This window comes from Rhizobium sp. BR 250 (genome assembly GCF_047445855.1).
Taxonomy (GTDB): domain Bacteria; phylum Pseudomonadota; class Alphaproteobacteria; order Rhizobiales; family Rhizobiaceae; genus Agrobacterium; species Agrobacterium tumefaciens_I.
The window spans coordinates 1-45,425 of record NZ_JARWKW010000021.1 but is presented as its reverse complement, the minus strand read 5'-3'; the positions used below and the strand labels follow the sequence as shown (position 1 = coordinate 45,425).

The 45,425-nt window shown below is 59.5% G+C and carries 45 protein-coding genes; 26 read left to right on the top strand and 19 right to left on the bottom strand.

What is annotated here, in order from left to right; translation table 11 throughout:
- Positions 1–289 (top strand): cupin domain-containing protein (locus QD336_RS23465; protein WP_499172351.1); only part of this gene is annotated, 289 nt, incomplete at its 5' end.
- A 60-nt stretch (positions 290–349) separates the two neighbouring features.
- On the opposite strand, the gene QD336_RS23460 is transcribed toward QD336_RS23465, so the two are convergent.
- Positions 350–1,072: a CPBP family intramembrane glutamic endopeptidase gene (locus QD336_RS23460; RefSeq protein WP_499172350.1), complete on the bottom strand. Its 723-nt coding sequence runs from the start codon at positions 1,070–1,072 to the stop codon at positions 350–352.
- A 221-nt stretch (positions 1,073–1,293) separates the two neighbouring features.
- Here QD336_RS23460 and QD336_RS23455 point away from each other — a divergent pair, with 221 nt between their 5' ends.
- From QD336_RS23455 to QD336_RS23430, 6 genes are all read left to right on the top strand, one after another.
- Positions 1,294–2,526 (top strand): ABC transporter substrate-binding protein, encoded by a 1,233-nt coding sequence (locus QD336_RS23455; protein WP_269342814.1) that lies wholly within the window; start codon positions 1,294–1,296, stop codon positions 2,524–2,526.
- A 142-nt stretch (positions 2,527–2,668) separates the two neighbouring features.
- The gene (locus tag QD336_RS23450) at positions 2,669–3,571 is read left to right on the top strand and encodes a carbohydrate ABC transporter permease (RefSeq protein ID WP_499172348.1); all 903 of its coding nucleotides are present in this window, start codon (positions 2,669–2,671) and stop codon (positions 3,569–3,571) included.
- The gene (locus QD336_RS23445) at positions 3,564–4,505 is read left to right on the top strand and encodes a carbohydrate ABC transporter permease (protein ID WP_499172347.1); all 942 of its coding nucleotides are present in this window, start codon (positions 3,564–3,566) and stop codon (positions 4,503–4,505) included. Before QD336_RS23450 ends, QD336_RS23445 begins: the two co-directional genes overlap by 8 nt.
- 5 nt (positions 4,506–4,510) lie before the next feature.
- Complete coding sequence (locus QD336_RS23440) at positions 4,511–5,599, top strand: ABC transporter ATP-binding protein (RefSeq protein WP_269342817.1); 1,089 nt, start codon at positions 4,511–4,513, stop codon at positions 5,597–5,599.
- 59 nt (positions 5,600–5,658) lie between these two features.
- Positions 5,659–6,423: a sugar phosphate isomerase/epimerase family protein gene (locus tag QD336_RS23435; RefSeq protein ID WP_499172346.1), complete on the top strand. Its 765-nt coding sequence runs from the start codon at positions 5,659–5,661 to the stop codon at positions 6,421–6,423.
- A 22-nt stretch (positions 6,424–6,445) separates the two neighbouring features.
- Entirely contained in the window at positions 6,446–7,579 is a 1,134-nt protein-coding gene (locus QD336_RS23430; protein ID WP_499172344.1) for a Gfo/Idh/MocA family protein, read from the top strand.
- A gap of 92 nt (positions 7,580–7,671) precedes the next feature.
- Here the strand turns inward: QD336_RS23430 and QD336_RS23425 are convergent, their stop codons facing one another.
- Together QD336_RS23425 and QD336_RS23420 are read right to left on the bottom strand one after the other, a co-directional pair.
- Positions 7,672–7,842 (bottom strand): hypothetical protein, encoded by a 171-nt coding sequence (locus tag QD336_RS23425; protein WP_499172343.1) that lies wholly within the window; start codon positions 7,840–7,842, stop codon positions 7,672–7,674.
- On the bottom strand, positions 7,835–7,972 hold the full coding sequence (locus QD336_RS23420; protein WP_269342821.1) for a hypothetical protein: 138 nt from the start codon (positions 7,970–7,972) through the stop codon (positions 7,835–7,837). Before QD336_RS23420 ends, QD336_RS23425 begins: the two co-directional genes overlap by 8 nt.
- A gap of 221 nt (positions 7,973–8,193) precedes the next feature.
- Here QD336_RS23420 and queC point away from each other — a divergent pair, with 221 nt between their 5' ends.
- The 3 genes from queC to queE are packed head-to-tail and all read left to right on the top strand — an operon-like array spanning position 8,194 to position 10,012.
- Complete coding sequence (gene queC / locus QD336_RS23415; protein ID WP_499172342.1) at positions 8,194–8,904, top strand: 7-cyano-7-deazaguanine synthase QueC; 711 nt, start codon at positions 8,194–8,196, stop codon at positions 8,902–8,904.
- Complete coding sequence (gene queD, locus QD336_RS23410) at positions 8,904–9,260, top strand: 6-carboxytetrahydropterin synthase QueD (RefSeq protein ID WP_003523781.1); 357 nt, start codon at positions 8,904–8,906, stop codon at positions 9,258–9,260. The genes queC and queD overlap by 1 nt, the downstream gene beginning before the upstream one ends.
- On the top strand, positions 9,257–10,012 hold the full coding sequence (queE, locus tag QD336_RS23405; RefSeq protein WP_499172341.1) for a 7-carboxy-7-deazaguanine synthase QueE: 756 nt from the start codon (positions 9,257–9,259) through the stop codon (positions 10,010–10,012). The genes queD and queE overlap by 4 nt, the downstream gene beginning before the upstream one ends.
- Positions 10,013–10,191: 179 nt before the next feature.
- Here queE and QD336_RS23400 read toward each other — a convergent pair whose 3' ends face one another.
- From QD336_RS23400 to QD336_RS23375, 6 genes are all read right to left on the bottom strand, one after another.
- Positions 10,192–11,241 (bottom strand): Gfo/Idh/MocA family protein, encoded by a 1,050-nt coding sequence (locus QD336_RS23400; RefSeq protein WP_499172339.1) that lies wholly within the window; start codon positions 11,239–11,241, stop codon positions 10,192–10,194.
- Positions 11,242–11,259: 18 nt separating this feature from the next.
- Positions 11,260–12,045: a ThuA domain-containing protein gene (locus tag QD336_RS23395; RefSeq protein WP_046801358.1), complete on the bottom strand. Its 786-nt coding sequence runs from the start codon at positions 12,043–12,045 to the stop codon at positions 11,260–11,262.
- Positions 12,046–12,102: 57 nt separating this feature from the next.
- Positions 12,103–13,131 (bottom strand): ABC transporter ATP-binding protein, encoded by a 1,029-nt coding sequence (locus QD336_RS23390; RefSeq protein ID WP_499172338.1) that lies wholly within the window; start codon positions 13,129–13,131, stop codon positions 12,103–12,105.
- A 10-nt stretch (positions 13,132–13,141) separates the two neighbouring features.
- Positions 13,142–13,975, bottom strand: a complete 834-nt coding sequence (locus tag QD336_RS23385) for a carbohydrate ABC transporter permease (protein ID WP_499172337.1) — start codon at positions 13,973–13,975, stop codon at positions 13,142–13,144.
- Complete coding sequence (locus QD336_RS23380; RefSeq protein ID WP_269342831.1) at positions 13,972–14,946, bottom strand: carbohydrate ABC transporter permease; 975 nt, start codon at positions 14,944–14,946, stop codon at positions 13,972–13,974. The genes QD336_RS23385 and QD336_RS23380 overlap by 4 nt, the downstream gene beginning before the upstream one ends.
- A gap of 65 nt (positions 14,947–15,011) precedes the next feature.
- Positions 15,012–16,277: an ABC transporter substrate-binding protein gene (locus QD336_RS23375; protein WP_499172336.1), complete on the bottom strand. Its 1,266-nt coding sequence runs from the start codon at positions 16,275–16,277 to the stop codon at positions 15,012–15,014.
- A 268-nt stretch (positions 16,278–16,545) separates the two neighbouring features.
- On the opposite strand from QD336_RS23375, the gene QD336_RS23370 reads away from it, so the two are divergent.
- From QD336_RS23370 to QD336_RS23360, 3 genes are all read left to right on the top strand, one after another.
- Positions 16,546–17,559 (top strand): substrate-binding domain-containing protein, encoded by a 1,014-nt coding sequence (locus QD336_RS23370; protein ID WP_269342834.1) that lies wholly within the window; start codon positions 16,546–16,548, stop codon positions 17,557–17,559.
- A gap of 173 nt (positions 17,560–17,732) precedes the next feature.
- Positions 17,733–17,930, top strand: coding sequence for a hypothetical protein (locus QD336_RS23365; RefSeq protein WP_003523793.1), 198 nt, complete (start codon positions 17,733–17,735; stop codon positions 17,928–17,930).
- Between the two features lie 230 nt (positions 17,931–18,160).
- Complete coding sequence (locus tag QD336_RS23360; protein WP_269342836.1) at positions 18,161–18,319, top strand: hypothetical protein; 159 nt, start codon at positions 18,161–18,163, stop codon at positions 18,317–18,319.
- Here the strand turns inward: QD336_RS23360 and QD336_RS23355 are convergent.
- The gene (locus QD336_RS23355) at positions 18,316–18,906 is read right to left on the bottom strand and encodes a DNA-3-methyladenine glycosylase (protein WP_499172333.1); all 591 of its coding nucleotides are present in this window, start codon (positions 18,904–18,906) and stop codon (positions 18,316–18,318) included. The genes QD336_RS23360 and QD336_RS23355 overlap by 4 nt on opposite strands.
- A gap of 98 nt (positions 18,907–19,004) precedes the next feature.
- Between QD336_RS23355 and QD336_RS23350 the strand changes: the two genes are divergently transcribed.
- From QD336_RS23350 to QD336_RS23340, 3 genes are all read left to right on the top strand, one after another.
- Positions 19,005–19,385: a hypothetical protein gene (locus QD336_RS23350; protein ID WP_499172332.1), complete on the top strand. Its 381-nt coding sequence runs from the start codon at positions 19,005–19,007 to the stop codon at positions 19,383–19,385.
- 272 nt (positions 19,386–19,657) lie between these two features.
- Complete coding sequence (locus QD336_RS23345) at positions 19,658–20,713, top strand: L,D-transpeptidase family protein (protein WP_499172331.1); 1,056 nt, start codon at positions 19,658–19,660, stop codon at positions 20,711–20,713.
- A gap of 19 nt (positions 20,714–20,732) precedes the next feature.
- Entirely contained in the window at positions 20,733–21,518 is a 786-nt protein-coding gene (locus QD336_RS23340) for a L,D-transpeptidase (RefSeq protein ID WP_269342843.1), read from the top strand.
- Between the two features lie 98 nt (positions 21,519–21,616).
- Here the strand turns inward: QD336_RS23340 and QD336_RS23335 are convergent, their stop codons facing one another.
- Positions 21,617–23,437: a methyl-accepting chemotaxis protein gene (locus QD336_RS23335; protein ID WP_499172330.1), complete on the bottom strand. Its 1,821-nt coding sequence runs from the start codon at positions 23,435–23,437 to the stop codon at positions 21,617–21,619.
- A 146-nt stretch (positions 23,438–23,583) separates the two neighbouring features.
- Positions 23,584–24,918 carry an omega-aminotransferase AptA gene (gene aptA / locus QD336_RS23330; RefSeq protein WP_499172329.1) on the bottom strand — a complete coding sequence of 445 codons (1,335 nt, stop codon included), beginning with the start codon at positions 24,916–24,918 and terminating at the stop codon, positions 23,584–23,586.
- A 146-nt stretch (positions 24,919–25,064) separates the two neighbouring features.
- Between aptA and QD336_RS23325 the strand changes: the two genes are divergently transcribed.
- From QD336_RS23325 to QD336_RS23310, 4 genes are all read left to right on the top strand, one after another.
- The gene (locus tag QD336_RS23325) at positions 25,065–25,613 is read left to right on the top strand and encodes a cupin domain-containing protein (protein WP_003523802.1); all 549 of its coding nucleotides are present in this window, start codon (positions 25,065–25,067) and stop codon (positions 25,611–25,613) included.
- 619 nt (positions 25,614–26,232) lie between these two features.
- Complete coding sequence (locus QD336_RS23320) at positions 26,233–26,913, top strand: sugar transferase (RefSeq protein ID WP_269342849.1); 681 nt, start codon at positions 26,233–26,235, stop codon at positions 26,911–26,913.
- Positions 26,914–27,107: 194 nt separating this feature from the next.
- Positions 27,108–28,364 (top strand): polysaccharide biosynthesis/export family protein, encoded by a 1,257-nt coding sequence (locus tag QD336_RS23315; protein ID WP_499172328.1) that lies wholly within the window; start codon positions 27,108–27,110, stop codon positions 28,362–28,364.
- 7 nt (positions 28,365–28,371) lie between these two features.
- On the top strand, positions 28,372–29,682 hold the full coding sequence (locus tag QD336_RS23310; protein WP_499172327.1) for an O-antigen ligase family protein: 1,311 nt from the start codon (positions 28,372–28,374) through the stop codon (positions 29,680–29,682).
- Positions 29,683–29,723: 41 nt separating this feature from the next.
- Here the strand turns inward: QD336_RS23310 and QD336_RS23305 are convergent, their stop codons facing one another.
- From QD336_RS23305 to QD336_RS23285, 5 genes are all read right to left on the bottom strand, one after another.
- Positions 29,724–30,218 carry a hypothetical protein gene (locus QD336_RS23305; RefSeq protein WP_269342856.1) on the bottom strand — a complete coding sequence of 165 codons (495 nt, stop codon included), beginning with the start codon at positions 30,216–30,218 and terminating at the stop codon, positions 29,724–29,726.
- Between the two features lie 83 nt (positions 30,219–30,301).
- Positions 30,302–31,660 carry an HlyD family type I secretion periplasmic adaptor subunit gene (locus QD336_RS23300; RefSeq protein ID WP_499172326.1) on the bottom strand — a complete coding sequence of 453 codons (1,359 nt, stop codon included), beginning with the start codon at positions 31,658–31,660 and terminating at the stop codon, positions 30,302–30,304.
- Positions 31,661–31,668: 8 nt separating this feature from the next.
- The gene (locus QD336_RS23295; protein WP_499172325.1) at positions 31,669–33,873 is read right to left on the bottom strand and encodes a type I secretion system permease/ATPase; all 2,205 of its coding nucleotides are present in this window, start codon (positions 33,871–33,873) and stop codon (positions 31,669–31,671) included.
- 89 nt (positions 33,874–33,962) lie between these two features.
- On the bottom strand, positions 33,963–35,984 hold the full coding sequence (locus QD336_RS23290; protein WP_499172324.1) for a hypothetical protein: 2,022 nt from the start codon (positions 35,982–35,984) through the stop codon (positions 33,963–33,965).
- A 153-nt stretch (positions 35,985–36,137) separates the two neighbouring features.
- The gene (locus tag QD336_RS23285) at positions 36,138–37,097 is read right to left on the bottom strand and encodes a fibrinogen-binding protein (protein WP_269342865.1); all 960 of its coding nucleotides are present in this window, start codon (positions 37,095–37,097) and stop codon (positions 36,138–36,140) included.
- Positions 37,098–38,009: 912 nt separating this feature from the next.
- Between QD336_RS23285 and QD336_RS23280 the strand changes: the two genes are divergently transcribed.
- Positions 38,010–38,783 (top strand): helix-turn-helix transcriptional regulator, encoded by a 774-nt coding sequence (locus tag QD336_RS23280; protein WP_269342867.1) that lies wholly within the window; start codon positions 38,010–38,012, stop codon positions 38,781–38,783.
- Positions 38,784–38,842: 59 nt separating this feature from the next.
- Here the strand turns inward: QD336_RS23280 and QD336_RS23275 are convergent, their stop codons facing one another.
- Positions 38,843–39,193 carry a hypothetical protein gene (locus QD336_RS23275; protein WP_269342868.1) on the bottom strand — a complete coding sequence of 117 codons (351 nt, stop codon included), beginning with the start codon at positions 39,191–39,193 and terminating at the stop codon, positions 38,843–38,845.
- A gap of 392 nt (positions 39,194–39,585) precedes the next feature.
- On the opposite strand from QD336_RS23275, the gene QD336_RS23270 reads away from it, so the two are divergent.
- The 5 genes from QD336_RS23270 to QD336_RS23250 are packed head-to-tail and all read left to right on the top strand — an operon-like array spanning position 39,586 to position 45,021.
- Positions 39,586–40,608, top strand: coding sequence for a UDP-glucuronic acid decarboxylase family protein (locus QD336_RS23270; protein WP_269342869.1), 1,023 nt, complete (start codon positions 39,586–39,588; stop codon positions 40,606–40,608).
- A 1-nt stretch (position 40,609) separates the two neighbouring features.
- Positions 40,610–41,593, top strand: coding sequence for a UDP-glucose 4-epimerase GalE (galE, locus tag QD336_RS23265; RefSeq protein WP_269342870.1), 984 nt, complete (start codon positions 40,610–40,612; stop codon positions 41,591–41,593).
- Positions 41,590–43,527: a glycosyltransferase family 2 protein gene (locus tag QD336_RS23260; protein ID WP_499172323.1), complete on the top strand. Its 1,938-nt coding sequence runs from the start codon at positions 41,590–41,592 to the stop codon at positions 43,525–43,527. Before galE ends, QD336_RS23260 begins: the two co-directional genes overlap by 4 nt.
- Positions 43,528–43,541: 14 nt before the next feature.
- Complete coding sequence (locus QD336_RS23255; RefSeq protein ID WP_269342873.1) at positions 43,542–44,045, top strand: DUF995 domain-containing protein; 504 nt, start codon at positions 43,542–43,544, stop codon at positions 44,043–44,045.
- 13 nt (positions 44,046–44,058) lie between these two features.
- Complete coding sequence (locus QD336_RS23250) at positions 44,059–45,021, top strand: glycosyl hydrolase (RefSeq protein ID WP_269342875.1); 963 nt, start codon at positions 44,059–44,061, stop codon at positions 45,019–45,021.
- A 55-nt stretch (positions 45,022–45,076) separates the two neighbouring features.
- Here the strand turns inward: QD336_RS23250 and QD336_RS23245 are convergent.
- Positions 45,077–45,425 (bottom strand): AGE family epimerase/isomerase (locus QD336_RS23245; protein WP_499172322.1); only part of this gene is annotated, 349 nt, incomplete at its 5' end.

Below are 45,425 nucleotides of genomic sequence, written 5' to 3'. Positions count from 1 at the left end.
GCGTTACCGGGTCGGCCACATCACGGTTGATCCCGGCCACCGCATCTCGTTCCAGAAACATTATCACCGCTCGGAACACTGGATCGTCGTCAAGGGAACTGCAACCGTGACGATGGGGGACGAGACCCGGCTGCTGACGGAAAACGAGTCGGTCTATATTCCGATCGGCCGGCCGCACCGGCTTGCCAATGAGGGGCAAATTCCGCTCGAACTCGTCGAAATCCAGACCGGCGCCTATATCGGCGAGGATGACGTCATCCGCATCGAGGATGATTACAGACGGCAATAATTTTGGCGAACCGACGTGATGAGGGCGAGGCGGATGATGATCCGGCTCGCCTTTTCCGTTTCAGGAGACAAGCGCGTTCACGCAATGGGCAAAGGCATGGGAGAATATCGCCGCTTCCAGGCCCCGCCGCCAGAACAGCCAGCCGAACAGCAGGCCGGGGATGAAGTTGGCGAGCAGGATCACAATGATCAGCAATGGCTGCGGCTGAGAGGTAATCGCAAACAGAAACGGCAGGTGGCCGGCGGCGAAGAGGGCAGCCGCCATGGTGATGGCGGCCCATAACAGGCTTGGCAGAAGCTTTCCCTTGCCCGCCATGCGCCAGAGTACCCATGCGAAAAGCGACATTAGGCCCCATCGGGTCAGGATCTCCTCCGTAATCCCGCCATAGAGAATCCGGGTCACCAGCGGAACGTTGAAAGCGGTCATTTTTGCCATGGTCGTCGCATCCGTCACCGACGGCAGGATCAGGGACGAATAGGCGCTCATCAGCAGACCTACGGCAAGGCCTGCCGCCAATGCGGGTGGCGCCTGCTTTCGCAATATCGGGCGCAGGTTGGCTCCCTGCAACCAGCCATCGACCAGCGGTGCAGCAAGCCCGGTTCCTGCGGCCAGAGCCTGACCGGTGGCCACCGCTGCGACAGTCAGGATCGCCGGTTGGATGAGGATCAGCAGGCGCATCGCGAATGAAAGCTGCTGCCCCGGGGCGAGCTGGTCAAATGACGCCAGCAACAGCGATGCGACACCCGCCAATCCGATGATCAAAAGAACGTGCCAACGTGCCATGGTCTCTTTCGCATGTTTTCTTCGTCGTGCGTTTCGTAAACGACTGGCATTGCAGGTGGGTTACGCGGCTCTATTCCCTGTGTCGACACCTGTTCCGCGCATCTTTCAGCCGTTTGAAAGGCCTCCCGAGAGCGGTGGTGAGATTCGTATTTTAGGCGGTTGCCTAATCAAAAATCTTCGCATAGGTTCCAACTGCAACGTTTCAGTGAGGGAGGAGACTCATGCGAATGCGTGTTATTTCTGCGGCTTTTCTGGCCAGTGTGATGATTCCGGCGGGTATTGCAGGCGCCACCGATCTTGAGGTGACCCATTGGTGGACATCGGGCGGCGAAGCCGCCGCCGTCGCCGAACTGGCCAAGGCCTTCGACGCCACCGGCAACAAATGGGTGGATGGCGCCATCGCCGGTTCCGGCGGCACGGCACGGCCGATCATGATCAGCCGCATCACCGGCGGCGACCCGATGGGCGCCACCCAGTTCAACCACGGCCGGCAGGCGGAAGAACTGGTGCAGGCGGGCCTGATGCGCGACCTGTCCGACGTTGCCGCCAAGGGCAATTGGAAAGAGGTCATCAAGCCGGCAAGCCTGCTCGACAGCTGCACCATCGACGGCAAGATTTATTGCGCGCCGGTGAATATCCATTCCTGGCAATGGCTCTGGCTTTCCAACGCCGCCTTCAAGAAGGCGGGCGTCGAGGTTCCGAAGAACTGGACGGAATTCGTCGCGGCCGCACCGGCGCTGAAAAAGGCCGGCATCCAGCCGCTTGCCCTCGGCGGTCAGGCTTGGCAGGCCAACGGCCTGTTCGACACGCTGACGCTTTCGATCGGCGGCAAGGATCTCTATCAGAAGGTTTATGGCGACAAGGATGCCGAAGCGGCGGCCGGTCCTGAGATGGCAAAGATTTTCGCTGCTGCCGTCGAAGCGCGCGACATGGCCAAGGGCACCAATGTTCAGGACTGGAACCAGGCCACCAACATGGTCATCACCGGCAAGGCCGGCGGCCAGATCATGGGTGACTGGGCGCAGGGTGAATTCCAGCTGGCCAACCAGAAGGCCGGCACGGATTATTCCTGCCTTCCCGGTCTTGGTCTCAGTGAATACCTCACCACCGGCGGCGATGCCTTCTATTTCCCGGTTCTGAAAGACGAGGCGAAAACCAAGGCGCAGGACGTGCTTGCCGCAACCATCGTTGATCCGAAAACCCAGGTGGCATTCAACCTGAAAAAGGGTTCCCTGCCGATCCGTGGCGACGTGGACCTCAATGCAGCCAATGACTGCATGAAGAAGGGTCTGGCAATTCTGGCCAAGGGCAATGCGCTGACCAGCACCGACCAGCTGATTTCCGCCGATACGCAGAAACAGAAGGAAGACCTGATGGCGGAATTCTTTGCCGGTTCCATGTCGGCGGAAGATGGGCAGAAGCGCTTCGCGGACATTATCGGTTCGGCTGACTGATTGTGATCTCCCGGGAGGGGAGCGGTTCACCGCTCCCCTCCCGAAGCGTCCGCGCCGTGTGATTATCGTCAATACGGGCAGGCGTTTCATGCGGTGAGGTTTCTACCTGACCGCTTACTGTAACGTTATAGGAGGAGGTAACATGGCAGGTCAAGCGCGCTCGGGGCGCCCCAACCAGCTCTTTCGCAATCTCAATTCCAAGATTGCCTCCATTCCAATGATTTTGACCGCCATGGTGATCTTCCTAGGCGGAACGATCTGGACGGTCGTTTATTCCTTCACCAATTCCAAGCTTCTGCCGCGGGCGAACTTTATCGGTTTCGATCAATATGAGCGGCTGTGGGCCGCGCCGCGCTGGATCGTTTCCATCCAGAATCTGGCGATTTACGGCATTCTGTCGCTGATCTTCAGCCTCGTCATCGGCTTCGTGCTGGCGGCGCTGATGGAGCAGAAGATCCGCTTCGAGAACACCTTCCGCACCATTTTTCTCTATCCTTTCGCACTGTCCTTCATCGTCACCGGCCTTGTCTGGCAATGGCTGCTGAACCCGGAATTCGGCATCCAGTCCGTGGTCCGCTCGATGGGCTGGGAAAGCTTCACCTTCGATCCGCTCTATAATTCTGAGATCGTCATCTATGGCATCCTGATTGCGGCACTCTGGCAGGGCACAGGGCTCGTCATGTGCCTGATGCTGGCGGGTCTTCGCGGCATCGATGAGGATATCTGGAAGGCGGCGCGCGTCGACGGCATTCCGATGTGGAAGACCTATATTCTCATCATCATTCCCATGATGCGACCGGTCTTCATCACCACGCTCGTCATCATCGCCAGCGGCATCGTCAAGGTTTACGATCTGGTGGTGGCGCAGACCAGCGGGGGGCCGGGTATCGCGTCTGAAGTGCCGGCGAAATATGTCTATGACTACATGTTCCAGGCACAGAATCTGGGGCAGGGCTTTGCCGCCTCGACCATGATGCTTCTCACCGTCGCGATCATCATCATTCCATGGGCCTACCTCGAATTCGGAGGCAAGAAGCGTGGCTAATATCAGCACATTGAACACGGTTGTCGCCGCCAATGATGCGGTTGCCAAGGAACTTTCCGGCCCGCGCGGCAGGAAGCCGAGGAAAACCTTTTCTCGCCGCAACATCATCCTTTACGGCACACTCTTTGTCGCCGCCGCCTATTACCTGCTGCCGCTTTACGTGATGGTCGTCACCTCGCTGAAGGGCATGCCGGAAATCCGCCTCGGCAATATCTTCGCGCCGCCTGTGGAAATCACCTTCGAACCCTGGGTGAAGGCCTGGGCCAATGCCTGCACGGGCTTGAACTGCGACGGGCTTTCGCGCGGCTTCTGGAACTCGGTGCGTATCCTCGTGCCCTCCGTCGTCATTTCCATCATCGTTGCTTCCGTCAGTGGCTACGCCATGGCCAACTGGAAGTTCAAGGGATCGGAACTGTTCTTCTCGATCCTCATCATCGGTGCCTTCATCCCCTACCAGGTGATGATCTATCCGATCGTCATCGTGCTGCGCGAACTGGGCATTTACGGCTCGCTGACCGGCCTCGTGATCGTGCACACCATCTTCGGCATGCCGATCCTGACGCTGCTGTTCCGCAACTATTTCGCCTCGCTGCCGGAGGAGTTGTTCAAGGCGGCGCGTATCGACGGCGCGAACTTCTGGCAGATCTATTTCCGCATCATGCTGCCCATGTCTTTGCCGATCTTCGTCGTGGCGATGATCTTGCAGGTCACCGGCATCTGGAACGACTTCCTGTTCGGCGTGGTGTTCACGCGGCCGGAATATTACCCGATGACGGTGCAGCTCAATAACATCGTCAACTCCGTGCAGGGCGTGAAGGAATACAACGTCAACATGGCCGCCACCCTTTTGACCGGGGCCGTGCCGCTGATCGTCTATTTCGTCTCCGGCAGGCTTTTCGTCCGCGGCATTGCTGCCGGCGCAGTAAAAGGTTGAGCTATATGAACAAAAGCGTTTCCATCCGCGATCTTTCCTTGTCCTTCGGTGCCGTCACCGTGCTGAAAGACCTCAATCTGGATATTTACGACGGCGAATTCCTCGTGTTGCTCGGCTCGTCCGGCTGCGGCAAGTCGACCCTTCTCAATTGTATCGCCGGCCTTCTGGAACCGACCGACGGACAGATATTCATCAAGGATCGCAACGTCACCTGGGAGGAGCCGAAGGATCGAGGCATCGGCATGGTGTTCCAATCCTATGCGCTTTACCCGCAGATGACGGTGGAAAAGAACCTGTCCTTCGGCCTTCAGGTTGCAAAGGTGCCGAAGGAGGAAATCGATCGGCGTGTGAAACGGGCGGCGGGCATTCTCCAGATCGAGCCGCTGCTGAAGCGCAAGCCGGCCGAGCTTTCCGGCGGTCAGCGCCAGCGCGTGGCGATCGGCCGGGCGCTGGTGCGGGATGTGGATGTGTTCCTGTTCGATGAACCGCTGTCCAACCTCGACGCCAAGCTGCGCTCGGAACTGCGTGTGGAAATCAAGCGGCTGCACCAGTCGCTGAAAAACACCATGATCTATGTGACGCATGACCAGATCGAGGCGCTGACGCTGGCCGACCGCATCGCCATCATGAAAAGCGGCGTCATCCAGCAGCTGGCCGACCCCGTCACCATCTATAACAAGCCGAGGAACCTCTTCGTTGCCGGCTTCATCGGTTCGCCATCGATGAATTTCCTGCGTGGTGAGCTGATCGAGAAGGACGGCAAAGTCGTCTTCACCACCAATGGCGTGACGTTTGCGCTCGATGGTTATCATTCGGACACGCCGCTTGCACCAGGCCGCGCTGTGGTTCTCGGCGTGCGCCCGGAACATGTGCGTGTGGACGCCGATATTGTCGGCGGCGAAGTGCATGAGGCGATTGTCGATATCGAGGAGCCGATGGGCGCCGATAATCTGATCTGGCTGAAACATGCCGGGCATACGCTCTCTGTGCGCGTTGGCGGCCACCGGCGGTTTTCGCCGGGTACCAAGGTTCGCCTCGGCCTCGACATGGCCATGGCTTCGCTGTTCGACGCGCAAAGCGAGGAACGGCTTTAGACGCACCAACTATTCCCCCACACACAATCCCAAGACCCAGCATCTCTATGGAGGAGACAATGACAGAACTCGGTTTCCAGCTTTACAGCGCCCGCAATTTCCAGCCTTTTTCCGATATTCTGAAGAAGCTTTCGACGGCTGGTTACAGGCAGGTTGAAGGTTATGGCGCCATGTACGCCTCTCTGGACGATGCCGGGCTGAAGGGCCTGCGCGCCGAACTCGACGCCAACGGCCTGACCATGCCGACCGGCCATTTCGGCCTCGACCTTCTTGAAGGTGACCCGAAAAGGGCGCTGAATATCGCAAAGGTTCTCGGCGTCGAAGCGATCTATTGCCCCTATCTGATGCCCGACCAGCGCCCGACCGACGCGGCCGGCTGGTTCGCCTTCGGCAAGCGCCTGCAGGAAGCCGGAAAACCCTTCGTGGATGCCGGGCTGACCTTCGGCTGGCACAACCACGATTTCGAATTCAAGGCGCTCGGCGACGGCTCCACCCCGCAGGAACAGATACTGGCCGGTGGGCCGGACCTGAAATGGGAAGCGGATATCGCCTGGATCATTCGCGGCAATGCCGATCCGCTTGCCTGGATCGAAAGCTACGGCAAGCGCATCACCGCCGTGCATGTGAAGGACATCGCGCCGGCCGGTGAAAATGCCGACGAAGATGGCTGGGCCGATGTCGGCCATGGTACAGTGGACTGGAAAGGCCTCGTCGCGGCGCTGAAGGCGAAATCCGCCACGAAACATTTCGTGGTCGAGCATGACAATCCGAAGGATATCGACCGGCTGATCACCCGCTCGATCGCTTCCTTCAAAACCTACTGAGTTTCAATTTCGGAGTTTCATCATGGCCAGAGATCTTGGCGTCGGCATCATCGGATGCGGCAATATCTCGTCTGCATATTTCTCGCTGGCACCGCTCTTCAAGGGCATCAAGGTGCTGGCCTGCGCCGATCTCAACCGCAACGCGGCGGAGTTGAGGGCAGAAGAATTCGGTGTTGTCGCGCAGTCCATCGACGAGCTGCTCGCCAACAAGGACATTGACGTGGTGGTGAACCTCACCATTCCCGCCGCGCATTTTCCGGTGTCGAAAGCAGCCCTTGAGGCGGGCAAGCACGTCTATTCTGAAAAGCCACTCGTGCTTTCGCTGGAAGAGGGTGAAGAACTGCGGCGTATCGCCCGGGAGAAGAACCTCTCCGTCGGCTGCGCGCCGGATACGTTCCTCGGCGGCGCGCATCAGCTTGCCCGTCAATATATCGATGACGGCAAGGTCGGGCGCATCACGTCGGGCACCTGCCATGTGATGAGCCCAGGCATGGAAATGTGGCACCCCAACCCGGGCTTCTTCTTCCTGAAGGGTGGCGGGCCGATCCTCGATCTCGGGCCCTATTACGTCGCCAACCTCATCAACCTCATCGGCCCGGTCAAACGTGTCGGGGCGCTGACCTCGATGGCGAACCCCACCCGCACGGTGACCAGCCAGCCGCTGAATGGCGAGATCATTCCCGTCGAAACACCGACCAACATCCACGCGCTGCTGGAATTCGTGAACGGCGCGACGATTACGCTTTCGGCCAGCTGGGACGTGTGGTCGCATCGCCACGCCAATATGGAGCTCTACGGTACGGAAGGCTCCATCTACGTGCCGGACCCGAATTTCTTCGGCGGTGTGGTGGAAGCGAGCGGTCGTGACAAAAATATCCAGCCGCTGGAAGACTGGGCGCATCCCTTCGGCATCGCCAATCAGGAAAGCCCGAACGGCCCGCGCGCCAACTACCGCACGGCCGGCCTTGCCGATATGGCGATTGCCATTCTGGAGGGCCGCGATGCCCGCTGCTCGCTGGACCGCTCGCTGCACGGCATCGATGTCATGACCTCGATCCTGAAGTCAGGCGAGGAAGGCCGCTTCATCGAGATGAGAACGACCTGCACCCAGCCGGCCGCACTCGGCATCGAGGAGGCGCAGGCGCTGCTGCGCTGAGCCTGTTTACAATAAAAGGCCCGACGCACTTCCAGTCCGCCGGGCCTTTCCGCTCAGCCGGCTACGGCGAGCGTCGCGGGTTCATGGAACCTTCAAATTCCAATAAAAAGGCCGAGCCAGCGCGCCACGGTTCTGATCATCCAGATCAGGAAAACGAACGGGGCTATGCCGACCGCCGCGACAAGCCCTGCCGTGGCGACGAAAAGCGCGGTGGTGAGATTGCGCCTGAACCGGTGGCGTTTTGTGTCGAGGGCCTTATCCATGGCGAAGGGCGGCAACCAGCCCGCGAATGGTGAGCGTGACGTAAAGCATGCCCGCCATCGCCATCAGCAGGCCGGCGCCAAGAGAGCTGAGGTTGCTCAGCGAAAACAGAAATGTATCAGCCGCCACCATTGGCAAGACCCTTCAAGAACAGCAAATTCGGCATTGTTCTAGATCGTGCCGGTTTCCCGCTTATGTCCCGTTTGTTTCGTCTTGTTGCTGTCGCGGGGCATTTTCGTGATGGCGCGGCTTGGCTGCATATGCGCAAGGCCCTTCACAATCCCTTCGCTTTGGTTTAAAGCCGCGCCGTATCCGGTCGCAGCCCACCCGGTCAAAACAAGGGATCCCAAATTATGAAAACCATCGTCATCTGCTCCGGCGGATTGGACTCCGTTTCGCTTGCGCATAAAATCGCGGCGGAACACGAACTTCTCGCTCTCGTCTCTTTCGATTATGGCCAGCGCCACAAGAAGGAGCTGGATTTCGCCGCCGATTGCGCCAAACGGCTCGGCGTGCCGCATCATATCATCGATATCCGCCCCATCGGCGCACATCTCACCGGCTCGGCACTGACCGACGATGTGGAGGTGCCGGACGGGCATTATGCGGAAGAGACCATGCGTTCCACCGTGGTGCCGAACCGCAACGCCATCATGCTCACCATCGCCTTTGGCCTTGCCGCAGCACAGCAGGCGGATGCGGTGGCTATTGCCGTGCATGGCGGCGACCATTTCATCTATCCGGATTGCCGGCCGGGCTTCATCGACAGCTTCAACGCCATGCAGGCGCATGCGCTGGAAGGTTATGCCAACGTCAAGCTTTTCGCGCCCTATGTGACCGTCTCCAAAGCCGCGATCGTCACTGATGGGGCAAAATATGGAACGCCGTTTGGGAAAACATGGTCCTGTTACAAGGGCGGCTTGCGCCACTGCGGCCGCTGCGGAACCTGCGTGGAACGGCGCGAGGCCTTCCATCTGGCGGGCGTTGCCGACCCAACGGACTATGAAGACCCGGATTTCTGGGTTGCCGCCACCCATGCCTATGCGGCGCAGGAGGTGCGCTGATGTTCCGCATCACCAAGGAGTTCCACTTCTCCGCCTCGCATCAGTTGAAAAGCCTGCCGTCGGATCACCAGTGCAACCGCCTGCACGGGCATAATTACATTGTCGAGATAGAGCTCGCGGGCGAAGCACTGAACGAGCACGGTTTCGTGCGCGATTATCACGAGCTTGCGCCGCTGAAGCGTTATATCGACGATCATTTCGATCATCGCCATCTGAACGATGTCCTCGGCCATGACCGGGTGACGGCAGAATATCTGGCGAAGCATTTCTATGACTGGTGCAAGGATCGCCTGCCGGAAACCAGCGCCGTGCGGGTGAGTGAAACTGCAAAGACCTGGGCGGAATACCGGCCATGACGGCGGCTGCAGGGATGATTGCAGCCAAGGAAACCACGATCCGCATCAGTGAAATCTTCGGCCCGACCATTCAGGGCGAAGGTCTGCTGATCGGTCTGCCGACTGTTTTCGTGCGAACCGGCGGCTGTGACTACCGTTGTTCCTGGTGTGATACGTTGCATGCGGTCGACAGCGATTATCGCGATACGTGGTTGCCAATGACGGTAGACGCGATCTGGCAGGAGGTGCGGCGGCTTTCCGGCGGCGTGCCGCTGACCGTCTCACTGTCAGGCGGCAATCCGGCCATCCAGCCGCTCGGGACTTTGATCGCGAAGGGGCAGGGCGAGGGGTATCGTTTCGCGCTGGAAACGCAGGGCAGTATCGCCAAAGACTGGTTTGCCGATCTTGACCATCTGGTTCTGAGCCCCAAGCCGCCATCAAGCGGCATGGAAACGGACTGGCGTGCTTTCGAGGACTGTCTTGCCGCTGCTGGTGAGGGGCCGCAGGTGGCGCTGAAGATCGTGGTGTTCGATGATGCGGATTATGCCTATGCCAAGGCGGCTTCGGCGCGTTTCCCGCATCTGCCTGTCTATCTTCAGCCCGGCAACCACACTCCGCCGCCGCCCGATGACGACGATGCGCGAGTGGATATCGACGGGGTGATGGACCGGATGTTGTGGCTGGTGGACAAGGTCAGCGAAGACCGCTGGTTTTCGGCCCGCGTGCTGCCGCAGCTGCATGTGCTTCTGTGGGGGAACAAGCGCGGGGTGTGAGCTGCAGGTATTTGGCAAAAACATTTCGACGTCATCCTCGCTCTTGAAGCGAGGATCCACACGCCGTTGAAGGATATGGATCCTCGGGTCAAGCCCGAGGATGACGTCGATTGGGAAGGGGGGACGTGGAGGAACATCACCCCTCCCTAGCGGCGGCTTCCGCCGCCGCTCTCCTGAACTCAAGCCGAAATGGCCAGCTCGCGCCGTTCCCGATCCGCGATGATCGAGAGATCAAGCACCTTCTGCAGATTGGCGGCGTGACGGAAGTCCGGGTCGGCGATACCGCCTTCCATGACCGCCTTGGCGAACTTTTCGTAGTTCGTCGGCACCGGATCGACATCGATCGTCTTCCAGATCGCCTTCTCCACATCTTCGCCGATGCAGGCACGCAGGCTGGAATAGTCAGGCGTGTGGATCACTTCCAGCGCGCCCTTGTCGCCATGGATGCGCAGGCGAAGCTCGTTCAGGTGCCCCGTCGCCCAGCGGCTGGCATGGATGACGCCCATGGCGCCGTTTTCAAGCTCGGCGGTCATGGTGAAGCTGTCATTGGCGTCGAGGTCGTAGACGCCAATCTTGTTGCCTTCGTATTTGTCGAAGGTCTTCAGCCGCGTGAAGATGCGTTCCACGTCGCTGCCCGCACCATAGGAGGCGAAGTCGAGAATGTGGATGCCGACATCACCCAGCACGCCGTTGGAGCCGTGCTTGGTGGAAAGCCGCCATAGCCACTTGCTCTCCGTCATCCAGTCGCCCCAGGCCTTGGAAACGAGCCAGCTCTGGAGATAGGAGGCTTCCAGATGGCGAACCTTGCCGATCTTGCCGGCCAGCACCATCTCACGCGCCGCCTGCAAGGGGGCGACGTTGCGATAGGTGAGGTTGACCATGGCAACGAGGCCGGCCTTTTCGGCGGCATCGGCCATTTCGGCGGCCTTGGCGTAGTTTTCCGCCAGCGGCTTTTCGCAGAAGACATGTTTGCCGGCTGCGAGCAGCTTCAAGCTCGTGGGATGGTGGATGGCGTCCGGCGTGACATTCGCCGCCGCATCGAATTCACCCCAGGCGATCGCATCGTCCAGCGAGGTGAAGGAGAGCGGGATATTGTGGCGCAGCGCAAAGCCCCGCACCACCACATCGTCCACATCCACCGCCGCGACCAGTTCGACGCCGGGGATTTCAGAGAAATATGTGGCATGGTTGTTGGCCATGCCGCCGGTTCCGAGAATGAGAAGTCTCATGCCAGTATCTCCAAGCCCTTACCTGTAACCTGCTTCGCCTGCCTTGTGCAGCTTGGGGCCGCGTTCTTCGATCGGCTCCAGCGCCTTGTCGACGGGAACATTGGGGGCGTCGTGAATGCTCTTGAGTGCGCCAACCGGATTATAGGCCCATTTTACCGAGTTGCTGATGACCTTCTGGACATTGGCGTCGTGATAGGTGGGGTACGTCTCGTGGCCGGGGCGGAAATAGAAGATATTGCCCGCGCCGCGACGCCAGGTGAGGCCGGAACGGAAGACCTCGCCGCCCTGGAACCAGGAGATGAACACGGTTTCCAGCGGCTCCGGCACGGAAAACTGCTCGCCATACATTTCCTCGTTTTCCAGCTCGAAATGCTCAGGCAGGCCGGCGGCAATCGGGTGGCGTGGATTGATGGTCCAAAGGCGCTCGCGTTCGCCCGCCTCGCGCCATTTCAGCGCGCAGGGCGTACCCATCAGCCGCTTGAACGGCTTTGAGAAATGGCCGGAGTGCAGCACGATGAGGCCCATGCCTTCCCAGACGCGTTTGGCAACACGCTCGACGATTTCATCCTGCACCGCACCATGGTCCTTGTGGCCCCACCAGACCAGAACGTCTGTCTTGTCGAGGCGCTCCTGCGAAAGGCCGTGCTCCGGCTCCTGCAGCGTGGCGGTGGTGGCATTGATCTCAGGGTTCTGGTTCAGCGCGTCGGCAATGGTGTTGTGCATGCCGTTCGGATAGATCGAACGCACCGTCTCATTGATGTGTTCGTGGATATTTTCGCCCCATACAACGGTGTTGATGGTCATTGTCATGCTCCTCGGTGAAAGCCGGGACCTTGGGTGATCCCGGCGAAAGTTGAATGTTCAGGCCGCACCCCGGGCGGGGTTGCGGGAAAGCGCCCGGCCTTCGGCATCGAAACGGTGGATCTGCGCCGCATCCGGCACAATGGCGATACGTTCGCCGGCCGTGCGGCCGGTGACGCCTTCCTCGCGAACGACGACGGGTTCACCGGCGCCGATCTCGACATAGATGTAGCTGTCCGATCCGAGCATTTCCGAATGCACGATCTCGCCGCTCCAGCCGCTGCCATCGGTGGCGATGGTGATGTGTTCGGGGCGGATGCCGATCGTCTTGGCGCCTTCCGTCTCGGCATATTTGCCTGACAGGAAGTTCATTTTCGGCGAGCCGATAAAGCCGGCGACGAAGGTGTTGACCGGGCTTTCGTAAAGCTCCAGCGGCGTGCCGATCTGCTCGACACGGCCGTCGCGCAATACGCAGATGCGGTCGGCGAGCGTCATTGCCTCCACCTGGTCGTGGGTGACGTAGATCATCGTCGTGTCATGCATCGAGCGGTGCAGCTTGGCGATTTCGAGACGCGTGGCGACGCGCAGCGCCGCATCGAGGTTGGAAAGCGGCTCGTCAAACAGGAAGACCTTCGGATCGCGCACGATGGCGCGGCCGATGGCGACACGCTGGCGCTGGCCGCCGGAAAGCTGCTTCGGCAGGCGCTCCAGATAGGGCGTGAGCTGCAGCATCTCGGCCGCCGCCTCCACGCGCTTGCGACGCTGTTCCTTGTCCGCGCCTGAGAGTTTCATGCCGAAGGCCATGTTTTCGAACACGGTCATATGCGGATAAAGCGCATAGGACTGGAAGACCATGGCGACGCCGCGCTTGGCGGGCGGTAGGCGGTTCACCGTGTCGCTGTCAAAGGAGAGCGTGCCTCCGGAGATTTCCTCCAGCCCGCAGATGAGGCGCAGCAGAGTGGACTTGCCGCAGCCGGAAGGACCGACGAAGACCATGAACTCGCCGGAGCGAATGTCCATGTCGATGCCCTTGATGACATCGAAGGCGCCGAAGGATTTGCGAAGATTGCGCAGTTGAATGGTGGTCATGAGATTTCTCCTAGCCTTTGACGCCGCCGGCGGTGAGGCCGGAGATGATGCGTCGCTGGAAGATCAGAACGAGGACGACGAGCGGTGCGGTGACGATGACGGACGCGGCCATGATCGTTCCCCACGGGATTTCGAACTGCGAGCCGCCCGACAGGAGCGCGATGGCGACAGGCACCGTGCGCTGCTCGTTCGATGAGGTGAAGGTGAGCGCGAAGAGGAACTCGTTCCATGCCGCGATGAAGGCGAGAAGCCCTGTCGTCACGAGTGCCGGCCACATCAGCGGCATGAACACCTGGGTGATGATGACCCATGGCGTCGCGCCATCGACGATCGCCGCTTCCTCGATCTCGATTGGCAGGTCGCGCATGAAGGTTGTCAGCACCCAGACCGTGAAGGGCAGGGTGAAGATCATGTAGGAAAAGATCAGCGCGAGCGGTGTGTTGAAGATACCCGCCCAACGGATCAGTTCGAACAGGCCGGCGAGCACGGCGATCTGCGGGAACATCGAAACCGACAGGATGGTGAGCAGCAGCAGGGCGCGGCCACGGAAGCGGACGCGGGCGAGAGCATAGGACGCCGTTACCGCGAGGAACAGCGACAGCACGACGACGGAAGATGCAACAAACAGCGAATTGCCGAGATTGCGCAGGAAAGTGCCGTTACCGATGACGAAGCTGTAATTGGCCAACGAGAAGTCACGCGGCCAATAATTGACCTGGAAAAGCGCCGAGCCGGACTTCAGGCTCGTCAGGATCGCATAATAGAACGGGAATACCGAGATCACCATGATGATGGCGACCAGCGCATAAAAAGCGGTGGTTTTCAGGATGCTTGGCAGGGTCATCGCGCGGCTCCATCGGTGTTGACGCGCCCGAGCCACATGTAGATGACCGTAATCGAGGCGATGATGAGGAACAGCATGGTGGAGGCGGCGGCACCATAGGAGAACTTGTCGAAATCGAACAGGTTCTCGCGTGCCAGCACCGACATGGTGCGGGTCTGGGCATTATTCGGCGTCAGGATATAGATGAGGTCGAAGACGCGCATCGCATCCAGCATGCGGAAGATGACGGCGACCATGAGGGCCGGGCGGATCATCGGCAGGGTGACGCGGAAGAACACCTTGACCGGATGGATGCCATCCACTTTTGCCGCCTCATACATATCCTTCGGCACCATCTGCAGGCCGGCGAGGATGAGCAGCGCCATGAAAGGCGTGGTCTTCCAGATATCGACGATCAGCACGGCGACCATGGCCGTTTCAGGATTGGCGGTCCAGGCGATCTTGTTGGAGATCAGGCCGAGATTGAGGAACAGGTCGTTCAATATGCCGAACTGGTCGTTCAGCATCCATGCCCACATCTGCGCCGAAACGATGGTGGGAATGGCCCACGGCACGAGGATTGCGGCGCGCACGAGGCCGCGCCCCTTGAACTCGGCATTCAGCACCAGCGCGACGATAAGGCCGAGCACGGTTTCGAGGCTGACGGAGAGAATTGTGAATTTCAGCGTGTTGAGAACGGCGCCCCACCAGGCGGGATCGGCGAGCAGGCCACGATAGATGGTGCGGCCGCTGCTGAGCGTGATCCAGGTGAGGTAGTTCTTGAGGCCGACGAATTGCGCACCATCGAGATTGGTGAGCGAAGCGTCGGTGAGGCTGAACCAGACGGTGCGCACCAGCGGCCAGCCCGCCACCAGCGCCAGCACCAAAAATGTGGGAGCAAGGAACAGCCAGGCGGATTTCAGGCGTTCCGACTGCAGATCGGAGCCGGTGCCGGATGCCGCGACCGGTCTTTGAAGGGCGATGTCGTTCATGGGGATATCTCGCGGTTGGGGCACGGGAAACGGCCAGGCGAGGCCGCCTCCCGCGCGGGCCGGGGTTACCAGCCGTTGCCTTTGAGATCGGTCAGTTCAACCTCGAGAAGTTCGAGATTTTCAGCCGCCGTGCCGTTGCCGGAGAGCGTGTTGTGCACCGCGCCCCAGAACTTGGCCGAAACCTCGTTATATTTCACCTTGGCGGAGGCGGATGGACGCGGAACGGCGGTCTGGAAGATCGGCTTCCATGTCGGCATGAAAGGCTGGGCCGCCGCGACATCCTTGTCATCGTAAAGCGAAGCGATCGTCGGCATGTTGGAGAGCTGGATCGCGCGCAGCTTCTGGGTGTCTTTCGAAGCCAGGAACTTCACCAGCTGGATGGCCGCTTCCTTGTCGTCGGAATATTTCGAGACGGCGAGGTTCCAGCCGCCGAGCGTCGAGGCAGGGGCTTCGCCTTCCGTACCTGCCGGCAGCGGCGTGACGCCGAACTTGCCCTTGATTGCGCTGTCGGCGCCGTTACCCAGTGCATAGGCATAGGGCCAGTTGCGCATGAAGACGGAATTGCCCGTCTGCCAGACGCCGCGGGCTTCTTCTTCCTTGTAGGCCAGCACGCCCTGCGGTGCGATGGTGCCGACCCAGCCCTTGGCGGTTTCGATGGCGGCTGCGGCCTTTTCGTTGTTGACGGAGATATCGCCATTGCTTTCGACGATATGGCCACCGCCGGCGGACGCGATCCATTCCAGCGCGTTGCAGGTCAGGCCCTCATAGGCGCTGCCCTGGAAGACGAAGCCCCAGAGGTCCTTTTGGCCCGCTTCGCGCTCTTTGTCCTGAATTTCCTTGGCGGTCTCGCTCAGTTCCTTCCAGGTCTTCGGCGGCTGCTTGCCGTATTTGTCCAGAAGGTCCTTGCGATAAAACAGCGCCGGCGCGTCGGTGAACATCGGCATGGCAACGAGCTTGCCGTCAACCGTCTGCGAAGCGACGATGGAGGGGAAATGATCGCCAATGACATCCTTCGTCGCTTCGGTCAGGTCCACGAACTGGTCGGAGAGCTGCGGCGCCCAGATCACGTCTGTCTGGTAGACATCGACATCCTTGTTGCCGGCGGCAAGCCACAGCCGGTACTGGCTGAACTGTTCGCTTGAAGAAGACGGCATGGTGACGAGATTGACCTTGTGGCCGGTCTCTTTTTCAAAAGCGGCGATCCGTTCGCGGAAGAACGCGACGTTTTTACCGGTCGAATTGGCGGCGATGGAAAGCTCGGCCGCCTCTGCCGAAATGGCGGCGGAAAACGCGACTCCGCACAGGAACAAAGTCTTCATGGAAATATTCATTGTCAAACTCCTCCGTTGACGCTTTCGATTGTCCTCAAAATTGAAAGCGCTTTTGACTGGCGTGAGGCTCTCAAAAGCCGAGCAATCTGTCAATACTCTTTCTAATCCCCCGGAAATTGGCTGTTTTCGTCTGCAATTTTTCGGCCTTTGCCATTCGCAATGATCAACTGTAAGGTTTCAGGTGGGAGAAAATTGAAATCGTTTTCAATTTTTGTCGGCTTGAAAAATCCGCGGCGGCAACGCATGCAGGGGCAAATTGGCAAAAAACATGAAGCTCAAGGAATTCGCAGAAAAGGTCGGGCTGTCGCCCACCACCGTCAGCCGGGCGCTTGGCGGCTACCCCGAGGTGCGTGAAGAGACGCGCCAGCGGGTGATGGAGGCTGCGCTGAAATACGGCTACCGGCCGAATGCCAACGCTGTCCGGCTGGCAACGGGCAGGGCCGGCGCCATCGGCGTCGTCATGGGTCGTTCGGGTGGTGGGCATTTCTTTTCGGAGTTCATGGGTGGCATGGCGACCCGCCTGGAACGGGAAGAGACCGACATCCTCGTCAGCGTCACCGTCGATAATAATCTCGATGAGGAACTGGCGATTTTCAGTCGGCTGGCGGCCAGCGGCCGGGTGGATGGTATCATCGTGCATTCGCCGCGCCCGGAGGATGAGCGCATCGCGCTGCTCAACCGGCTGGGTGTGCCCTTCATCGTGCATGGCCGCTCAAAGACACCCTTTGAACATGCCTGGCTCGATATCGACAACCACGATGTGACCTATCGCCCGACGACCCATTTTCTGGAGCGCGGCCATCGGCGCATCGCCCTCATCAATGGCCCGGTGGGCCGCACCTTCGTACAGGATCGCGAGCAGGGTTTCCGCGATGCGCTGGCAACCCACGGTATAGTGCCCGATCCGCGTTTCATGATGAACGAGCACTTCAGTGAGGAGACGGCCTTCCGCTTCGCCCGCTCGCTTCTGGAGCAGACGCCGCGCCCCACGGCCTTTGTGGCGGGTGCGATGATGACGGCGCAGGGTGTCTATCGCGCCGCCACCCAGATGGGGCTGGTGATCGGCAAGGATGTCTCCGTCATCGCCCATGACGACGTGTTTCCTTACCTCACGCCGGAAAGCATGATGCCGCCGCTTTCCACCACCCGCTCGTCCATGCGCATGGCGGGCATGCGGGTGACGGACCTTATTTTGCAGATCATCGGCGGCCGCCCAGTCCGTGAGGTCCAGGAATTGTGGCCGGTGGAACTGATCTTGCGGGAATCGGTCGGCCCGGCCTGAGCTTCTCGCCATAGCTCACTGATTCCACTCCATTTTGTGAACGTCAGTTGATAACGTTCGCCTTTCGTCATCTATACGTTAATCCCTTCTCATGTATAATCGGAACAGTCACGGGTATATGGAACAGGCCCCGTGCCGGCGCGTTGGAGGGATGCGTCGAAGGAGGATGACGGATGTTTGAATTTTTAAAGCCGCAACAGCAGACTGTGATCGACGATGTCGAGGCCACCGGCACCTATGCCGATGCGCTTCTCAACGTTCCGAGCCCGGAACTTAACCGTTCGACCGCCCGCGAGCATGGTCATGAAGCCCATTCCCGCGATTATTGCGAAAACCGCGATATTTCCCGCAGCGCGCTCGGCTTCGCCTGAGCTGTCGCAAAAACCTTCCTAAAATACGGAACGGACCTGCCGTCCCCGCGTTTTCCTGTACGACCCGCAGGGCGGCGCAATCGGACCGAAGGGACTTGGCCGGCATTGACCGGTGGGCGAATTGGGTGTTGCGCCGCCTGAATGGCGACGGCGCGAACGTGTTGTCCCGATAGATCAAAACGTAGCCGGTGTCCGCTTCGGGCGAGGCGCGTTCATATCAGGAGGCCGCGATGTCAATAGTTCCCGTCGAACCCCATCCCGAACCGCCGATGCCAGTGCCGCCGCAGCCGGAGATTCCGCCGGTCGAGGAACCGGAGCCCGACTGGTTGCCCGATGAGGTGCCGACGCCCAATCCCGACGAAAACGACGAGCCGCCGAAGGTGCTTTAAGAACCCCGCGTCTGTGGCGTCTCGAATTTCTTGCTGACAAAAGTCGAGCCTTCCAGTCCGAAACGCCAGGGATAGTCCATTGCACGGCTGATACCGATGCGCCTGCCGCTGGTAATGGCGGAGGCTTCTTTCGGCAGCCGCAGGAAAAACGGCGACGCATTCAGCGGCGCACCGTCCATATCCCCGGTAATTGCCAGCGCCTGACAGAGCTTGCCCGGGCCCGAGCAGAGAAGTTTCAGCTTGTCAGTTCCCCGTCGCAGTTTCATCATGTCTATACCGGTCAGCGGCTCGATGGCGCGCAGAAGCACGGCGGAGCCGGGAGCGCAGACGAAGTTGGCGCACCAGTGGATGCCATAGGACCGGTAGACGTAGAGATGGCCGGCCGGGCCGAACATCGCCCTGTTGCGCGGGGTCTGCCCGTTGAAACTGTGGGATGCCGGGTCGTCCGGATGATAGGCTTCCGTTTCCACGATGATGCCGCCGGTATTGCCGATGCGGAATTCCGCGCCGATGAGGGCGCGGGCCACGTCCACCGCATCACGCAGGAAGAAACTCTCCTGCATTTCCAGACCAAAGGCCTCATCCATCCGGAACCCCTTCCGCTCTGCCGTCGTTGTGAATTCAGGTTCTAACCGTTTTCCAGCATCGGATTCGTACCGGTGCTTTCCAAGCCGGAGGGCATGTCATGCAACTTTCGACGACCTATGTAAAACGCAATAACGGGGTTATCTCCGTCGAGTTCGTCGGCAGCGACGGTGATCAGGTCTCGGTTCGCCTCGCCGACGGTCTGGAAGGGATCGACGATGCGGAGGCGATCAGGCGGGCGAGTGCGGTGATGGGGCAGTTGACCGCCTTCGGAACGCGCCACGGCGTGGATGCGCCCGCGCAATTTTCTGCCCTCGGCACACAGGATGAGACCCCGCACGGGATTGCCAGCGCCCGCACATCGAAGGACCGCGACATTCTGGAGGAGGAACTGGAAGAGGGGCTGGAAGACAGCTTTCCGGCGAGCGACCCCGTCTCGGCGACGGTTACGTCGATCGCCTCCCGAAAGGGAGGGCTGTGATAGTGACCGATCGTAAGGTCGTTCTCGTCACCGGTGCCGGCTACGGTATTGTGCGGACTGCCGTACGTCACCTGTCTGCGGCGGGTTTCGCGCTCGGGCTGCCTGGACGCGACCAGCATCATCGGCATCACGGGCTTGTGTCCCTATGATTAACGAAAGGGTAACGTCTGTTCACGAGACTTTGTCCATGGGCGAGGTTGCCGTGTTGTGGCCACCTTCGGTAGTTAAGCGTCAGCCGGAAAGGCGGGCAAATCAGGCGGGTAGAACGATCCATGGGCATGCAGGCATTGCTGGATTTCGCGGTTGCGGGGTTGCGGCAAAAGGTTAGGACAGGGGCAAGAATGGCTGCGGTCGTCGCGATCGGCGGCACCCTTGCCGCGTGTACCTCGATGGGCCTCGACAGCGTCAAGAAGGACCCTCCGAAGTTGTCATCGAAGATGATGGCGCAGATGTCGGCCAAGAGCATGCGCCCGGAAAGCCCGGTCCTCGTTCGTATCTTCAAGCAGGAGAGCGAGCTTGAGGTCTGGAAGATCGACAAGACCGGAAATTACGCCCTGCTCAAGACCTATCCCATGTGCCGTTGGTCCGGAAAGCTCGGCCCGAAGATGAAAACGGGCGACCGGCAGGCGCCGGAAGGTTTTTATCATGTCTCGGCCGGCATGCTTAACCCGAACTCGCAATATTACGTCTCTTTCAATCTCGGTTATCCCAACCGGCTGGAATCGGCGCTCGGTTACACGGGTGAAGCGCTGATGGTGCATGGCGCCTGCTCTTCTTCCGGTTGCTACGCCATGACCGATGCCCAGGTGGGCGAGATTTACGCCATCGTTGCGCGTGCGCTGCAGGGCGGGCAGGACCGTTTCCAGGTGCAGGCCTATCCCTTCCGCATGAGTGCAAGGAACATGGTGGCGCATCGGGACGATCCCAACATGTCGTTCTGGAAGACGCTGAAGGAAGGCTACGACTATTTCGAGGTGACCCGCCGCCAGCCCAAGGTCTCCGTTTGCGGCCGCCGCTATGTTTTCAACAGTGAATTTGCCGAAGGTGAGCCTGCCGATCCGCTGGCGGCCTGCCCGCCGGCCATCAACCAGCAGGACCCGCAGGTGGCGTCGAAGCTGGCGGAAGAGCAACAAAAATTTGCCGCCGCGATGAGCGAGGGAACTTCCGCCCCGCTCAGCGCGTATGTAGACGGCGGCATGCATCCGAGCTTCCGGGCCATTCTGAAATCGAGCGGCGCCAAAGTCATGGCCTCGCAGGTTTCCGGCACGAAGTACCCTATCAGCCGCCCGGAGGCGGCGCTGGCAGATCCCTTTGCCAGCGTGAGATGACGTAAATGAGGTTTTTCAATTGAACGAGACGATGACGACCCGGCGGGGTTTCCTGCTTGGAGCAGGTGGACTGGCGCTTGCCGGCCTTGCGGGCTGCAACACAACGGCGCGTGAGGCCACGAGGCCCGCACCGCCCGCCGATGACCCGATGTATGCCCTGATGTACGGCCCCAAGCCGGACGAGCAGTTTCCGCTGCCGGAAATTCCCTATAAGCGCATTCCGCGCCAGTTCCTGCGGCAGATGGTGGCGAACCCGACCGGCGAGCGTCCCGGCGTGATCGTCGTCGATACCGCCAATCATTTCCTTTATCTCACCTATGAAGACGGTCAGGCCATGCGTTATGGCGTCGGTCTCGGCCGTGCCGGTTTCGAATGGGCCGGTCGTGGCGTCATCCAGTACAAGCGGCAATGGCCGCGCTGGACGCCGCCCGACGAGATGATCGCCCGTCAGCCGGAACTGGAGCCCTATAGCAGCCGCAATGGTGGCATGGAGCCGGGCCTCAAGAACCCGCTCGGTGCGCGCGCGCTCTATATCTTCAAGGACGGCAAGGACACGATCTACCGCCTGCATGGCTCGCCGGAATGGTGGACCATCGGCAAGTCGGTCTCGTCCGGCTGCGTGCGCCTGCTGAACCAGGATATCATCGACCTTTATAATCGCGTGCCGGATAGGACGCCGATCGTGGTGACGGCGCTCGGCCCGGCGCAGCAGGGCGTGCCGATCGGCCAGGAAGGCGTGCCCGTGGCGCAATATGGCAATGGCGTCATCGGCGACGGCCTGTCGCAACCGGCACAGGCTTATTGATCGTAAAAGCTTCACCCGCGGGCAGCTGCGCCCGTGGGTGATGCCGGCTCAGGGCCCGGCATGAGGTGAGGAGATATTATCTTCCTTCGCCATTGCCATCATGCAACCCGGCGCGCCTCTTCCCGGCCGCCGGCAATTTCCATATCCAGCCGGAAGCGTGACACCAGTGCGCGCAGCTTTGCGGTTTCCGCGGCAAGCGTTGTCGAAGCGGCGATGGATTGTTGCACCATGGCCGCATTCTGCTGGGTGGCGTGATCCATGGAATTCACCGCTGCGTTGATTTCGGCCAAACCGGTCGATTGTTCGGTGGCCGATGTCGCGATGGCGTTCATATGGCGGTCGATGCCGGCGATGCGTTCGCCGATATCCTTCAGTGCGGTGCCGGTATCGAGAACCAGTTGCACGCCGCTTTCCACTTCTGCGGATGACTGGCGGATATGGTCACGGATTTCGCTTGCGGCTTTTGCAGAGCGCTGGGCGAGATCGCGCACTTCCTGCGCCACCACGGCAAAGCCCTTGCCGGTCTCGCCGGCGCGGGCGGCCTCCACCCCGGCATTCAGCGCCAGAAGATTGGTCTGGAAGGCGATTTCGTCGATGACGCCGATGATGCCGGTGATCTGCCGCGATGAGGCCTCGATGCGGCGCATCGCTTCTTCGGCATGGCTCACCACTTCCACCGATTTCAGGGCGCTCTGGTTGGCGTCGGTGGCGGCGAGCCGCGCTTCGGCGGCGCGCTTGTTGGCATTCGATACGTTGACGGTGATTTCATCGAGCGCGGCCGCGGTCTGCTCAAGGGAAGCAGCCTGATTTTCCGTGCGGCGGGAAAGATCGCCCGCGCCGGCTGCGATGTCCTGGCTGCTGCCGTCGATCGTCCCGATACCGCTGGAAATGGCGAAGAGCGTTTCGCCCAGTTGCCGGACCGAGCTGTTGAAATCGTGGCGAAGGGCCTCGAATTGCGGAGCGAAGGCATCATCAAGCTGGAAGGCCAGATCGCCGGATGCGAGCCGCTTGAGGCCGGCCGCGAGACCGGAGGTTGCGATGCGCAGCCTTTCGGAGGCCTCCTCTTCTGCGTGCCGTCGGGTTGCTTCCTGATCGACTTCCGCCTGCCGGCGGGCCGCTGCTGCCTGTTCTTCGAGCGCCCTGTTGGCGATGGCCGCCTGCCGGAAAATCTCGACCGCGCCGGACATGGAGCCAATTTCGTCCTTGCGGTCGATGCCGGAGGGCAGCTGTGACGTATCACCGCCCGCCAGCGCTTCCATATTCTTCGACAATTGCAGGATGGGACGGATAATCGATTTGCGGGTGAGGAGGAAAAGCCCGGCGGAGAAAAGTGCTGCGAGAACCAGAAGCCCCTTCAAGGTGAGGTTAATCGCCGCCTTGGTCTTTTCGCTTTCAGCCGATGCGGCGTCGGAGAGCGCCTGAATCTGGTCGCCCGCCGTTTCCATCGCTTTTTCAAGCGCGGAGAATTGCCGCATGAATTCCGGCATCAGCTTGATGGCCGCTTCCGGGCTGGAGCCGGCAAGGCCGACCACCGCATTGGCCGCATCCATATAGGCGAGAAGCGGCTTTTCGACACCGTCTATGACGGTTTTGACGTTGGTGCCGGCCGACAGGGACCTGTTTGCCTCGATCATCTCACGGAAACTCGCCTCGTGTTCGGCAAGGTCGGCCTTAACGGCCTTGAGATCGAGACCCATCCTGGCATCAGCCGAAAGAATGGCGGCCAGCACGTCGGACCGCAGCGCGTCATGCATCATGTCCGCCTGCATGTGGTTGCGAAGCACATCGGCTGAAAGCGCCACATATTCGCTGTTTCGGTTGAGCTTCTCCGTCGCCCATATGCCGACGCCGGCGGCGCTGCCGGTGATGGAAAAGATTGCAATGCTTGCCAATATTATCTTTTTCTGAATCGATGCCATCGGAGCGTTCCCGCGTTGTAATTTATACTTCGGGAAAATAATAGAACATGCTTAATAAATGATCTATTTTCGCTTCTGGCTTGATAAAAGCAAAAAAAGGCTGCAATTTGCATTACAGCCTTTTCTTTATTAGCAGTTTATACTTTTCAGTGCGTGCGCTTGAGCGCCTCGCCGAGGATCGAAACAATATCGTCGAAATGGGATTTTTCGGCGATCAGCGGCGGTGAAAGGGCGATGATATCGCCGGTGACGCGGATGAGCAGGCCGCGCTCGAAACAATCCACGAAGACATCATAGGCGCGAGCGCCGGCGGCACCGTCGCGCGACTGCAACTCGATGCCGGCGATGAAGCCGATGGTGCGGATGTCGATGACATTGGGCAGGCCCTTCAGGGAGTGGATGGCGTCGTGCCAGACATCCTGCAATTCCGCGGCGCGGGTGAAGAGGCCTTCATCGCGGTAGATATCGAGGGTCGCAATGCCGGCGGCGCAGGCGACCGGATGGCCGGAATAGGTGTAGCCGTGGAACAGCTCGATCTGGTTTTCCGGCCCATGCATCAATGCGTCATGTACCTTGCGGCTGGTGAAGACCGCGCCCATGGGGATTGCGCCGTTGGTCAGGCCCTTGGCGGTGGTAACGATATCCGGCGTAACACCGAAATAGTTGCTGGCGAAGGAAGAGCCCATGCGGCCGAAACCGGTAATGACCTCATCGAAGATCAGCAGGATGCCGTGTTTGTCGCAGATCGCGCGCAGGCGCTCCAGATAACCCTTCGGCGGCACCAGCACGCCGGTGGAGCCGGCCACGGGTTCCACGATACAGGCGGCGATGGTTTCCGCGCCATGCAGGGCGACCAGACGTTCCAGATCGTCGGCAAGTTCCGCACCGTGCTCAGGCTGGCCCTTCACGAAGCTGTTCCTGGCAAGGTCATGGGTATGGCGCAGGTGATCGGCGGGGATCTGCGGGAAGACGCGACGATTGTTAACGAGGCCGCCGACGGAGATGCCGCCGAAACCGACGCCGTGATAACCGCGCTCGCGACCGATCAGGCGGCTGCGGGTGCCCTGGCCGATGGCGCGCTGATAGGCGATGGCGATCTTCAGCGCCGTATCGACCGATTCCGAACCCGAGCCGGTGTAGAACACGCGGTCGAGCTTGCCGCCTTCCGGGCCGGGGGCGATTTCCGCCAGACGTTCGGCAAATTCAAACGCGACGGGATGGCCCATCTGGAAGGAGGGGGCGTAATCCATGGTCGACAGCTGATGCTTGACGGCAGAGGCGATCTGCTGGCGACCGTGGCCGGCATTGACACACCACAGGCCTGCCGTGCCGTCGAGTACCTGGCGGCCATCGGTGCTGGTGTAATACATGCCCTCGGCGCTCGCCAGCAGGCGGGGATTGGCCTTGAACTGCCGGTTGGCGGTAAAGGGCATCCAGTAGCTGTCGAGCGAGGTGGAATTGGATCGGCTGGGGTTGTCCATAACGGGTCTCCTGTTCGTTGAAGGTGATTGAAAGCTATTTTATCGACTGAACAAGCCCTTTTCTCTCTGTGGCCAAGCCATTGAAAATGCTATAGGTGTGAAGGCAGATTTTCGATATTTCGAACAAGGGCAACGGGGGCTCGGGTATGTCGGTGGATATAGGCGGGCGTTTGCGGCATTTGCGGCTGCGCCACAATATTTCCCAGCGGGAACTGGCAAGACGTGCCGGTGTTACCAATTCGACCATTTCACTGATCGAGAGCAACACCTCCAACCCGTCCGTCGGCGCGCTGAAGCGCATTCTCGACGGCATACCGATCGGCCTTGCCGAGTTTTTCGCCTTCGAGCCGGAAACCAGCCGCAAGGCCTTTTACCGGGCAGACGAGCTGGTTGAAATCGGCAAGGGGCCGATCTCCTTCCGGCAAGTGGGCGAAAATGTTTTCGGCCGCAGCCTGCAGATCCTGAAGGAATGTTACCAGCCGGGCGCCGACACCGGCAAGGTGCCACTGGTTCACGATGGCGAGGAGGGTGGCATCATCCTCTCCGGGCGTCTGGAAGTGACGGTGGATGAGGAGAGGCGGGTGCTCGGCCCGGGGGATGCCTATTATTTCGAAAGCCGCAGGCCGCACCGCTTCCGCTGTGTCGGTCCCGTGCCCTGCGAGGTCATCAGCGCCTGCACCCCGCCAACCTTCTGATTCCTGCGGATTTAGCGCTTTCTGCCGCTCGGAAAATGGACCGGATGGGGTGGGAAGCGAAAATTCGACCGCCAGCTCTACCATTTTTGCGTAGCTGCCATGAGCAAAACGCACTGTCACGCCACTATTTGGCCGTGTTTGCGCCTTCCTTGCGATTTTTCCATCGCTTTTTATTGGCGCAGCGATAATGGCGGGTAAAAAAATCCCGGCCAATATGTCAAATTTTATATGCATTGCCACAATCTTGCTGCGACGCAAAAAACTTTAATAGTCTGCCATTGGCACGACTCTTCTTGGCGTTCCTGTCTCATCTCCTCAAGTCATAAGAAACACATAAGAAAAGACTGTCGACGCTGCAAAACCCAATACATGCGGCGGCGACACCCATGCTCTCAACACATGGCCACCGGCGCATTTGTTGCTTTTTTATGCAACCGTTAATATTGCCCCGGCGTTGATCGGCCGCTGGCGCAAGAAATCGCATAGACGGTTATGGGCAATGTGCCTTACAAAAAATCCATTAGCATCAAATTCCGAACACAGACTTGTTATCTCTTTTAGACGGAAAGACGCGCCTCCGGGCACCGACCAATCGCAAAACATAAATGGAGTTCTCTCTATGAAGTCCGCGACCCAATCGGCTGAACAGACACTCAGCAGCTCCGAAGATTTCGATGTCAGCTTCCCTATCGGGGGCATCGCAAAACGTAGCTTCGATATGACGTCTGCTGCGCTTGCGCTGCTCATCTTCAGCCCGATATTCCTGTTGATCGCCGTGCTGGTGAAACTTTCCGATCCCGGTCCGATCTTTTATGGTCACCGGCGTGTGGGACATAATGGCCGTTATTTCCATTGCCTGAAATTCAGGACGATGGCGATGAATGGCGATGAGATTTTGCGGCAGTATCTTGCCGCCAATCCGGAAGCCGCCGAGGAATGGCGCGCGACCCGCAAGCTCAAGAACGATCCTCGTGTCACGGCCGTCGGCGCCGTGCTGCGCAAGCTCTCCCTCGACGAACTGCCGCAGCTTCTCAACATCATCCGCGGCGAAATGAGCGTGGTTGGTCCGCGCCCTGTCGTCGACGAGGAGCTGAGCTATTATGAAAGCGCTGCCGCTTATTATCTCAGCACCCGCCCTGGCCTGACCGGCCTGTGGCAGATCAGCGGCCGCAACGACGTATCCTACAAGACCCGCGTGGCTTTCGACACCCAATATGTGCAGAACTGGTCGATGCGGCAGGATGTTTTCATCATCGTCAAGACCATTCCCGCCGTGTGCCTTTCACGCGGAAGCTACTGAAAACCGATATTGAGTTCGGCTTTATCGATCTTCGTTTCGACACGCACCCCGACCGGGATCCCAAGTCCGGTCTTCGGGTGCGTCATTGGTGCTAATCATACCGGCCGCTATTTGCGGCGCTGTGCGACCGGCCTTGTCCGGTTGCGCTACGGCCTGACCGCCTGTGCGGCGGTCAGCTAACAGGGAGTTTCCCGATGAACGGCCTTTTTGCCGCCCGCCGCCCGTTTGTGGCCCTCGTTCTTGCCGCTTCCGTTGCCCTTGCCGCGCCTTTGTCCGCAATGGCGGCGGAAGGCTCCCAATATAAGCTCGGCACTGCCGACAAGCTGCGTATCCGCGTTGCCGAGTGGCAGCCGGCCGATGGCAGCATTCGCAACTGGGATGTGATCAACGGTGATTATTCCGTCGGCCCCTCGGGCGCGCTGTCCCTGCCTTTCATCGGCCAGCTCGATGTTGCCGGCAAGACGCCCGCCGAGGTTGGGGAGGCGATCGGAGCCCAGCTTCAGAGCAAGTTCGCCCTTCGCAACCTGCCTTCGGCTTCCGTCGAGATCGCCCAGTTCCGGCCGATCTTCCTGAGCGGCGATGTGCAGACGCCGGGTGAATATCCCTATGCCGCCAATCTCACCGTACTGAAAGCCGTCAGCCTTGCCGGTGGCCTGCGTCGCTCGGATGCCGGGCAGCGTTTTGCCCGCGACTTCATCAATGCGCGTGGCGATGCCGCCGTTTACGACAACCAGCGGGCAAGGCTGCTTGCCCGCCAGGCGCGGCTGATCGCCGAGGTCAAGGGTGACACGGCCATCGCCAAGACGCCCGAAATGGAAAAGATTGCCGAGATCGACGTGCTGCTGGCCAGCGAAAGTGCACTGATGAAATCGCGCACCGAGCGTTACACCCTGCAGCTCAAGGCGCTGACCGACCTGCATGCGCTTTTGCAGAGCGAAGTCGAATCCCTGAAAAAGAAATCCGAAACGCAGAACCGTCAGCTCCAGCTTGCCAATGAGGATCGCGACCGCGTCAACCGGCTGAACGAGCAGGGGCTTGCGCTGTCGCAGCGGCGTATTTCCGCGGAAGAACGTGCGGCCGAGGTGGAATCCAACCTGCTCGATATCGACACGCAGTCGCTGCGCGCCAAGCAGGATATCAACAAGGCGACGCAGGACGAGATCAACCTGCGCAACGATTGGGTGGCACAGCGTTCCAAGGAATTGCAGGACACTGAAGCGGAACTCGACAAGCTCAATCTGCAGCTGACCACCAGCCGCGAATTGATGTCGGAAGCGCTGGCGCAATCGGCCGAAGCGATCCGTTTTGATCCCGCGGGCAAATCCGCCACGATCAGTTATGTCGTGGTGCGTGAGGAAAACGGCAAACCGAAAGAGCTGAAGGTGGACGAAAACGCCATGCTCCAGCCCGGCGACGTCATCAAGGTCTCGTCTGAAATCCTGATGCAGTGAGGTTTCAATGCGGATCGCCAAATCGGCGCTGATCGATCCCGAACGCAACGAGATTTACGGAATGGCGGCGATTGCGCTGTCATTCTTCGTTTTCGCCTATTCGTCGCGTTTCGGGCAGATCTCGGTTCTGGCCTATTATGGCATGTGGCTGCCGCTGGTGGTGGTCGACTATCGGCGCGTGCTCGGCAATTATCCGCGTTATCTCTGGATATTCGCCTTCGGCATTTTGACCGTGCTGTCGAGTTTCTGGTCGGAAGCGGTCTCGGTGACGATGCGCGCGTCGATCCAGTATCTGACGCATATCGTCTGCGCGCTGATCGCCATGCGGGTCATCTCCATCCGCACGCTGACGCGCGGCGCGCTGATCGGCATTATCCTCGTTCTGCTCTATTCGCTGCTGTTTGGCATCTATCTTTTCGATGCGCTGGACGGCACCTATAGTTTCGTCGGTGCTTTTTCATCGAAGAACCAGCTCGGCTTCTACGCCTCGCTCGGCGTCATTTTTGCCGCCGCCTCGGTGCTGATCCTCAAGCAAAGGGGCATCTGGCTACCGGTCGCCGGCGTCACCGGGCTGTTGTCGGCCTATAGTCTTGTGGCGTCGCAATCGGCAACATCCGCCATCACCACGGCGGCGGTGGTGGCCCTTATCATCGGTTTCATTCCCATCGGCATGCTGTCGCCGGCAAACCGCAAGATGATGTTTTTCGCGCTCGGCGGTCTCGGCGCATTGCTGGCCGTCGCCTCCCTGCAATTCGGCCTGCTCGATGCCATTCTCGGCATTTTCGGCAAGGATTCGACGTTGACCGGCCGCACCTATCTCTGGCAGCAGGGCATCGAGGCGGCAAAACAGACGCCCATCCTCGGCGTCGGTTATCAGGGGTTCTGGGTCGCCGGTTTTGCCGATGCCGAACGCCTGTGGAACGATTTCTTCATTACCGGCCGCACGGGCTTCCATTTCCACAACACCTATATCGAAACCGTGGTGGAAAACGGCTTCGTTGGCATGCTCCTGCTTGCCATGGTGCTTTACGGAACGCTGCTCGGGCATCTGCGCTCGGTTCTGATGCGAAGGAGCGATCCGCAGGGCGTCATCCTGTTTGCGATCTGTGCGCTGTTCGTGGTGCGCTCCTTCGTGGAGATCGACATCATCTTCCCCTACCAGATCGGCTCGTTCCTGCTTTATTTCGCGGCCGGGAAACTGTGCCTTCCGGCCAGATATGTGCAGGGCGGCATGGGGCTATCCGGGGTTCGTGACGGGTTCTCCCACCGCCGTTCCGGCCTTGAGCTGGAAGCCAGCCAGCCCAAATCATTGGGCTGAAAGGCCGGGCGGCGGAGGCGAGGGTGCTTCCGTTGCTTATCCTATAGGTAATCCGCCGATACATGTGGGCTGGCGTGGATGAAGCTCCATATGTCCTTGCTGACCGCGACGATATCGGCGATCGATTTTTCAAGGTGCTCGATTTCCTTCTCGTCCATGCGTTCGACCTTGCCGTAACGCACCTGGCTGTCATCCTCCACCAGCCGCATCAGTTGCGTACTGGCGATTTCGCCTTTTTCATCGAAGGAATAGATGCAGTGATTGTATTTGTTGCGCGTCCTGGCTTCCTTCTTCAGCCGCGCCATGATGGAGAGGATGGTCTTGCGGTCCTTCGCATCGGTGGAAGGAAGCTTCGCCAGGCGCTCGATCAGATCCATGCGCGCCCGCGTGGTGTTGAGCGTCAGGAACACGACGATGGCCGCTTCCTTCTCCACTTTCAGGAGATGGACGATCAGATAGATCATCAGGCTTTCGGTGTTGGTCCACACGTAATTCAGCCTGCCGACCAGCAGCAATACATCCGACATCGCCGCCATGCCGCTTCTCCCGCCCCGACGAAATATAGTGATATTATATGCCGACCAGCGCGGGAATGACAGGGTACGTCACTGTTATTTCTTCATCTTTCCTTGAAGGCGCGCGACATGCTGTCGGAAATCGGTTTGGTCAGATATTCGAAGAAAGTGCGCTCCGAGGTCTGGATCAGCACATCGGCCGGCATGCCGGGCACGGGGTGGAAATTATGCACCTTGGCGATTTCCTCGTCGGGGATCTGCACGCGCACGATGTAGACATCCTTGACCTGAAGCCCGGCATTTTCCTCGATGCTGTCGGCCGAAACGTAAAAGACCTTGCCGTTCAGAACCGGCGTAGTGCGGCGGTTGAGCGCGGAGAGGCGGATCGCGGCGGTCTGGCCCTCATGTAGCTGGTCGATGGAGGTTCTGAGCACCTGCGCTTCCAGAATCAGCGGCACATGGGCCGGCAGGATTTCCATGATCGGCTTGCCTGTCGTGATGACGCCGCCCGGCGTGTGGTAATAGGCGCGCACCACCGTGCCGTTGACGGGGGAACGGATGACGGTGCGTTCCAGCACTTCGGCTGCACCGCGTACCTGTTCGCGCACGCTGTCGAGATCGGACTCGGCGGTTTCCAGCGCATCGAGCGCGGCCTGTTTGTTGGCGTTAACGGCGATGATCGCTTCCTGCCGGAACTTGGCGATTTCCGCCTCGCTCTGGTTCATTTCGCCGCTCAGGCGGGCGATGTCGCCCATCGCGTCGGCAATGGCGCGTTCCAGTGCCAGCATGTCCGTCTTGCGGATGACGCCGTCCTTGGCGAGCCGTTCCTTGGAATCGCGCTCCTGTGTCAGAAGCGCCAGCTGGCGGTCGAAGGACTGCTTTTGCCCGTCATAGCCATTATAGCGGAACTCCAGCGACCTGATGTTCTTGTCGATCAGGTTCAGCTGTTCTTCCAGCTTGACGAGCTTGCTGTGGAACACGATGTTCTGGCTCTGGATGATGGCGTTGATGTCCGGGTCGCCGGCCTCCTTCATGACGATGTCAGGCACCTTGAAGCTTTTTGCACCCTGGGCTTCGGCCCGCAGGCGGGTGACGATGGTTTCGAGGCGAAGCCGTCTCAGCTGCAGCATGCGTTCATTGGCAAGCGCCGTCGTCTTGTCGAGCGTCAGGAGAACGTCGCCCACCTTGACCGTGTCGCCTTCGCTCACCATCATTTCCTTGATGATGCCGCCTTCCAGATGCTGCACGACCTTGTTGTTGCCGGTGGCGACGAAGCTGCCCTGGGCGATGATGGCGGAAGAGAGCGGTGCGGTGCCCGCCCAATATCCGAAACCGCCGAAGGAGGCGAGCAGCACGGCAAGACCGATCGAGCTATGCAGACGAATGGAGCGCGGCACCTCGCTGTACCATTCCAGCTGGCCCTGGGGTTTGATTTCGGCAATGGCGTTTTTCTTCTTGAACATGACGAACCTCAACCCTCGATCTGTGGCGACTGGTTGGCCGGGCGGCCATTGCCGGAAAGTGCTTTCAGCACCTCCAGCCTTTCGCCGAACATGGCGACGGATCCGTCCTTCAGCACCATGATCTTGTCGACGCACTGCAAAAGGGCGGGGCGCTGGGTGATGGTGACGGTGGTGATGCCCTGTTTCTTGGCGTGCAACAGCGCCTTGGCCAGCGCCTGTTCGCCGTGTGTATCCAGATTGGAATTGGGCTCGTCCAGCACCACGAATTTGGGATCGCCGAAAAAGGCGCGGGCTAGCGCGATACGCTGTTTCTGGCCGCCGGAAAGCGGCGCGCCGTCGGCGGCGACCACGGTTTCATACCCCTGCGGAAAACCGGCGATCAGCTCATGCACGTCGGCCAGTACGGCAGCCTCGTAAATCTGCCGGTCTTCGACATCGTCGCGCATGCGGCAGATATTGGCCTTGATGGTGCCGGGGAAAAGCTGCACGTCCTGTGGCAGGTAACCGATGCTTTCACCGAACTGCCGCTGGTCCCAGTTGCGCAGATCCATGAGGTCGAGACGGACATTGCCTGAGGTGGGCAGGATGGAACCGACCAGCATCTTGCCGAGCGTCGTCTTGCCGGAACCGGAATTGCCGATGATGGCGAGCGATTCCCCCTTTTTCAGCGAAAAGGAGATGCCGTTCAAGATCACCTTCTTCTGCGGCGGCGGCACGAAGAGGATACGCTCCACATCGAGACGCCCTTCCGGATTGGGCAGGCGCAGGCGGGGGAAGTTGAGCGGCGAATTGATGAGAAGCTGCTTGATGCGGCCATAGGCGGCGGCGGATTTGTTGAACTGGTGCCAGCCTTCAATCGCACCTTCGATGGGGGCGAGCGCGCGACCGGAAATGATGGAGGCGGCGATGACCATGCCACCGGTCAACTCGCCGGAAAGCGACAGATGCGCGCCCCAGCCGAGCAAGGCCACCTGGGTTATCATGCGCGCCGCCTTGGAGACGCCGGAAAACATGATGTTGCGATCCTGCGCCGCGACATGCGATTTCAGCGACCCTGCGGTTTCGCGGCCCCACATCTTCACCGCTTCCGGGATCATGGCGAGCGCATTGATGATCTGCGAATTGCGCGACATGGAATCGAGATGGAAATTGGCGCGGCTGAGATAACCGGAAGCTTCGGAGAACTGCCGTGCGGTGAAGCGCTGGTTCAGCCAGGCAATGGTGAACAGCACGACACAGCATACCATGATGATGATGCCGAGATGCGGATGGACAAGATAAACCACCACGATGAAAAGCGGCATCAGCGGCGCATCGAGAAAGGCAATTAGCGTGCCGGAGGTGAGGAAGGAGCGCAATTGCTGCAAATCCTGCAAGGTCTGGTAGTCCTTGCCACTGCCATGCAGGGAGGCGCGGGCGGCGGCGGAAAGGATCGGTGCGCCGAGCTGCACCTCAAGTTCGACCGCGGTGCGCATCAGGATGAAGCGGCGGATGGCGTCCATGAAGGCCTGCAGCAGGACCGCGCCAAGAACCGCGACCGTCAGCATCACCAGCGTATCCATCGAGCGGCTGGTCAGCACCCGGTCCGATATCTGGAACAGATAAAGCGGTATGGCGAGCAGCAGGATGTTGATGGCGACGGTGAACAGCATCACCACCACCATGTTGCGCCGCACGGCCGCGATGCCCTTGGCGAGGCTGGCGGCGAAGTTGATCGGTTCGCTGCGCTTGTGGAAGCCGCTCTGGTTCCCACCACCGCCGCCGCCACCGCCGCCATTGTCTGACGGTTCCCTGCCGTTGCCGCCGCCGCCCGTCACGGGCCGGCGTTCATTTTCACGGATCGGCCCGTCATTATTGTCGATGGTCTTGGCGAAGGGCAGATCGGGTGTGGCTTTCAGCTCCGCATTGTCGATCTTGGCTTTCGGTTCCGGCGGGGCCGGCCTTTCCTGCGGTGCGCTGCGCAATTGCGGGGTGGCCTCGGGGGAAGCCTGCAGCGTGGGCTGCGGCGGTGCAGGCATGATCGGTGCGGGCATGGAGGAGGGTATTTCTGCTTTTGCCGTCTGTTCGGCGCCGGATAATTGGCGCAGGTTTTCGACGGCTTCATTGATGGCTGAAATACAGGCATCCGTCAGCTTGCTGTCTTCCGCGTCCTGATCCAGCGGCAAATCCAGCGAGCGTCCATCGGCAATGGTCTTTCTTGAAATATGATCCATTTTATATCGGTCCCCTCGGTGATCTTGCGGTGTTTGCCGTTTTGGTTGCGGCGGGGCGCGTTCTTGTGGTTTTCCCCGCTCGCCAAAACCTATGCGGTGACCGCCTGCATGACGTCGGATGAATGGGCGTTCGACCATGACAGGTCGTGACCGGCATTGATGACGCCATCGGATTCGTTCTCGATGGTGGCGGGATCGTCGTGAAGAAAGGCGATGACCTCATTCGCCAATTGGCCTTGCTGCGCCGGTTGCGACGTGTCGTTTTCGATAATGCCGCCCTGGATCAGGATGGCGTCGGAATAAACGCCGCCGGCGACATAGGTGGTGGTGCCGAAGCTGTCGTAATCGACGATCTGCGCCAGGTTGACGACGGCGTTGCTGCCGGTATCGATATGGACGGTGGCGTCCTCGTTGTTTTCCAGAACCTTGGCGGCGGCCTGTGTTACGTCGTCGGAATCGCCCAGCACACTCACCTGCTTGATGATGCTGACATCGTAAAGATTGCCGGTGATATAGAGGACGTTCAGCCCCTCATAACCGGCGAAATTGACGTCATGGGCAAGCGCATCCGGCATGTTGGGATCGCGCTCGTTGATCGCGTTCACCGTCTGCGTCATGTAGTCCGGCATGGTTTCGAAACGGTCGTTGCCGCCGACATTGTGAATGGCGGCATCGTTCCACAACAGGTTGTTGCCGGACTGGATGGTGGCGCCTTCCGGCGCATCGGGATTGGCGCGCACCCAGTCATTGTCGTAAAGCACGGCGATCTGGCTGATGATGTTCATGTCCAGCACATTGCCGCCGATGATGATCAGATCATATTGCATGCCGATGCCAAGGAAACTCGCAATGTTGAGCGCGGCATTGCCGCCCGTCAGCAGGCTGACGGTCGCTCCCGAGGTGGTGATCGTCATCGTGTCGTTGTCGCTGACGAACTGGTATTGCTCGATCCAGTGCACGAAGGAAACGTCGCCTTCCAGCACGCTGACGCGCCAGCCGGTGGGGAATATCGGCGGCTCACCGTTTTCCTGGCTGCTGTTCTCCGTGTTTTCTGCGCCCGGATAGACGCTGCGCTCGAAGCTGGCGATATTGAAGGCTGCCGTTGCCGCCTGGTCCTCGGACCGTGTGAAAACGGAGTCGATCTCGTCCCGGTCGCTATAAATATAGGCCTGGGTGATCGCGTCGATCTGGTGATAATCGCCCATGACGGCGGTAACCGAGGTCATGACACCGGTATTGACCAGCGTGGCGATGTTGGCGACGACATTGGCGCCTGCGGCGACATCGAGGCTATTGCCGGCCGGGCTGTCCTCATGCAGCGAAACATCGCTCTTTTCCGGCTCTTCCGCCGGCTTGGCGATACCGCGATCGGGCATGTAGTCGTCGAGTATCGGTTTTTCGCTGGCTATCGAGCCGTTGATGTAAAGCCCGTCAATGTCGTTGCCGGCCAGAACGAAATCCTGATCCGCACCGGTGCCAAGCGACGTCACGTCGTTTTCGCGGGCATGGTCGATATAGTCATGCGCGGATTTGGCGAGCGCCTGCAGGGCGTCGTAACTGTCGGTGCGCTGGAAAACGGCAAAGGGCGTGAAGACGGCCGCTTCATTGTAGAACTCGACGGTGCGTTCGGTGACGAAGCTCGTATCGCGGCCCGCATAGGGGCCGTCCGTCATGTTCAGATAGTCGTCGTCCTGGAGAATGTTGACCTGCGCGACATGGGCGATGACCGAACCGGGACCGGGGTGAACCACCAGTTCATATTCCTCCTCGAAGGAAAGACGGCCGGGAAAACGGAAATGGGCTGCGGAAATATCGACCGGGATGGCATTTGCAAGCTGCTGCATGTCGTATTCGACAGCGCGGGCGAAATGCGGCCGGATATAGTCGAAATCATAATAGCCGGCGTGGTATTTGACACCGGGGTCGTAGTCCTCGAGCGGAACGTCGTAGTTCTTGTCGAGCAGCTTTGCCGCTTCATCGTCCGGCAGACGGTCCGGATCGGATTGCGCCGGGCCTTCGGTATAATTGGTTCTCAGACGCGCTTCCTCGATCACCGTGTCGAACAGGCCGATGAAATGCGCGATCATGTCCGAAATCTTGTCGATATGCATCGGAGGTCCCTCCCTGATCATCGCGGCAGAGCCTGGAGGCTGCGGACGGCGCACGTCTCAGAGGCGGCGCTTCGTTTTTACGCAGACCCGGTCCTTCAACCGCGAACTGCACCGGCGGGTGCCGGTGCAGCTCTTTTCGTCAAGAGGTGGGTATCAGGAGTGATCCTCACCGACATCAGACACATGCGAGTTACCGCCTGTGATCGTGACATCAACTGCGTTGGAGAGCATGTTGGCGCCCTGCACCAGTTCCAGATGGAAGCCGGAGTTTGCCAGGATTGCCGATGCATCCGCAGTGCTGGTGCCTGCTGCATCGTCGCCGGCCTTGAGGTCCCAACCCTTGCCGTCGATGCCTTCGGCGCCAAAGGCGTCGCCTGCATTGGCGCTCAGGTGGTTTTCAGCGCCACCGTTCTGCATCTTGATGTCATAGGCCTCATCCTGATCCGCCAGGTGGTTGGCCTGCACCATGCTGAAGCCGGTGTCGTTGCCGTCGCCGTTGAGCGAGCCGTTGAGGATATTGTCGACATCGAGAGTGAAGGAGAAGTCGTCACCCAGATTGAAGGTGAGGTCTCCGCCGGCGATGCCGAGATTGCCGACATCCTTGACGCCCGTGATGTTGCCGAAGTCGTCATCTGACTTGTAGAAACTGTCCGCGGAGTTGAAGCTGTCGGAGGTCGTCGTGGTCTTGGTGGAGGTGTCGTTGTCGGAATAGTTGGACGTCTTTGTGTCCGTATCCGTGATTGTTTTCACATTGGTGTCGTTGTCGCTGTACGACTTGCTTTCATAGCTCCAGTCGTAATCGACCTTGATATCGGTGTTGGTTTCGGTGCTGGTCTTGGTGGTCGTGTCGTTGTCGCTATAGGACTTGCTGTCATAGCTCCAGTCATAGTCGTTGTCGCGATTGTCGCCGTTATTGGCCTCAACATCGATCTTGGCGTCAACATCCACATTGGTGCTGTTGTCGCTGTTGTCGTTGTTGCGGTTTTCACCATTCGCGGTGCCGACGTTGCTGTCTTCCACCTTGGCGTCATTGGTCGACGTGTTGGCGAAACCATCGGAAAGCGCGCCGATCTTGGTGATCTCGTCGCCGGATGACTTTGGATCATAACCCATTTCATTTCCTCCGAAAAAGCTCGGAGCAGCTTTCGAAATCCCTCTCATCTCAAACGGGATTTTTTCGCGCTTGCCCCGGATAGCATGAAGATTGATGTTTGCAGATGCACTCGGTACGCATCATCTGCGGTTCGGTATTGGCCCGTGATCGGGCTCTTTTCGTTCAGCCCTTGTGCGCTACTCGGTAAAAAAGGCGCACAAATCCGTTCCTCGCTCCAACGGGGGAGCGCGGTGGCTTCGTCTTTTCGCTTGCATGTTTTCTTGAAAAGGGACCGGCGTTTTTCAAACACACGTCAAGGCCGGAGATATCTTTCCATCGGCCGCCGTTCAGCGACGGTCAGACTGTGCCGCAGAAAAATTGCGCTTCCTAGATATCAATTCGGGCTAAACCTATCGGCGTTTTCGTCCAAATATATGTGCTGCGGGGGCCGTCCCGCGGTCTTTTTCATCCCGTTTGGCCGTAAATGAAGCTCGCTTGGGCAGGAAAAAGCTGTTTTTTGAAAAACATGGTTTATTTCGGCCGGAAAGGGTCTCTATCCCGAAAAGGAACAGCTTCAAGCCTGGTTCGCCGGCGAGCTATGTAAAGAGATATCAACTAAAAGTTATATTTTCCCGGATTGCAAAACCATAGCGAAACCTTTTCCGATGTCTTTGTTTTTGCAGCGCTTACCGGATGAATGATTCTATCCCGTCGTAACCTATTTTGTATGTCAATTGTAAAAAATAACCCGTTTGGGCCATTTATTTACACAGCTTTTCGTATTAGCTTTCCTGAATTAACGGGTGATTAATGATAATTGACATGGCCTGAGACGGGGAATTTCCCCCACGTATTGAGGGGAAAGATACCCGGCGGACGAAAGACTGCACAACCAAAAGAAAGTAATGCGTAAGCGCTTTAGGGAGGCGTCAATGTTCATGGGAACGTCAGATTATACAGCAAAACAAAAAAACACCGTTGCTCCTATAAATGGAACTTTATTGGTCATTGCGGATCCGGACCTGTTTTCCGAGTGCCTCATGGAGGCGCTGGGCAAAAAGTTCCCAACATTCGCGGTGGTCAACATAACATCGTCGGCCGAGATCGACGATGATTACGGTAATAATGTCCGCCTGGTGTTGCCTTACCGGATGTCGGGCGAGCGACTTCACACCGTTCTTTCGGAGGTTCGGGAAAAACATCCCGATGCGCCGATCGCGCTCGTCGTCGAAACCATCGATAAATTCGAGGAGCCGCTGAAGCGGCTGGTGGGCATGCGTGTCATCGATGGCGTGCTGCCGCTCAACCTCAGGCTCGATGTCTTCATGGCGGCCGTGGATCTGCTTATGAAGGGCGGAGAACATTTTCCCGCCGCTCTTCTCGGCAAGCTCACGCCCTATTCACCGTCGGTCAACGGCAAGAGCGTTCAAAACAATGCCGTGATCGCCAACCGTGCCGATGCCCTGGCCGCAGGCCGGGGTGAGGCAGCGACGCTGACGACGCGCGAGGTACAAATCCTCGACCTGCTGTGCAAGGGAACGCAAAACAAGATCATCGCTGATCGGCTGCATCTGTCCGAGAACACCGTCAAGGTTCACGTTCGCAACATCTATAAGAAAATGAACGTGCGCAACCGCACGGAGGCGGCTTCGCGCTTCTTCCACAAGGATGAAGACGCGACCTTCTCCGGCGGCTGGAAGAACTGAGCGTCAGGGCGGCAAGAGCCGTCCGGACGCCAGTTCCCTCCGGTGTCTCTGCCGGAGGCTCAGGGCCTCAGGAAGCAGCGGGATTTCTGCCCGAATCCGCTCGGTGAGCAGATATAGGGAGAAGAGCCGGAATAGGACTGCCGCGATACAGCGGGCGTACCCGAGGCATCGGCAACAAGCGTAACGGCCGCGTTGCCCGTTTTTTGATAACCGTAGGACGTCTTCGCCGGAGCAACCCGGTTCTTGATCGTCGTCGTGTTTGCCGACGCGGTCTTGATGAGAACGGCGTCTTCGACCACGGAGCATGAAGCCGTCGCGAAAGTGAAAGTCAAAAGCGCGCCGGCAACGAGCGCGAGACGACAATGGCGGGCTGTTTTGCCGCCGCGGGAATAAGGCATTTCATTCGTCATGTGTGTCCCCTGAAATCGACTGTCTGTCGCATCTCGCCGGGCGGTTTTGTCCCGGTGGACCGAGCCTTACAAAACCAGGATAGTCCCGACTGGTTGAGCGAAGCTTGCGCTAATGCTCAATAAGAAAGGCATAATGGTGGCATAGTTAAAAAGTATTAAATCAAGAGGCTATTTTGAGTAATTTTGGGTAATCAATTGTAATATTTTGATAAAATGAAGTTGACCTGCCTTCTGCTACGCCTATCATGAAAGTTGAAATTTATCGAACTGAAATATTAAACCTCCAGAAGAAGTAAAAACCGGAGGATGATATTCAAGATATCGCACAATCGGAAGTTTGATCCAGTTTAGTTGAATCAGCCATGCTGATTCCTCATGGGGAGGAGTGTGTAATGCGTAATTTCGTTCCCAACGAGCACGACAACGGCGTCACCATCTACTCCGAATGGAGACCTGGTCAACGCGTTCTCGTCAACGGCGGTGCCGGTTTTCTGGGTTCGCATCTTTGCGAGCGCCTGCTGAGCAGCGGTCACGAGGTTATCTGTCTCGACGACCTTTCGACCGGACGTACGGCGAATGTGGCGCATTTGCGGGACAATAAGCGGTTTCTGCTGGTCGAGCACGACGTGCGCAAGCCCTATGACATCGATGTCTCGCTGATCTTCAACTTCGCCTCGCCGGCTTCGCCGCCCGATTATCAGCGCGATCCCGTCGGCACGTTGCTGACCAATGTGTTGGGTGCGGTCAACGTGCTGGAAGTGGCCCGCAGATGCGGGGCGACGGTAGTGCAATCCTCGACATCGGAAGTCTATGGCGATCCGAACGTCAATCCGCAGCCGGAAACCTATCTGGGCAATGTAAATACAATCGGGCCGCGAGCTTGTTACGATGAGGGCAAACGTAGCGCCGAAACGCTGTTCTTCGATTATCACCGCTGCCACGACGTCGATATCAAGGTGGGACGCATTTTCAACACCTATGGGCCGCGTATGCGTCCCGATGACGGGCGCGTGGTTTCGAACTTCATCGTCCAGGCGCTGAAAGGCACCGACATCACCATTTATGGCGATGGCAGCCAGACCCGCTCCTTCTGCTATGTCGACGACCTGATCGACGGCTTCCTGCGGTTTTCGGCCAAGCCGAAAGATTGCACCGGACCGATCAATCTCGGCAACCCGACAGAAATTCCGGTGCGGCAGCTCGCCGATATCGTCATCCGCATGACGGGTTCCCGGTCGCGCATCGTGCACCTGCCGGCGGCTATCGACGATCCGCAGCAGCGTCGCCCCGATATTTCACGGGCAAAGGAGCTGCTGAGATGGCAGCCGCGCGTACCACTCGAAATCGGCTTGGAAAAAACCATCGTCTATTTCGATGCGCTGCTGGCCGGCAGGAATGTGGTGGAGGCCGTATGAGATGCCCCGCACAATCCTCGTCACGGGCGGGGCCGGATTCATAGGCAGCCACATCTGCAAGGCGCTGGCGCAATCCGGTTTCAAGCCCATTGCTTACGACAATCTCTCGACCGGTCATGCGGATTCCGTCCGCTGGGGGCCCTTTATCGAGGGCGACATTCTCGATCGTGGCCTCCTGGGGGCCACGCTGAAGGAATTTTCGCCGGCCTTCGTCATCCATTGCGCCGCCAACGCCTATGTCGGCGAATCCGTTGAGGATCCGCGCAAATATTACCGCAACAATGTCGGCGGCAGCCTGGCGTTGCTGGATGCCTGTCTCGACCAGAATATCGGCGGGCTGGTATTTTCCTCCAGCTGCGCCACCTACGGCGTGCCGCCGCAATTACCGATCCGCGAGGAAACGGCGCAGATGCCGGTCAATCCTTACGGGCGCACCAAGCTCATCTTCGAAATGGCGCTTGATGATTATGCCGCTGCCTATGGCCTGCGTTTCGTGGCGCTGCGTTATTTCAATGCCGCCGGCGCCGATCCGGACGGCGAACTTTGCGAGCGGCACGAGCCTGAAACCCATCTGATCCCGCGCGCGCTGATGGCCGCCGCAGCACGGCTGCCGCAACTCGATGTCTTCGGAGCGGATTACGACACCAGCGACGGCACCTGCATTCGCGACTACATCCATGTCAGCGATCTCGCCGATGCCCATGTGGCTGCCGTCAACTATCTTGCCGAAGGCGGGGAGACGCTGCGCGTCAATCTCGGTTCCGGCCACGGCACGTCGGTCGGCGATATCCTCCGGGCGATCCACCGGGTAACGGGGCAGGAGGTGCCGGTGCATTTCGGTGCAAGGCGCGCCGGCGATCCGCCCGCCCTTTTTGCCGATATAAGGCGGGCGGAAGAGACGCTCGGCTTTATTCCGAAGCGTTCGGATATAGACACGATCATCCGCACGGCCGGTCCCGGCTTTGGACTGGAGGTGCGGTCATGAAAGCCCGTTCCACCCATTCCGTTCCATCGGCCCGCGCGGTTGTAATCACCGACGATCTGCGTATGCAACCGGTTTTCACCGGCTGGAACCGCATGGCCTATCGTCTCGGCATCGGCGGCTGGCTGGTGACGCTCGCCTATTTCTGGATCTGGTGGCTCGATCGCGATCGCGTCATCGACTGGCCCTATTACACCGTCGTCACGATAACCTTGGCGTGGATCACGCTTCTGCCGTCCTATTTCATCTTCATCTTCCTGAATGCGAAGGTAGTCGATCCGCAGTCGCCTCTGCCGAAGGGCCGGGTGGCGATGGTCGTCACCAAGGCGCCATCAGAACCCTTCGCCGTGGTGCGCAAGACGCTGCTGGCCATGCTGGAACAGGACGGTCTGGAATTCGATGTCTGGTTGGCGGATGAGGCTCCGGATGAGCAAACGCTGAAATGGTGCGGCGCGCACGGCGTTTTTGTTTCCACCCGGCAGGGCGTCGCGGAATATCACCGCAAGACCTGGCCGCGGCGCACACGCTGCAAGGAAGGCAATCTCGCCTATTTCTACGATCATTACGGTTACGAGCGTTATGATTTCGTCGCCCAGTTCGATGCCGATCATGTGCCGGAACCGGATTATCTGCGCGAGATCATGCGTCCCTTTACCGATCCGAAGGTGGGCTATGTCTCGGCCCCAAGCATCTGCGATGCCAATGCCGGTGAAAGCTGGGCCGCGCGCGGCAGGCTTTATGCCGAGGCAAGCCTGCATGGCGCGCTGCAGCTGGGCTATAATAATGGCTGGGCGCCGCTCTGCATCGGCTCGCATTACGCCGTGCGCACGAAAGCCCTGCGGGAAGTGGGCGGTCTTGGGCCGGAGCTTGCCGAGGACCATTCCACCACGCTGTTGATGAATGCCGGCGGCTGGCGCGGTGTCCATGCGGCCAATGCCATTGCGCATGGCGACGGGCCGGTGACCTTTGCCGATCTCATCGTGCAGGAGTTTCAGTGGTCGCGCAGCCTGATGACCATTCTGCTGCAATATTCACGGCATTACGTGCCGAAGCTGCCGCCGCTGCTGAAGTTCCAGTTCCTGTTTTCGCAGCTCTGGTATCCGCTGTTTTCCGGCTTCATGGCACTGATGTTCGTGCTTCCCGCCATCGCGCTCATAAGCGGTCATGTCCTCGTCAATGCATCCTATCCGGTGTTTCTGGCGCATTTCATGCCGATTTCGCTGATCATGATCGTGTTCGCATTCTTCTGGCGGGCCACGGGCGCGTTCCGCCCGCATGATGCCAAGCTCTTTGGCTGGGAAGCCATGGTGTTTCTGTTCCTGCGCTGGCCCTGGTCGCTGATGGGCGTGCTGGCGGCGATACGCGACACGATCCGTGGCGATTTCGTCGATTTCCGCATTACGCCCAAGGGCACGCAGGCAAAACCGCCGCTGCCGCTGCGGGTCGTTGCACCTTACATGGCTTTGGCGGCGCTCAGCCTTCTCGCCATGGTTCTGGCGCCGCGGGAAAACGGCGCGGAAGGGTTCTTCGTCTTCGCCGCCATCAATGTGGCGATCTATGCGGGCCTTTCGGTGTTTCTGCTCATCCGCCATGCGATGGAAAACGGCGTGCCAAGGTTGCCGGCATTGCGTGGTGGAGCAACCGCCGCCGCCTGTTCCCTGCTGCTGGTGGGTGCAGGTGCGGCGCAGCTCAGCTCCCATGCGATTGGCGGGCTGGAAGCCCTGTCGCACGGGCAACCCTATGTCAGTTTTACCGAAACACGCTTCACGGTCGCCGGTGCGGGCGTGGAAGGCGCAAGATCGGTACGGCTGAAACTGCGCATCGCCCTGCCGGGACTGCCCGGACAACAGGAAATGCAGGCGGAACCCATCGTTGTTCCGCCGCCGGCGGTGGCAACTGGAGAAATCATGCTGGCCGACAATAGGGTCGGACAATGAAGGAGGAGGCTGTGATGAAAACAACAATAAGCAAATGCGGATTCTCCGCTTTCGTACTCTGTCTTGCAGTGGTTGCGCCAAGCGCCGTCCATGCTGCAGGCGGCACGAAGACGCCGAAACCGCTCAGAACCAGCGAAGTCGTGGACATGTACTTCGACAAGACCTGGAAATGGGATACGGGCGGCGGACGCTTCATTGCCGACGGCCGTAAATTCGTCGCCGCAACGGAAGAAAAGGGCCAGAAATCCATCGGTGAAGGCCGTTGGACTGTGGATGCCAACGGCACCTTGTGCATGCGCGCCACCTGGAAAAGCGCAGCCGGTAACGGCAAGGCCGATACCTGCTTCGACCATGGCCGCATCGGCAAGGTGCTCTACCAGCGCAAGCAGGGCGGGCCCTGGTATGTGTTCCGACACAACCCGCCACGCGCTGGCGATGAATTCCTCAAGCTCGTCCGCAAGGACGATGTAACGCCGCAGATCGCCGCTTACGACAAGGCGATGACGGCAACAAGGTAAGGAGTAAGGTGTCATGCAGATAACAAGAAGAAGACTTCTGTTCGCAAGTGGTGCCGCCGCAGCCTTTACCGCCGGTATGTATCCGGTGCTCAAGCTCGACGCGCAGGGCGTCGCCCCCATGACGTCGACGGGCATGAAGACGCTTGCCGACAAACGCCCGACATTGCATGCGGAGGGTATCCGCTTCGGCGCCTACGATCCGCACGGCGATTTCACCGCCCAGGCCGGGGTGGCAACGGAACATCTGTTCCTGCCCTGGGAAGACGTGGATCTCGATAGCCTCGCGCTCGCGGACGCCTATGCCCTGGAGCGCAAGCGCAACGTGCTGATTACGGTGGAACCCTGGTCGTGGGACGTCAACTGGCGGCTCACCTCCGACGAGTTGCGCCGCAAGGTGCTGAGGGGCGATTACGACGAAAACATGCGGGCGATCGCCGCGCGCATGTCGGCAATGAAGAGCCCGCTCATCCTGCGCTGGGGGCAGGAAATGGAAGACACGTCCGGCCGTTTCTCATGGTCGGGCTGGAATCCTCAGGACTACATCACGGCCTACAAGCGCATGGTGGACATGACCCGCAAGGCGGTGCCCGGCGTCAAGGTAATGTGGTCTCCGAAAGGTCTCGATGGCCTGCGGGTCTATTATCCCGGCGACAGCTACGCCGATCTGGTCGGTCTCTCGGTCTTCGGTCTCGAGGATTATGACAAGATCGAATATGGCGGACCGCAAAAGTTCTCCGATCTGCTGCGCAAGGGCTATGGACTTGTCGAACCCTTCAACAAGCCGATCTGGGTTGCCGAACTCGGCTATGAGGGCGGCGATTCCTATGTTCGTCCGTGGATGAACGACGTGACGTTGAAACAGGCGGATTTTCCGAGACTGGAAGAGGTCGTCTATTTCAACGACAAGGACGTTCACGCCTGGCCGCACAATCTCGGCAAACCCGACTGGCGCGTCGTACGTCCGGCCAAGGCCTGATTGACTTCGAAAACCGGACGAGCGGCAGCCATGCCGCTCGTCCGGTGGCCCGTGGTCAGTTACCCGCCGCCAGCACGGCCTCCGCCTCATAGATGGCGCAGACGATGTGGTAGAATGTGCTTGCCGGTGCTGGCTCGTCGAGCATCGGCCTGTCGGCCGGCCATTTGTCGAACCACAGACCCTTGACCGGCGTGTCGAGGAAAGGCTGCAGCGCGCCGATGGCCCTAAGGCCGGAGGTGAGGTAACGCTGCCGCTCCTCGCCATTCGTGACGCTCGCCAGCCGCACCGCCGCCTTCAGCCATTCCGTCTGCGGCCACAGCCGCGCCAGCCCGTCATGCACCGAAAAATCGTCAAAGAGGCTCATCACCGCCACCTTGCGGCGCGGGCAGATGCCATGCCCTTCG

Bases quoted from the DNA above. Each gene is read 5' to 3' on its own strand.
- QD336_RS23335 (WP_499172330.1), bottom strand. From the start codon at position 23,437: ATGGCATCGATTCAGAAAAAGATAATATTGGCAAGCATTGCAATCTTT.
- QD336_RS23420 (WP_269342821.1), bottom strand. From the start codon at position 7,972: ATGGTGGCGGCTGATACATTTCTGTTTTCGCTGAGCAACCTCAGCTCT.
- QD336_RS23350 (WP_499172332.1), top strand. From the start codon at position 19,005: ATGCAACTTTCGACGACCTATGTAAAACGCAATAACGGGGTTATCTCC.
- QD336_RS23260 (WP_499172323.1), top strand. From the start codon at position 41,590: ATGAAAGCCCGTTCCACCCATTCCGTTCCATCGGCCCGCGCGGTTGTA.
- QD336_RS23455 (WP_269342814.1), top strand. From the start codon at position 1,294: ATGCGAATGCGTGTTATTTCTGCGGCTTTTCTGGCCAGTGTGATGATT.
- QD336_RS23290 (WP_499172324.1), bottom strand. From the start codon at position 35,984: ATGCATATCGACAAGATTTCGGACATGATCGCGCATTTCATCGGCCTG.
- QD336_RS23425 (WP_499172343.1), bottom strand. From the start codon at position 7,842: ATGGATAAGGCCCTCGACACAAAACGCCACCGGTTCAGGCGCAATCTC.
- QD336_RS23250 (WP_269342875.1), top strand. From the start codon at position 44,059: ATGCAGATAACAAGAAGAAGACTTCTGTTCGCAAGTGGTGCCGCCGCA.
- QD336_RS23385 (WP_499172337.1), bottom strand. From the start codon at position 13,975: ATGACCCTGCCAAGCATCCTGAAAACCACCGCTTTTTATGCGCTGGTC.
- QD336_RS23375 (WP_499172336.1), bottom strand. From the start codon at position 16,277: ATGAATATTTCCATGAAGACTTTGTTCCTGTGCGGAGTCGCGTTTTCC.
- QD336_RS23370 (WP_269342834.1), top strand. From the start codon at position 16,546: ATGAAGCTCAAGGAATTCGCAGAAAAGGTCGGGCTGTCGCCCACCACC.
- QD336_RS23315 (WP_499172328.1), top strand. From the start codon at position 27,108: ATGAACGGCCTTTTTGCCGCCCGCCGCCCGTTTGTGGCCCTCGTTCTT.
- QD336_RS23275 (WP_269342868.1), bottom strand. From the start codon at position 39,193: ATGACGAATGAAATGCCTTATTCCCGCGGCGGCAAAACAGCCCGCCAT.
- aptA (WP_499172329.1), bottom strand. From the start codon at position 24,918: ATGGACAACCCCAGCCGATCCAATTCCACCTCGCTCGACAGCTACTGG.
- QD336_RS23255 (WP_269342873.1), top strand. From the start codon at position 43,542: ATGAAAACAACAATAAGCAAATGCGGATTCTCCGCTTTCGTACTCTGT.
- QD336_RS23360 (WP_269342836.1), top strand. From the start codon at position 18,161: ATGTCAATAGTTCCCGTCGAACCCCATCCCGAACCGCCGATGCCAGTG.
- QD336_RS23295 (WP_499172325.1), bottom strand. From the start codon at position 33,873: ATGGATCATATTTCAAGAAAGACCATTGCCGATGGACGCTCGCTGGAT.
- QD336_RS23320 (WP_269342849.1), top strand. From the start codon at position 26,233: ATGAAGTCCGCGACCCAATCGGCTGAACAGACACTCAGCAGCTCCGAA.
- QD336_RS23300 (WP_499172326.1), bottom strand. From the start codon at position 31,660: ATGTTCAAGAAGAAAAACGCCATTGCCGAAATCAAACCCCAGGGCCAG.
- QD336_RS23270 (WP_269342869.1), top strand. From the start codon at position 39,586: ATGCGTAATTTCGTTCCCAACGAGCACGACAACGGCGTCACCATCTAC.
- galE (WP_269342870.1), top strand. From the start codon at position 40,610: ATGCCCCGCACAATCCTCGTCACGGGCGGGGCCGGATTCATAGGCAGC.
- QD336_RS23355 (WP_499172333.1), bottom strand. From the start codon at position 18,906: ATGGATGAGGCCTTTGGTCTGGAAATGCAGGAGAGTTTCTTCCTGCGT.
- QD336_RS23285 (WP_269342865.1), bottom strand. From the start codon at position 37,097: ATGGGTTATGATCCAAAGTCATCCGGCGACGAGATCACCAAGATCGGC.
- queD (WP_003523781.1), top strand. From the start codon at position 8,904: ATGTTCCGCATCACCAAGGAGTTCCACTTCTCCGCCTCGCATCAGTTG.
- QD336_RS23390 (WP_499172338.1), bottom strand. From the start codon at position 13,131: ATGACCACCATTCAACTGCGCAATCTTCGCAAATCCTTCGGCGCCTTC.
- QD336_RS23440 (WP_269342817.1), top strand. From the start codon at position 4,511: ATGAACAAAAGCGTTTCCATCCGCGATCTTTCCTTGTCCTTCGGTGCC.
- QD336_RS23435 (WP_499172346.1), top strand. From the start codon at position 5,659: ATGACAGAACTCGGTTTCCAGCTTTACAGCGCCCGCAATTTCCAGCCT.
- QD336_RS23400 (WP_499172339.1), bottom strand. From the start codon at position 11,241: ATGAGACTTCTCATTCTCGGAACCGGCGGCATGGCCAACAACCATGCC.
- queC (WP_499172342.1), top strand. From the start codon at position 8,194: ATGAAAACCATCGTCATCTGCTCCGGCGGATTGGACTCCGTTTCGCTT.
- QD336_RS23305 (WP_269342856.1), bottom strand. From the start codon at position 30,218: ATGGCGGCGATGTCGGATGTATTGCTGCTGGTCGGCAGGCTGAATTAC.
- QD336_RS23365 (WP_003523793.1), top strand. From the start codon at position 17,733: ATGTTTGAATTTTTAAAGCCGCAACAGCAGACTGTGATCGACGATGTC.
- QD336_RS23345 (WP_499172331.1), top strand. From the start codon at position 19,658: ATGGGCATGCAGGCATTGCTGGATTTCGCGGTTGCGGGGTTGCGGCAA.
- QD336_RS23395 (WP_046801358.1), bottom strand. From the start codon at position 12,045: ATGACCATCAACACCGTTGTATGGGGCGAAAATATCCACGAACACATC.
- QD336_RS23380 (WP_269342831.1), bottom strand. From the start codon at position 14,946: ATGAACGACATCGCCCTTCAAAGACCGGTCGCGGCATCCGGCACCGGC.
- QD336_RS23280 (WP_269342867.1), top strand. From the start codon at position 38,010: ATGTTCATGGGAACGTCAGATTATACAGCAAAACAAAAAAACACCGTT.
- QD336_RS23460 (WP_499172350.1), bottom strand. From the start codon at position 1,072: ATGGCACGTTGGCACGTTCTTTTGATCATCGGATTGGCGGGTGTCGCA.
- QD336_RS23310 (WP_499172327.1), top strand. From the start codon at position 28,372: ATGCGGATCGCCAAATCGGCGCTGATCGATCCCGAACGCAACGAGATT.
- QD336_RS23430 (WP_499172344.1), top strand. From the start codon at position 6,446: ATGGCCAGAGATCTTGGCGTCGGCATCATCGGATGCGGCAATATCTCG.
- QD336_RS23325 (WP_003523802.1), top strand. From the start codon at position 25,065: ATGTCGGTGGATATAGGCGGGCGTTTGCGGCATTTGCGGCTGCGCCAC.
- queE (WP_499172341.1), top strand. From the start codon at position 9,257: ATGACGGCGGCTGCAGGGATGATTGCAGCCAAGGAAACCACGATCCGC.
- QD336_RS23450 (WP_499172348.1), top strand. From the start codon at position 2,669: ATGGCAGGTCAAGCGCGCTCGGGGCGCCCCAACCAGCTCTTTCGCAAT.